Source organism: Nocardioides luteus (genome assembly GCF_014648595.1).
Lineage (GTDB): Bacteria > Actinomycetota > Actinomycetes > Propionibacteriales > Nocardioidaceae > Nocardioides > Nocardioides luteus.
Genome location: NZ_BMRK01000003.1, coordinates 246,573 through 302,860, shown reverse-complemented (window position 1 = coordinate 302,860; position 56,288 = coordinate 246,573). Strand labels below are relative to the sequence as shown.

53 protein-coding genes and 1 tRNA gene (1 of these 54 only partly in view) are annotated in these 56,288 nt (G+C 70.6%); 20 read left to right on the top strand and 34 right to left on the bottom strand.

The genetic code is table 11. From position 1 onward, the window contains the following. Window positions 1-2,257, bottom strand: the 5' portion of a protein-coding gene (sftH, locus tag IEY81_RS05885) for a DEAD/DEAH box helicase (RefSeq protein ID WP_189117523.1). Its footprint begins 74 nt before the window's first position; 2,257 of the gene's 2,331 nt are visible here — the first part of the coding sequence; its start codon is at window positions 2,255-2,257; its stop codon lies beyond the left edge, outside the window. A gap of 188 nt (window positions 2,258-2,445) precedes the next feature. Here sftH and IEY81_RS05880 point away from each other — a divergent pair, with 188 nt between their 5' ends. Together IEY81_RS05880 and IEY81_RS05875 are read left to right on the top strand one after the other, a co-directional pair. After that, on the top strand, window positions 2,446-2,781 hold the full coding sequence (locus IEY81_RS05880) for an anti-sigma factor antagonist (RefSeq protein WP_189117522.1): 336 nt from the start codon (window positions 2,446-2,448) through the stop codon (window positions 2,779-2,781). Between the two features lie 35 nt (window positions 2,782-2,816). Further along, window positions 2,817-4,295: a DUF7059 domain-containing protein gene (locus IEY81_RS05875; RefSeq protein ID WP_189117521.1), complete on the top strand. Its 1,479-nt coding sequence runs from the start codon at window positions 2,817-2,819 to the stop codon at window positions 4,293-4,295. Here the strand turns inward: IEY81_RS05875 and IEY81_RS05870 are convergent. After that, window positions 4,243-4,995, bottom strand: coding sequence for a hypothetical protein (locus IEY81_RS05870; RefSeq protein ID WP_189117520.1), 753 nt, complete (start codon window positions 4,993-4,995; stop codon window positions 4,243-4,245). The two genes, IEY81_RS05875 and IEY81_RS05870, sit on opposite strands and share 53 nt — an antisense overlap. Before the next feature lie 315 nt (window positions 4,996-5,310). Here IEY81_RS05870 and topA point away from each other — a divergent pair, with 315 nt between their 5' ends. Next, window positions 5,311-8,031, top strand: a complete 2,721-nt coding sequence (gene topA / locus IEY81_RS05865; protein WP_189117519.1) for a type I DNA topoisomerase — start codon at window positions 5,311-5,313, stop codon at window positions 8,029-8,031. Between the two features lie 129 nt (window positions 8,032-8,160). Here the strand turns inward: topA and IEY81_RS05860 are convergent, their stop codons facing one another. The 6 genes from IEY81_RS05860 to IEY81_RS05835 are packed head-to-tail and all read right to left on the bottom strand — an operon-like array spanning window position 8,161 to window position 12,807. After that, a complete protein-coding gene (locus IEY81_RS05860) occupies window positions 8,161-9,186 on the bottom strand; it encodes an ion channel (RefSeq protein WP_189117518.1) in 1,026 nt (341 codons plus the stop codon). After that, window positions 9,186-10,757 (bottom strand): polyamine aminopropyltransferase, encoded by a 1,572-nt coding sequence (locus tag IEY81_RS05855; RefSeq protein WP_189117517.1) that lies wholly within the window; start codon window positions 10,755-10,757, stop codon window positions 9,186-9,188. Before IEY81_RS05855 ends, IEY81_RS05860 begins: the two co-directional genes overlap by 1 nt. Next, window positions 10,754-11,176, bottom strand: a complete 423-nt coding sequence (locus tag IEY81_RS05850) for a DUF350 domain-containing protein (RefSeq protein WP_189117516.1) — start codon at window positions 11,174-11,176, stop codon at window positions 10,754-10,756. The genes IEY81_RS05855 and IEY81_RS05850 overlap by 4 nt, the downstream gene beginning before the upstream one ends. 26 nt (window positions 11,177-11,202) lie before the next feature. After that, the gene (locus IEY81_RS05845) at window positions 11,203-11,688 is read right to left on the bottom strand and encodes a DUF4247 domain-containing protein (protein ID WP_189117515.1); all 486 of its coding nucleotides are present in this window, start codon (window positions 11,686-11,688) and stop codon (window positions 11,203-11,205) included. Continuing rightward, on the bottom strand, window positions 11,681-12,193 hold the full coding sequence (locus tag IEY81_RS05840; RefSeq protein WP_189117514.1) for a DUF2617 family protein: 513 nt from the start codon (window positions 12,191-12,193) through the stop codon (window positions 11,681-11,683). Before IEY81_RS05840 ends, IEY81_RS05845 begins: the two co-directional genes overlap by 8 nt. Further along, window positions 12,190-12,807: a DUF4178 domain-containing protein gene (locus IEY81_RS05835; protein WP_189117513.1), complete on the bottom strand. Its 618-nt coding sequence runs from the start codon at window positions 12,805-12,807 to the stop codon at window positions 12,190-12,192. Before IEY81_RS05835 ends, IEY81_RS05840 begins: the two co-directional genes overlap by 4 nt. A 129-nt stretch (window positions 12,808-12,936) precedes the next feature. Between IEY81_RS05835 and tmk the strand changes: the two genes are divergently transcribed. The 4 genes from tmk to IEY81_RS05815 are packed head-to-tail and all read left to right on the top strand — an operon-like array spanning window position 12,937 to window position 17,035. Next, window positions 12,937-13,587 (top strand): dTMP kinase, encoded by a 651-nt coding sequence (tmk, locus tag IEY81_RS05830; protein WP_189117512.1) that lies wholly within the window; start codon window positions 12,937-12,939, stop codon window positions 13,585-13,587. Further along, window positions 13,584-14,792 (top strand): DNA polymerase III subunit delta', encoded by a 1,209-nt coding sequence (locus tag IEY81_RS05825; RefSeq protein ID WP_189117511.1) that lies wholly within the window; start codon window positions 13,584-13,586, stop codon window positions 14,790-14,792. Before tmk ends, IEY81_RS05825 begins: the two co-directional genes overlap by 4 nt. Further along, entirely contained in the window at window positions 14,789-16,309 is a 1,521-nt protein-coding gene (locus IEY81_RS05820; protein ID WP_229787402.1) for an alpha/beta hydrolase, read from the top strand. The genes IEY81_RS05825 and IEY81_RS05820 overlap by 4 nt, the downstream gene beginning before the upstream one ends. A gap of 33 nt (window positions 16,310-16,342) precedes the next feature. Next, on the top strand, window positions 16,343-17,035 hold the full coding sequence (locus IEY81_RS05815) for an excalibur calcium-binding domain-containing protein (RefSeq protein ID WP_189117510.1): 693 nt from the start codon (window positions 16,343-16,345) through the stop codon (window positions 17,033-17,035). Window positions 17,036-17,169: 134 nt separating this feature from the next. On the opposite strand, the gene IEY81_RS05810 is transcribed toward IEY81_RS05815, so the two are convergent. Then, the gene (locus tag IEY81_RS05810) at window positions 17,170-18,096 is read right to left on the bottom strand and encodes a LysR family transcriptional regulator (protein ID WP_189117509.1); all 927 of its coding nucleotides are present in this window, start codon (window positions 18,094-18,096) and stop codon (window positions 17,170-17,172) included. 128 nt (window positions 18,097-18,224) lie between these two features. Here IEY81_RS05810 and IEY81_RS05805 point away from each other — a divergent pair, with 128 nt between their 5' ends. After that, on the top strand, window positions 18,225-18,383 hold the full coding sequence (locus tag IEY81_RS05805) for a hypothetical protein (RefSeq protein WP_189117508.1): 159 nt from the start codon (window positions 18,225-18,227) through the stop codon (window positions 18,381-18,383). Between the two features lie 13 nt (window positions 18,384-18,396). Further along, a tRNA-Thr gene (locus IEY81_RS05800) sits at window positions 18,397-18,469 on the top strand. Between the two features lie 60 nt (window positions 18,470-18,529). Here the strand turns inward: IEY81_RS05800 and IEY81_RS05795 are convergent. Beyond that, window positions 18,530-19,831, bottom strand: coding sequence for an MFS transporter (locus tag IEY81_RS05795; protein ID WP_189117507.1), 1,302 nt, complete (start codon window positions 19,829-19,831; stop codon window positions 18,530-18,532). 78 nt (window positions 19,832-19,909) lie between these two features. Here IEY81_RS05795 and IEY81_RS05790 point away from each other — a divergent pair, with 78 nt between their 5' ends. Further along, complete coding sequence (locus IEY81_RS05790; protein ID WP_189117506.1) at window positions 19,910-20,509, top strand: TetR/AcrR family transcriptional regulator; 600 nt, start codon at window positions 19,910-19,912, stop codon at window positions 20,507-20,509. Between the two features lie 2 nt (window positions 20,510-20,511). Here the strand turns inward: IEY81_RS05790 and IEY81_RS05785 are convergent, their stop codons facing one another. The 8 genes from IEY81_RS05785 to IEY81_RS05750 form a co-directional block, all read right to left on the bottom strand. Further along, the gene (locus IEY81_RS05785) at window positions 20,512-21,720 is read right to left on the bottom strand and encodes an amino acid deaminase/aldolase (protein WP_189117505.1); all 1,209 of its coding nucleotides are present in this window, start codon (window positions 21,718-21,720) and stop codon (window positions 20,512-20,514) included. Then, on the bottom strand, window positions 21,717-23,033 hold the full coding sequence (locus IEY81_RS05780; protein ID WP_189117504.1) for a D-arabinono-1,4-lactone oxidase: 1,317 nt from the start codon (window positions 23,031-23,033) through the stop codon (window positions 21,717-21,719). The genes IEY81_RS05785 and IEY81_RS05780 overlap by 4 nt, the downstream gene beginning before the upstream one ends. Then, the gene (sph, locus tag IEY81_RS05775) at window positions 23,030-23,980 is read right to left on the bottom strand and encodes a sphingomyelin phosphodiesterase (protein ID WP_189117503.1); all 951 of its coding nucleotides are present in this window, start codon (window positions 23,978-23,980) and stop codon (window positions 23,030-23,032) included. Before sph ends, IEY81_RS05780 begins: the two co-directional genes overlap by 4 nt. After that, complete coding sequence (locus IEY81_RS05770) at window positions 23,977-26,382, bottom strand: DUF6351 family protein (RefSeq protein WP_189117502.1); 2,406 nt, start codon at window positions 26,380-26,382, stop codon at window positions 23,977-23,979. Before IEY81_RS05770 ends, sph begins: the two co-directional genes overlap by 4 nt. Further along, complete coding sequence (locus IEY81_RS05765; protein ID WP_229787400.1) at window positions 26,382-28,439, bottom strand: neutral/alkaline ceramidase; 2,058 nt, start codon at window positions 28,437-28,439, stop codon at window positions 26,382-26,384. Before IEY81_RS05765 ends, IEY81_RS05770 begins: the two co-directional genes overlap by 1 nt. 339 nt (window positions 28,440-28,778) lie before the next feature. Continuing rightward, the gene (locus tag IEY81_RS05760) at window positions 28,779-29,636 is read right to left on the bottom strand and encodes an alpha/beta hydrolase (protein ID WP_189117500.1); all 858 of its coding nucleotides are present in this window, start codon (window positions 29,634-29,636) and stop codon (window positions 28,779-28,781) included. Between the two features lie 103 nt (window positions 29,637-29,739). Beyond that, window positions 29,740-31,332 (bottom strand): MDR family MFS transporter, encoded by a 1,593-nt coding sequence (locus IEY81_RS05755; RefSeq protein ID WP_189117499.1) that lies wholly within the window; start codon window positions 31,330-31,332, stop codon window positions 29,740-29,742. An 88-nt stretch (window positions 31,333-31,420) separates the two neighbouring features. After that, on the bottom strand, window positions 31,421-31,909 hold the full coding sequence (locus IEY81_RS05750) for a TetR/AcrR family transcriptional regulator (RefSeq protein WP_229787398.1): 489 nt from the start codon (window positions 31,907-31,909) through the stop codon (window positions 31,421-31,423). Between the two features lie 197 nt (window positions 31,910-32,106). Between IEY81_RS05750 and IEY81_RS05745 the strand changes: the two genes are divergently transcribed. Then, complete coding sequence (locus IEY81_RS05745; protein WP_189117498.1) at window positions 32,107-33,057, top strand: serine hydrolase domain-containing protein; 951 nt, start codon at window positions 32,107-32,109, stop codon at window positions 33,055-33,057. Window positions 33,058-33,077: 20 nt separating this feature from the next. Here the strand turns inward: IEY81_RS05745 and IEY81_RS05740 are convergent, their stop codons facing one another. From IEY81_RS05740 to IEY81_RS05710, 7 genes are all read right to left on the bottom strand, one after another. Beyond that, the gene (locus IEY81_RS05740) at window positions 33,078-33,566 is read right to left on the bottom strand and encodes a nucleoside deaminase (RefSeq protein ID WP_229787396.1); all 489 of its coding nucleotides are present in this window, start codon (window positions 33,564-33,566) and stop codon (window positions 33,078-33,080) included. Window positions 33,567-33,726: 160 nt separating this feature from the next. Then, window positions 33,727-34,311 carry a superoxide dismutase family protein gene (locus IEY81_RS05735; RefSeq protein ID WP_189117497.1) on the bottom strand — a complete coding sequence of 195 codons (585 nt, stop codon included), beginning with the start codon at window positions 34,309-34,311 and terminating at the stop codon, window positions 33,727-33,729. 71 nt (window positions 34,312-34,382) lie between these two features. Continuing rightward, on the bottom strand, window positions 34,383-35,078 hold the full coding sequence (locus IEY81_RS05730; RefSeq protein ID WP_189117496.1) for a hypothetical protein: 696 nt from the start codon (window positions 35,076-35,078) through the stop codon (window positions 34,383-34,385). Between the two features lie 99 nt (window positions 35,079-35,177). Further along, window positions 35,178-36,515, bottom strand: coding sequence for an MFS transporter (locus IEY81_RS05725; RefSeq protein WP_189117495.1), 1,338 nt, complete (start codon window positions 36,513-36,515; stop codon window positions 35,178-35,180). Window positions 36,516-36,540: 25 nt separating this feature from the next. Continuing rightward, the gene (locus tag IEY81_RS05720; protein WP_189117494.1) at window positions 36,541-37,548 is read right to left on the bottom strand and encodes a PDR/VanB family oxidoreductase; all 1,008 of its coding nucleotides are present in this window, start codon (window positions 37,546-37,548) and stop codon (window positions 36,541-36,543) included. A gap of 10 nt (window positions 37,549-37,558) precedes the next feature. After that, window positions 37,559-38,662 (bottom strand): aromatic ring-hydroxylating dioxygenase subunit alpha, encoded by a 1,104-nt coding sequence (locus IEY81_RS05715; protein ID WP_189117493.1) that lies wholly within the window; start codon window positions 38,660-38,662, stop codon window positions 37,559-37,561. A gap of 82 nt (window positions 38,663-38,744) precedes the next feature. After that, window positions 38,745-40,340 (bottom strand): AMP-binding protein, encoded by a 1,596-nt coding sequence (locus IEY81_RS05710; protein WP_189117492.1) that lies wholly within the window; start codon window positions 40,338-40,340, stop codon window positions 38,745-38,747. A 188-nt stretch (window positions 40,341-40,528) separates the two neighbouring features. Here IEY81_RS05710 and IEY81_RS05705 point away from each other — a divergent pair, with 188 nt between their 5' ends. The 8 genes from IEY81_RS05705 (at window position 40,529) to IEY81_RS05670 (ending at window position 47,408) form a co-directional block, all read left to right on the top strand. After that, on the top strand, window positions 40,529-41,614 hold the full coding sequence (locus tag IEY81_RS05705; protein WP_189117491.1) for an LLM class flavin-dependent oxidoreductase: 1,086 nt from the start codon (window positions 40,529-40,531) through the stop codon (window positions 41,612-41,614). A gap of 2 nt (window positions 41,615-41,616) precedes the next feature. Then, window positions 41,617-42,558 carry a 3-carboxyethylcatechol 2,3-dioxygenase gene (locus tag IEY81_RS05700; protein WP_189117490.1) on the top strand — a complete coding sequence of 314 codons (942 nt, stop codon included), beginning with the start codon at window positions 41,617-41,619 and terminating at the stop codon, window positions 42,556-42,558. A gap of 20 nt (window positions 42,559-42,578) precedes the next feature. Then, on the top strand, window positions 42,579-43,400 hold the full coding sequence (locus IEY81_RS05695) for an alpha/beta fold hydrolase (RefSeq protein WP_189117489.1): 822 nt from the start codon (window positions 42,579-42,581) through the stop codon (window positions 43,398-43,400). A 37-nt stretch (window positions 43,401-43,437) separates the two neighbouring features. Beyond that, window positions 43,438-43,929 (top strand): flavin reductase family protein, encoded by a 492-nt coding sequence (locus IEY81_RS05690; RefSeq protein WP_189117488.1) that lies wholly within the window; start codon window positions 43,438-43,440, stop codon window positions 43,927-43,929. Window positions 43,930-43,941: 12 nt separating this feature from the next. After that, entirely contained in the window at window positions 43,942-44,727 is a 786-nt protein-coding gene (locus tag IEY81_RS05685) for a 2-keto-4-pentenoate hydratase (protein WP_189117487.1), read from the top strand. A gap of 50 nt (window positions 44,728-44,777) precedes the next feature. Next, the gene (locus IEY81_RS05680; protein WP_229787393.1) at window positions 44,778-45,728 is read left to right on the top strand and encodes an AraC family transcriptional regulator; all 951 of its coding nucleotides are present in this window, start codon (window positions 44,778-44,780) and stop codon (window positions 45,726-45,728) included. 97 nt (window positions 45,729-45,825) lie between these two features. Next, window positions 45,826-46,770: an alpha/beta hydrolase gene (locus tag IEY81_RS05675; protein ID WP_189117486.1), complete on the top strand. Its 945-nt coding sequence runs from the start codon at window positions 45,826-45,828 to the stop codon at window positions 46,768-46,770. A gap of 44 nt (window positions 46,771-46,814) precedes the next feature. Continuing rightward, window positions 46,815-47,408, top strand: coding sequence for a PadR family transcriptional regulator (locus IEY81_RS05670; protein ID WP_189117485.1), 594 nt, complete (start codon window positions 46,815-46,817; stop codon window positions 47,406-47,408). A gap of 6 nt (window positions 47,409-47,414) precedes the next feature. On the opposite strand, the gene IEY81_RS05665 is transcribed toward IEY81_RS05670, so the two are convergent. From IEY81_RS05665 to IEY81_RS05635, 7 genes are read right to left on the bottom strand one after another with little or no spacing between them, the layout of a single operon-like run. Then, window positions 47,415-48,578: a sensor histidine kinase gene (locus IEY81_RS05665; RefSeq protein ID WP_189117484.1), complete on the bottom strand. Its 1,164-nt coding sequence runs from the start codon at window positions 48,576-48,578 to the stop codon at window positions 47,415-47,417. Continuing rightward, the gene (locus IEY81_RS05660) at window positions 48,575-49,261 is read right to left on the bottom strand and encodes a response regulator transcription factor (RefSeq protein ID WP_189117483.1); all 687 of its coding nucleotides are present in this window, start codon (window positions 49,259-49,261) and stop codon (window positions 48,575-48,577) included. Before IEY81_RS05660 ends, IEY81_RS05665 begins: the two co-directional genes overlap by 4 nt. Before the next feature lie 4 nt (window positions 49,262-49,265). Beyond that, on the bottom strand, window positions 49,266-49,691 hold the full coding sequence (locus tag IEY81_RS05655) for a hypothetical protein (protein WP_189117482.1): 426 nt from the start codon (window positions 49,689-49,691) through the stop codon (window positions 49,266-49,268). Beyond that, window positions 49,691-50,833, bottom strand: coding sequence for a molybdopterin-dependent oxidoreductase (locus tag IEY81_RS05650; RefSeq protein WP_189117481.1), 1,143 nt, complete (start codon window positions 50,831-50,833; stop codon window positions 49,691-49,693). Before IEY81_RS05650 ends, IEY81_RS05655 begins: the two co-directional genes overlap by 1 nt. Further along, window positions 50,830-51,543: a methyltransferase domain-containing protein gene (locus tag IEY81_RS05645; protein ID WP_189117480.1), complete on the bottom strand. Its 714-nt coding sequence runs from the start codon at window positions 51,541-51,543 to the stop codon at window positions 50,830-50,832. Before IEY81_RS05645 ends, IEY81_RS05650 begins: the two co-directional genes overlap by 4 nt. Continuing rightward, window positions 51,540-52,199, bottom strand: coding sequence for a TIGR04282 family arsenosugar biosynthesis glycosyltransferase (locus IEY81_RS05640; protein WP_229787391.1), 660 nt, complete (start codon window positions 52,197-52,199; stop codon window positions 51,540-51,542). The genes IEY81_RS05645 and IEY81_RS05640 overlap by 4 nt, the downstream gene beginning before the upstream one ends. After that, the gene (locus IEY81_RS05635) at window positions 52,196-52,888 is read right to left on the bottom strand and encodes a glycosyltransferase family 2 protein (RefSeq protein WP_189117479.1); all 693 of its coding nucleotides are present in this window, start codon (window positions 52,886-52,888) and stop codon (window positions 52,196-52,198) included. The genes IEY81_RS05640 and IEY81_RS05635 overlap by 4 nt, the downstream gene beginning before the upstream one ends. Before the next feature lie 112 nt (window positions 52,889-53,000). Between IEY81_RS05635 and IEY81_RS05630 the strand changes: the two genes are divergently transcribed. After that, on the top strand, window positions 53,001-54,335 hold the full coding sequence (locus tag IEY81_RS05630; protein WP_189117478.1) for a hypothetical protein: 1,335 nt from the start codon (window positions 53,001-53,003) through the stop codon (window positions 54,333-54,335). 9 nt (window positions 54,336-54,344) lie between these two features. Here IEY81_RS05630 and IEY81_RS05625 read toward each other — a convergent pair whose 3' ends face one another. Further along, the gene (locus tag IEY81_RS05625; protein WP_189117477.1) at window positions 54,345-55,400 is read right to left on the bottom strand and encodes an NAD-dependent epimerase/dehydratase family protein; all 1,056 of its coding nucleotides are present in this window, start codon (window positions 55,398-55,400) and stop codon (window positions 54,345-54,347) included. After that, entirely contained in the window at window positions 55,397-56,200 is an 804-nt protein-coding gene (locus IEY81_RS05620) for an S-methyl-5'-thioadenosine phosphorylase (protein WP_229787389.1), read from the bottom strand. The genes IEY81_RS05625 and IEY81_RS05620 overlap by 4 nt, the downstream gene beginning before the upstream one ends. Window positions 56,201-56,288: the final 88 nt, after the last annotated feature.

The window sequence follows — 56,288 nt, the reverse complement described above, 5'->3', positions numbered from 1 at the left end:
TGGGCGATTGCACGCAGGAGGGGCAGCCGTCGTCGCACTCGCACGCCTCGATGGTCTCCAGCGTGGCGCCGAGCCACTCCCGAGCTGCTCGGAAGCCGCGCTCGGAGAAACCGGCGCCACCGGGATGCCCGTCGTAGACGAAGACGGTGAGCATGCCGGTGTCCGGATGGGAGGCGGTGCTGACGCCGCCGATGTCCCAACGGTCGCAAGTCGCGATCAGAGGCAGCAGGCCGATGGAGCAGTGCTCGGCTGCGTGCGCGGCGCCGGGGATGTCAGTCTGATCGAGTCCCGCGGCCTCCAGCGCGGAGGCGGGCACGGTCCACCAGACCGCGGCGGTGCGCAGCGTACGTTCGGGGAGGTCGAGAAGCTCCTCGCCCAGCACCTCCCCGCTCGGCTGACGCCGACGCAGGAAGGAGACGACCTGGTGACTGACGTCGACATCGCCGTACGCCAGACGGCACTCGCCCCAGGCGGCGTGCTCGCGCTCGGCGACGATCGAGATGTCGGTGACTTCCCGGGCGGAGGTGGAGTAGCCGGGGTCGTCGCGTGAGATGACGGCGACGTGCTCTTCGAGATCGAGCTCGTGCACGAGGTAGGTCTCGCCGCGGTGGACGTAGACGGCCCCGGCGTGTGCGCTCGCGTGCGAGCTCGCTGCGTCGACCGTGCCGACGACCCGGCCGGTCTCGGCCTCGATCAGCTGCACCTGTGAGCCGCCCGAGGAGCGGATGTCGGCGAGGTCGGCGGCCCGCCGGCGGTCGGTCCAGTACCACCCCTTCGGCCGCTTGCGCAGCAGTCCGGAGGCGACCAGGTTGTCCAGGATCTCGCGGGCGCCCGGCCCGAAGAGCGGTAGGTCCGGCTCGGTCAACGGCACCTCCTGCGCGGCGGCGCACAGGTGTGGTCCGACCACATAGGGGTTCGCCGGGTCGAAGACGGTGGCCTCGACCGGCTGGCCGAGAAGAGCGTCCGGATGGGTGACGAGGTAGGTGTCCAGCGGGTCGTCGCGTGCCACCAGGATGCCGAGCGCGTCGCCGGCACCCCGTCCGGCGCGGCCGATCTGCTGCCAGAAAGCAGAGCGCCTGCCCGGGTAGCCGGCCAGCACCACCGCATCCAGCCCGCTGATGTCGATGCCGAGCTCGAGCGCGTTCGTCGCCGCCAGACCGAGCAGCTCGCCCGACCGCAGCGACGCCTCGATGGCTCGGCGCTCCTCGGGGAGATAGCCACCGCGATAGGACGCCACCCGCCCGGGCAGCGACGGGTCGACCTCCTCCAGCTCCGCGGCGGTGGTCAGGGCGACCTGCTCGGCACCGACACGGGAGCGTACGAAGGCCAGGGTGCGTACGTCGGAGGAGACCAGGTCGGCGAGGAGATCTGCCGTCTCGGCGGAGGCGGCGCGACGCACGGGGGCGCCGTTCTCACCGGCGTGCGAGGTCAGGGGCGGCTGCCACAGCGCGATGGAGAGCTCGCCGCGCGGCGACGCGTCGGCGGTCACCGGGAGCACCGGCAGGCCGATGAGGCGCTCGCCGGCGATCGCCGGCTCGGCGACCGTGGCCGAGGCCAGGATGAACGTCGGAGACGAGCCGTAGAGCGCACAGATGCGGCGCAGCCGGCGCAGGACGTGGGAGACGTGGGCCCCGAAGACACCGCGGTAGTGGTGGCACTCGTCGATGACGACGTAGCGCAGCGATCGGAAGAAGCTGGTCCAGCGCTGGTGGCCGGGGAGCAGCGACCGGTGCAGCATGTCGGGGTTGGTGAGGATGTACTCGCCGAAGTCGCGAGTCCAGTCGCGTTGCTCGCGGGTGCTGTCGCCGTCGTGGGTCACCGCGCGTACGTCCACGCCGAGCTCCCGCAGCCCGGTCAGCTGGTCCTGGGCGAGCGCCTTGGTGGGCGCGAGATAGAGGACGCCGGCTCCGCGTTCACCACGTGGACCCCGTCCGTCTCGGATGGCAGTCAGCGCGGGCAGCTGGTAGGCCAGCGACTTCCCGGACGCGGTGCCCGTCGAGACGATCACGTGGCTGCCGTCGTGGGCAGCGTCGGCGGCGACCGCCTGATGCCGCCACGGCCGCTCGATCCCGCGCGCCGTGAAGGCTCGGACGACGTCGCTCGAGGCCCACTCCGGCCAGTCGGCGAAGACGGCCTCGCGCGGCGGCACCTGCTCGAGATGGGCGAGCCGGTCCTCCCGGCCCGGGACGGCGGCGAGCCGGCGTACGAGATCACCGGCGGACGTCGCGGTGTCCTGAGCCTGTCGAAGGGTGAACACCTGCACGATTCTCCCAGAATCGTGGTGATCACCACGCTCGAGGGGCCGCTTCCGGCGCACGACGTTGCGAGTTTCTTGCGCGCATCCTGGTGAGCCGTGGTTACATTACGATCGACTCCGGGTACCGGACGGTGGATGATCGATACCGGAGTCCGTTGTCTCACGTTCCTTGGCAGGAGAACTTCGAAGTGGATCTGACGCTTGCGACTCGCGAGCTCGACTCGGCCACCGTTGTGGCCGTGGGCGGCGAGATCGACGTCTATACCGCGCCGAAGCTGAGGGACAAGATCACCGAGCTCGTCGCGAGGGGCCACTACGACATCGTCGTCGACCTCGAAGCCGTGGAGTTCCTCGACTCGACCGGCCTCGGCGTACTCGTGGGCGGCCTCAAGAAGGTGCGCCAGCACAACGGCATGCTCCGCCTGGTCTGTACCCAGGAGCGACTCCTCAAGATCTTCCGGATCACCGGCCTCGCCAAGGTCTTCGACATCCACGCCAGCGCTGAGGGCGCGGCCGCGGGCTGACCCGCAGCCGGGCCGAGGGCCTAGGCTCTCCAGGTGTGAGTGACCTCCCGCACCGGCTCCGTGACGCCCTCCAGCAGGCCGACTTCTCCTACGACTCCGTCGCCGAGCTGCTCGGCCCGATCGCCCATGGCGCGCTGAGCCGCAACGAGACCCTGCCCGGCCGCCGCCGCACCCACGGGGGCTCCCCGCTGGAGACGCTGATCCGGCTCTTCCTGCTGCAGACGACCGTCTCGCTCGACCACGCCGAAGCAGCTCTCCCGGGCCTCGTCGACCGGCTCGCGGTCGAGGGCATCCTGGAGCAGTCGGTCGGCGAGGTCGCCGCGCGCCTCGACGTGCGCCCGTACGCCACCGACGACACCACCCTCTGGGTCGTCTCCGACCTCACCCCCGGCCTCGACGGCGGCCCGCAGCGCGTCGGCCCCGAGCACGTGCTCGGCATCAGCCCAGCGTCCACCTCCCTCGCGCAGCTCACCATCCGCGACCACGTCGGCACCGCTCTCGACCTCGGCACCGGCTGCGGCGTCCAGGCTCTTCATCTCGCGACCCACAGCGACCGGGTGATTGCGACCGACGTCAACCAGCGAGCCGTGTGGATCACCGCCTTCAACGCCGCCCTCAACGACGTCGAGGACCGGATCGACGTGCGCGACGGGTCGTTCTTCGAGCCCGTCGCCGGCGAGCGCTTCGATCTGATCGCCACCAACCCGCCGTTCGTGATCAGCCCGGCCACCGGGGAACGTCTCGTCTACCGCGACTCGGGCCTGCCCGGCGACCGGGTGGTCGAGGACATCGTCAGGGCCGCACCCGACATGCTCACCGAGGGCGGCTGGTGCCAGATCCTCGGCAACTGGATCATCTCCGAGGACCAGCCCTGGGACGACCGCCTCGAAGGCTGGCTCGGCGACGACGTCGACGCGTTCGTGGTGCAGCGCGAGGTGCTCGATCCCGCGGCGTACGTCGAGCTCTGGCTCAAGGACTCGGGTCACCACGGCGCCGGTGACTACCTGACCCGATACGACACCTGGCTGTCGTGGTTCGAGGAGCAGAAGATCGAGGGCGTCGGGTTCGGCTGGATCAACCTGCACCGCACCGGCGCGAGCGACCCGAAGCGCGAGCTTCTCGAGTGGCCCTACGACGTCGAGCAGCCGATCGCGCCCGCGCTCCAGGCATGGGGCGAAGCTGCTCGTATCGAAGTGAGAGAGGAGTCGGTCCTGGTGCTCGCCGACGACGTCCAGCAGGAGACGCTGGGCCAGCCCGGCGCCGAAGACCCCAGCACCGTCATCCTGCGCCAGCAGCGTGGTCTGCGCCGTGCCCGCCAGGCCGACACCATCGAGGCGGCCTTCGCGGGCGCGTGCGACGGCGACCTGACCGTCGGTCAGATCCTCGACGCGCTCGCCCAGATCCTCGACCGCGACCCCGCGGTCGTGCGCAGCGGCTATCTGCCGATCGCGCAGGAGCTGGTCAGCGAGGGGTTCCTCCGTCCCGCTGAAGGCACGCCTGGTCCCGCAGCCTGACCAGGCGCCGCCGCACGCTCGAGACGAGCAGATCCGGGTAACCGAGCGGCTCGAGGTCGGGGAGGTCGCGCATGCCCCACGGCAGCTGAGTCTGCCAGGGCCAGAAGCCACGCAGCGCGGCCGCCAGCTGCTTGCCGTAGGCCGTCGGCATCTTGGTCAGGCCGAGCCGCTCCTTGAGCGCGGTCGCCGTGATCAGGCCGCCCGGCCCGGCGAGGCCGTTGGCGCCCAGCACCGTCCACACGATCCCGGCGGCGACCTGAGCAGGCCGGGTGGGCGGGTCGATGACCAGCGGGTCGATCTCCCACAGCCGCAGCAGCGCGCGGCGCAGCGCGAAGCCGACCTCGGCCGGGAAGTCGGCCGCGACCTCGTCCAGCAGCGCGGCCACGGCTTCCAGCTGCGTACGTCCCACCGGATCCTCGACGACCGGCAGGTCCAGCGCGTCCTCGACCAGTGGTGCGGCGTCCAGCGCGGTGACCGCCTCGTGGCCGCCGCACAGCGCGGCCAGCCAGTCCAGGGCGATCTCGTGGTCGGGTCGCGGCGGCGTCGGTGGCGCGGACCAGGTCGGCCGGGTCAGCTCGGCTTCCAAGCGCTCCAGGATCGCGTTGGTGCGAGCGAGCAGCTGGGCGCACTCGGAGCAGACCAGGTGTTCCGGCGGCGCGGTCGGGCCACCCAGGTAGTCGTTGTATTCGGTGTCGATCATCAGCGGAGACCTCTCGATTCGGATGGGTCTCGCCGTCCTCGAAAGTCACCCTACGGTCGACCACCGACAGTTTCGGACGTGCCGTCTTCGGCCGTCCGGGGGAGGATCACCATGAGACAGCGATTTCACCCTCCCGCTCCCGAGCGTGCTAGGTATTGTCTTCGCGGCGCCCAAGGCAACACGCCATGTTGTCCGAGAGCACAGCGCCCATGAACCGCGGTGGCTGGACCCTTGCCGGCTGGAGACACGCGCTAACGTGTTTCGCCAGAGCTTGTCGGTGGTGCCAGGCTCTGCTGCAGTGAGATAAGGACCTCAGTGGCACACAAGTTGGTGATCGTCGAGTCCCCGGCGAAGGCGCAGAAGATCGGCGGATACCTCGGACAGGGGTATGTCGTCGAGGCGTCCGTCGGGCACATCCGCGACCTTCCGCAGAGCGCGGCGGACACCCCCGCCAAGATCAAGGACAAGCCGTGGGGGCGCTTCGGCGTCGACGTCGACAACGGCTTCACTCCTTACTACGTCGTGCCCAGCGACAAGAAGAAGCAGATCTCCAAGCTCAAGTCGCTTCTCAAGGACGCCGACGAGCTCTACCTCGCCACCGATGAGGACCGCGAGGGCGAGGCGATCGCCTGGCACCTCCTCGACGAGCTGAAGCCGAAGAAGGACATCCCGGTCAAGCGGATGGTCTTCCACGAGATCACCAAGCCGGCCATCCTGGCCGCCGCGGAGAACCCCCGCGAGCTCGACATGGACCTCGTCGAGGCCCAGGAGAGCCGCCGCATCCTCGACCGGCTCTACGGCTACGAGATCTCGCCGGTGCTCTGGAAGAAGGTCATGCCGCGGCTGAGCGCCGGGCGCGTCCAGTCCGTCGCCACCCGCCTCGTCGTCGACCGTGAGCGCGAGCGGATCGCCTTCCGCACCGCCTCCTACTGGGACCTCGCCGGCACCTTCGATGCCGGCTCCGACCACGAGCCGCGGATGTTCCCGGCCCGGATCACCTCCGTCGACGGTGGCCGCATCGCCCGCGGCGCCGACTTCGGCCCCGACGGCCTGCTGAAGAGCGACAAGGTCGTCCACCTCGACCGCGGCCGCGCCGAGGCGCTCGTCGCCGGGCTCGAGGGGCAGACCTACGAGGTCCGCAGCGTCGAGTCCAAGCCCTACAAGCGCAGCCCCTACGCCCCCTTCCGCACCACCACGATGCAGCAGGAGGCCAGCCGCAAGCTCGGGATGAGCGCCTCGACGACCATGTCGGTCGCCCAGCGCCTCTACGAGAACGGCTTCATCACCTACATGCGTACCGACTCCACCACCCTGAGCGGCGACGCGATCAGCGCCGCCCGCGCTCAGGTCAGGGAGCTCTACGGTGCCGAATACCTGCCCGACTCGCCCCGGACGTACGCCTCCAAGGTCAAGAACGCGCAGGAGGCACACGAGGCGATCCGCCCCGCCGGCGACTCGTTCCGCACCCCGGCGCAGACCGGCCTGACCGGCGACCAGTTCCGTCTCTACGAGCTCATCTGGATGCGCACCGTCGCCTCCCAGATGAAGGACGCCGTCGGCCGCTCCGTCGCGATCCGCCTCGGCGCCCAGGCGACCACCGGCGAGGACGTGGTCTTCTCCGCGACCGGCCGGGTGATCACCTTCCACGGCTTCCTGAAGGCGTACGTCGAGGGCACCGACTCCGCCGACCAGACCTCCGACGACCAGCAGACCCGGCTCCCGGACCTGTCCGAGGGCGACACCGTCAACGCGGCCAGCCTCACCGCCGACGGCCACGAGACCAAGCCGCCGGCCCGCTACACCGAGGCCACGCTGGTGCGCGAGCTGGAGGAGCGCGAGATCGGCCGTCCGTCGACCTACGCGAGCATCATCCAGACGATCATCAACCGCGGCTACGTCTTCAAGAAGGGCACCGCGCTGGTCCCCGCCTGGGTCGCCTTCTCGGTGGTCCGGCTGCTCGAGGAGCACTTCCCGCGCCAGATCGACTACCGGTTCACGGCGAGCATGGAGGAGATCCTCGACGAGATCGCCAAGGGCGCCAAGGACATGACCACCGAGCTCGGGGAGTTCTACTTCGGCTCCGAGCGGGTCAAGGGTCTCAAGCCGCTGGTCGACGGTCTCGGTGACATCGACGCCCGCGAGCTGGCGACGTTCCCGGTCGCCGGCCCCGACTCCGGCGTCCACCTCCGCGTCGGTCGTTACGGTCCCTACATCGAGGGCCCCGGCGACGACGGCACCCCGTTCGCGGTCCGGGCCAACGTCCCCGACGACCTGCCGCCCGACGAGCTCACCCTGGAGAAGGCGAAGGAGCTCTTCGCCAACCCCGCCGGCGAGGAGCTCAACCTCGGCGTTCACCCCGACACCGGGCTCACCATCGTCGCCAAGAGCGGCCGCTTCGGTCCCTACGTCACCGAGCAGCTGCCCGAGGACGCGAAGAAGGGCGCCAAGCCCCGCACCGCCAGCCTCTTCAAGTCGATGAGCCTGCAGACCATCACGCTCGACGACGCCGTCAAGCTGCTGACCCTGCCCCGCGTCGTCGGCACCACCGCCGACGGCGAGGAGATCACCGCCCAGAACGGTCGCTACGGTCCCTACCTGAAGAAGGGCACCGACTCCCGCACCCTGAGCTCCGAGGAGCAGCTGCTCACGATCACCCTCGAAGAGGCCGAGCAGATCTACTCCCAGCCCAAGCAGCGCGGCCGTGCCGCCGCCAAGCCGCCGCTGAAGGAGCTCGGCCCCGACCCGGTCTCCGGCCAGCCCATGGTCGTCAAGGACGGCCGTTTCGGTCCCTACGTCACCGACGGTGAATACAACGCCACCCTCCGTGCCGCTGACGACCTCGAGTCGCTGACCGCCGAGCGTGCCGCCGAGCTGCTCGCCGAGAAGCGCGCCAAGGGTCCGGCGAAGAAGTCGGCCAAGCGGACCACGAAGAAGACGGCCAAGAAGACCGCCAAGAAGTCGACCGCGAAGAAGTCTGCGGCGAAGAAGTCGACCGCCAAGAAGACGACGAAGAAGGCTGCGACCAAGAAGTCGTAGTCCGTACGCCGCGGCTCATCGGCGCCTGACAGAACCCCGCCATGGCGGGGTTCTGTCGCTGTCTGGGGGCGTGGGGCGCGTCGGGGTGGCCCAAATTCCCGCCATGGCGGGAATTTGCCCCGCCACCAGCTACCCCAGCGCCCCGACGACCTCCGCGTACTCGAGCCGGTCCGAGGCGATGTAGAACAACCGCGCCCCCGGCCCGACCGGCAGCTCCCAGGAGGGGCTGACCTGGGTGCCGCCAGGGGTGCGTACGGCGAGCAGCGTGGCGTCGTGGGCACGACCGAGCGCGGACTGCCAGGTGCCGACGGTGACGGTCGCGGCGGAGTCCGGCACGGTGAGCGAGTAGGTGCCCTTGCCGCCGGCGGTGGCGAGCTCCTGGTAGACCTCGGCGATCCCGGGGTCGCTGAGCTCCTCCGCGATCAGCTGGGTGTTGTGCCACTGCACGCAGTGGACCGTCGAGTCGACGCGGAAGATCGTGCGCTGCACGCGCAGGTCCCGCAGCGCCACGATGGTGTGCACCGACGGTGACGCCGCGTTGGCGGCGACGGTCAGGGTGACCGCCTCGTTGTCGTCGCGCGCGTCGATCAGCACGCTGTGCGCACCGCCGATGCCGGTGCGGGACAGCACGGTGAGATCGGTGAGGTCGCCGCGTACGAAATGGACCCGGTCCTCACCGGCCATCGGGTGCTCGGTGAGCTGGTCCTCCCAGGTCGCGAGCACGACCTCCCGCTCGGGCTCGGAGAGCAGCTCCGCGAGGAGCCGCTCGGTGCGGCCGGAGGTGTAGCCGAGCAGCACGATGTGGCTGGTTCCGCTGAAGCTGATCTCTCCACGCATGCGGCGTCCTTTGGCGTTCTCGATGATTGCCGAGATCCGGCTGAACAAGATGGCGAGGGTGGTGATGGAGCCGAAGACGACGTACGCCCCGACGACCCGCCCGCCGGCCGTCTCCGGAAACAGGTCGCCGTAGCCGACCGTCGTCGCGGTGACCAGGAACCACCACCAGTAGTTGTCCGGCCGCACGATCTCCGACCCCGGCTGGGCCATCACCATCGCGATCCAGCCGGTGACGAAGACGAAGCAGATGATCGCGAGCGGAAGCACCCAGGCGGAGTGGCGCGACGTGCGCCGGACGAGCCGGAGGAGGAAGAGCATCAGTAGCCGACCCAGCCCTTGCGGGCGTACTCCAGGATCGCCGGGTCGAGCAGCGTGGTGATCGAGGTAGGCCGCTCGGCGCGGTCGGGTGGGAAGGACGCGGCGGCGGCGAGAACCGCGTCGCTCGCGTAGCGCAGTCCGCCCGGCGCGCGATCGTCGAGCGCGAGCTCCGGCGCCGAACCCGAGCGGGAGGCGAGGACGTAGCCCCAGTTGCCGAAGGACGGTACGTCGGCCTGGTAGGGCGTGGTGCGGTAGCCGGCCTCGTCGAGGGTGCGCCGCACCGACCAGAACGCATCCGGCGCGAAGAACGGGCTGCCCGACTGCACCACCAGCCGCCCCGAAGGAGCGAGCAGCCGGGCGATCATGCTGTAGTTCTCGACCGAGTAGAGCTTGGCCAGCGCGGTGGAGTCGGGGTCGGGGAAGTCCGCGATGACCACGTCGAACGGCTCCCCGGAGTAGTCGCGCACCCAGCTGAACGCGTCGTCGGCGACGTAGGTCAGCCGGGGGTCCTGCAACGACCCGGAGGTCAGCGAGGAGACCGGCTCGAAGGACCGCGCCAGCGAGACCACCGCGGGGTCGAGATCGACCAGGGTGACCGCGGAGACCGACCGGTAGCGCAGCACCTCCCGCGCCGCCAGCCCGTCGCCACCGCCGAGGATCAGCACCCGCTGGTGGGTCCCGTTCATCGCCGGGTGGACGAGCATCTCGTGGTAGCGGTACTCGTCGAGCGAGGAGAACTGCAGGTCACCGTCGAGGAAGAGGCGTACGTCGTCGTACTCCGGTCCGAACGGAGCCCCGCGGGTCACCACGATCTCCTGATAGTCCGAGCGCTCGGCGTGGATGATCGGGTCGCGGTAGAGCGCCTGGCGGGCGTTCATCTCGAACGCGTCGGCCGTGACCGCGGTCGCGCCGAGAGCGACCGCGAGCGCGCCGCAGATCCCGGTGACCAGCGCCCGCTGGCGGCCCGATCCGGCCAGTGCGACCCCGACCGTCCACGCGGCGAGCACGTTGAGCGCGGCCGTCGCGACGGTGCCGACCAGGAGGCCCAGCGTCGGCAGCAGGACGAACGGGAACGCCAGCCCGCCGATGAGCGCGCCGACGTAGTCGACAGCGTTGATGTCGGCGACCGCCAGCGAGGCCTGCTGGCGCCGCAGCCGCTGCAGGAGCTCCATCAGCAGCGGGATCTCGGCGCCCACCAGAGCACCGATGAGGAACGTCACCAGCAGCATCATCGGGGTGTAGAGGTGCAGCCAGGCGAAGGAGGCGTAGAGCGCCGGGACCGAGGCGCCGCCGACCGCGGCCAGCGCGATCTCGACGCCCACGAAGGCGCGCAGCGGCCGCGCGGTCAGCGGCTTGGCGAGCACCGCGCCGATGCCCATGGCGAACATCGACACCGCGATCACCAAGGAGGTCTGCGCGATCGAGTTGCCGAGCAGATAGCTCCCCAGCGTCACCAGCGCGAGCTCGTAGACCAGCCCGCACGCCGCGCAGACGAACACCGCCGCGAGGACGAGCAGACGAGCCGCTCGCCCCGCCGGCAGGGACGGCAGCGCAGGGAAGGACAGGCTCACGTGATCGAGGCCGCCACGATCACGCCGACCGCCAGCTGCACCGCGACGGTGACCCAGATCGCCGGGTCGTCCTTGTCGTCGGTCATCAGCTCGCCGAGCTTGCCCGGGGTGAGCAGGTCGAGCACCACGAACGCGATCGCGAGCAGCACGATCCCGACCAGTCCGTACGCAGCGGTCGAGGCGAGGCCGTGGAGCGTGTCCGTCTCCGCGGTGTAGATCGAGGTGCCGACGATCGTCGCGATCGCGACCACCGACGAGCCGAGCAGCAGGGCCGGGTCACGGCGGTGCTCCACGAAGATCAGCCGGCCGAGCTTGCCCGGGGTGAGCAGGTCGATCACGTAGAAGCCGATCATCAACAGCACCAGCCCGAGGGCGGCGAAGGCGACGGTGGACAGCAGTCCGCTCACGAGGTCAGTCATCGGTACATCTCCAGTCTGGGGGGTGGTCACTTGCCGAATCCGCTGCCGCCGCCGCGGAAGGATCCGCCGCTGCTGCTGCCGCTACCGCTGTTGCGGCCGTAGTAGCTGTTCCAGCCCCACAGGCCGATCACGGTGCTGTGGTGCCGGTAGCCGCGGTCGTACTCGTAGAGCGTGATCGTCGAGCCCGAGGGCGTGCGCGGCTCGACGACGACCAGCCAGTCGTCGTCGTAGCGCAGGTAGTTGCTGGAACCCTCGCTGCGGTTCTCGTCGGCCTTCGTGCCGCGCTCGATCTTGCTGGCCACCGAGCTCACCGTGCCGCTGTCCTTGAAGACGATGCCGGCGTCGCTGTCGGGGTCGGAACCGCTGACGTGGTCGAAGTTCTTGCGCAGGTACTTCTCGGGGCTGTTCCCGTCGCCGCCGACGGAGATGGCGATGATGAGGGCGATCACGACGCAGACCGCGACGATCGCCCAGCCGATCAGCTTGCCGTTGGAGCCGTTCGGGTCAGACACGTGTGCCCTCCTCGGGCCGGTAGCTGGTGATGGTGGCGACGATCTCGCCGGTCTGGGGGTAGGTGTGCCAGGTGTTCCAGATGATCTGGCTGGGGCCGATCTTCTCGAGGGCGAGCGCGGTCACCGCGTTGGGGTCACCCGGGAAATGAGCCACGACCGCGTCGGTGCGTCCGTCCAGCTTGTCCACGAGCCGGCTCGCCTGCGCGGCGAGGTGCTCGGGTCCCATCCGCCCGATGTGCGAGGCGAGGCGGTAGCCGCCCTCGACGTGCGACTTCGGCAGCGGCGAGGCCTGCGCGATGCCGCACGCGATGGTCTCGTGCAGGAGCGGACGGCCGTCGCGGCGGACGACGACCTGGTGGCTGGCGCCGAGGACGTTCAGCGTCACCGTGAGCCGTTCGCGGAGCTGCACCATCTGGGAGGCGAGCGGGGTGCATCGCACGGGCGCGAGCGTCCAGCGCAGGGTGTCGCCACGAACGTCCGCGAACGGGACGTCGAGGACCGTCACTCGTCGTCCAGGGTCGCCGGGCGGTCGGTCGAGGGATAGACCGTCAGCTCGAACGGCTGCAGCACCTCGCCGAGGGACGGCTCCCAGTTGCTGCCCCACTTCTCGAAGCCGAGCAGCTTGCCGTCGACGGACTTGTAGTCGGCGTACTCGGCGGTGCCGGAGGGCGCCGTGCCGGTCGCGCCGGTCGCGGTGAAGGCGGCCGAGCCCTTCTCCTGGAGCCGGTAGGCGACACCGCCGACGATGACGTCGCGGTCGCCGACGGTGCCCTGCTCGATGTCACCGAGCGGGATCGCGTGCCACAGCGAGACCTCGAAGCCCTCGTCGTCCTCGATCGAGAGCCACTTCTTGCCCTCGGCGTCGTCGAGCATGTGCTCGGTCCAGCGATAACCGTCCTCGTCGAAGTCGAGGCGGCCGCGGACGAACCAGTTGTGGCCGAGGTATTCGACCACGTCGCCGTTGCGCAGCTGGCGCAGCTGGTCGGAGGCGTGCTTGTGCTGGTCACCGATGAAGTCGTCGGGCTCCGGCTGTGCCGTCGGCTGCTGCCTGCTCTTCCAGAGCAGATAGGCCGCGACCGCGAGGGCGGCCAGCAGCAGGACGATCAGGACGTAGATCACCAAGACTCCTTCGGTCAGCGTGAGGACGAGCGAACCTTAACGGTTGGTACGCCCGGGCGGCAGCCTGAATCCTGACGACTGCGGGCGGCGTACGTCCGGACTGTCGGCGCCACCCCGTAGGTTGGGGTCGTGAGGTTTCCCGGTGTCTACGCAGAGCGCGGCGTCTTCGTCTGTTTCGAGGGCGGCGAGGGTTCCGGCAAGTCGACCCAGTCGCGCCTGCTCCACGAAGCCCTGTCCGCCCGCGGCCACCGTGTCCTGCTCACCTTCGAGCCGGGCGACACCGCCGTCGGGAAGGACGTACGCCGCATCGTGCTGTCCCCGGAGACCGGCGACCTCGACGACCGCACCGAGGCGCTCCTGTTCGCCGCCGACAAGGCCGAGCACATCGAGTCGATGGTCCGCCCGGCGCTGGAGCGGGGCGAGGTGGTGATCACCGACCGCTATGTCGACTCGATGCTGGCCTACCAGGGCGCCGGGCGGGTGCTCGACGCCGGTCAGCTCGAGGAGGTGGCCCGGTGGGCGACCGCCGACCTGCGGCCCCACCTGACCGTGCTGCTCGACCTCGACCCGGCCGCCGGATTCACCCGGTTCGAGGAGCGCGACAGGATGGAGCAGGAGTCGCAGCAGTTCCACCAGCGGGTGCGGGCGGCCTTCGTCGCGCTCGCCGACCGCGACCCCGACCACTACCTGATCCTGGACGCCCGCGCCCCGGTCGAGGAGATCCACGCGGCCGTCCTGGCCCGCCTCGAGCCCCTGCTGACCCAGGCGGTGACCGCATGAGCGTCGACTCGGTGTCCGGCGTGTCCGGCGTGTCCGTCTGGGACAACCTCGTCGGCCAGCGCCACCTCATCCCGATCCTGCAGACCGCCGCGACCGTCTCGGCCGACGACCCCGAGCGCCGCTTCGGGAAGGGGATGACGCAGTCCTGGCTCTTCACCGGCCCACCCGGATCGGGTCGCTCCAACGCCGCGATGGCCTTCGCCGCCGCCCTGCAGTGCCCTCACGGGGGCTGCGGGCAGTGCCACGAGTGCCACACGGTGCTCGCGGGCAGCCACGCCGACGTCAACCTGGTCCGCACCGAGAAGCTCACCCTCGGCGTCGACGAGATCCGTGACCTGGTGCGCCAGTCGGCGCTGTCCCCGGCCGGGAGCCGCTGGCAGATCCTGATCGTCGAGGACGCCGACCGGCTCACCGAGCAGGCCAACAACGCGCTGCTCAAGGCGGTCGAGGAGCCCGGCGCGCGCACCGTCTGGATGCTCTGCGCGCCCACGGTCGAGGACGTCCTGCCGACCATCCGCTCCCGCTGCCGGCTGGTCACGCTGACCACGCCGACGGCCCCCGACGTGACCGCCTTCCTGCAACGTACGCTCGGCGTCGACGAGGCCCGCGCGGCCTACGCTGCTCGCGCCAGCCAGGGCCACATCGGCCGGGCCAAGGCGCTCGCCCGCGACGACGACACCCGGCGCCGGCGCGAGCAGGTCGTCTCCTACCCGGGCCGGCTGACCACCCTCGCCGACGCGCTCCGCGCCGCCGGTGAGCTGGCCGCGGTCTCGAAGGAGGAGGCCGACGCCGTCACCGCCGACCTCGACGCGCGGGAGAAGGCCGACCTCGACGCGGGCTACGGCGTGGTCGACCGTGGCCGCCGGCCGCGGGAGTACGGCCCGGCGCTGTCTGCCCTCGAGAAGGACCAGAAGCGTCGCGCCACCCGGCGCCACCGCGACGTGATCGACCGGGGGCTGATGGATCTGGTCTCGGTCTACCGCGACGCGATCACCCTCGCCGCGGGCGCCCCGGTGACGCTCGTCAACGAGGAGCACCGCCGCGAGATCGAGCAGCTCGTCGCGGCGTCGACCCCCGAGCTCAACCTGCAGCGCATCGGAGCGATCTTCGAGGCGCGCGAGCAGCTGTTGGAGTTCAACGTGCAGCCCCAGCTTGTGCTGGAGGCGATGATGGTGGCGCTGCTGCCGCCCGGAGGAGATCAGTGAAACCCAAAGCAGTGACCGGTGCCCTGGCCATGACGGCCCTGCTGGCGTTCACCGCCGGCTGTGGTTCCGACAGCGGCGCCCCCGACGCCGACCGGGTGAGCCCGAGCGCGGAGGCGACCGCGGCGCCGACCGAGGGGCTGCAGAGCTTCTACAGCCAGAAGCTCGACTGGAAGAAGTGCAACGGCGCCTTCGAGTGCGCGACCCTCGAGGTCCCGCTCGACTACTCCGACCCCACCGGCCGCACCATCGAGGTCGCGGTCATCAAGGACCCGGCCAACAAGAAGAAGATCGGGTCCCTGGCGATCAACCCGGGTGGCCCGGGCGGCTCCGGCATCGAGTACGCCCTCTACAACAACCAGTCGTTCAGCCCGGCGGTCCGCAACTCCTACGACATCGTCGGCTTCGACCCGCGTGGGGTCGGGCAGAGCACCCCGGTCGACTGTCTCGACGACGACGCCCTCGACGCCTACGTCGCGGTCGACCCCGACCCCGACACCCCTGCCGAGACTCAGGCCTACACCGACACCGGCGTCGCGATGGCGAACGGCTGCGCCGCCCAGAAGGACGGCATCTCCGCCCACGTCAGCACCGTCGAGGCGGCGCGGGACATGGACGTACTCCGGGCTGCGCTCGGTGAGGACCAGCTCGACTACTTCGGCGCCTCCTACGGCACCCAGCTCGGCTCGACCTACGCCGAGCTCTACCCCGACCGGGTCGGCCGGTTCGTGCTCGACGGCGCGATCGCGCCGGGGCTGAGCGTGCTCGACTCCAACCTGGCCCAGGCCAAGGGCTTCGAGGTCGCGCTCCGCTCCTACGTGAAGAACTGTGTCGACCAGGGCAGCTGCTTCCTCGGCGACACCGTCGACGACGGTGTCGAGCGGGTGCAGAAGCTCATGGACGACATCGACGCCGAGCCGCTGCCCGCCGGTGACCGCGAGCTGACCTCGGGCAACGCCCTCTACGGCCTGATCACCCCGCTCTACGTCGAGTCCTACTGGCCCTACCTCACCGACGCCCTCCAGGCGGCGATGAAGGGCGACGGCTCGCAGCTGATGAGCCTCTCCGACAACTACGCAGGCCGAGACCCCGACGGCGGCTACATCAACAACACGATGGAGGCCAACTGGGCGGTCAACTGCCTCGACGACCCCTCCGGCCTCAGCCCGGAAGAGGTACGCAAGCAGCTGCCCGCCTTCGAGAAGGCCGCTCCCACCTTCGGCGCCGCCCTCGCCTGGATGCTCAACGGCTGCGCCGCCGAGAAGTTCAAGGCCACCGAGCCCGAGCCCGAGATCGATGCCGAGGGCTCCAACCCGATCGTCGTCATCGGCACCACCCGCGACCCGGCCACCCCCTACGAGTGGGCCGAGGCCCTCGCCGAGGCGCTCGACTCCGGCGTACTCGTCTCCCGCGACGGCGACGGCCACACCGGCTACATGCAGGGCAACGGCTGCGTCGACGACGCGGTCGACGACTACCTCGTCGACGGCAAGGTCCCCGACGACGGTCTGGAGTGCTGAGGCCGCTTTCCGGCCGCAAATACCCCATCTGGGGTGAGTCCTCGTCGTGACGCCCCGGCTGGATCCTCCGACCACGAGGATCCAGCCGGAATCCGTCACTTCGAGAAGAAGGGTCACGCCCACGTGATCATGAACCAGCGAATCCGTTCGACGACGAAAGCCTTCGCTGCCACCGCCGTCGCCGCTCTGGCGATCGCGGTCGCTCCTGTCCTCAGCCAGCCCGCTCTCGCCGCCACGCCTCCGGGCGCTGCGGCCAAGGTCGTGACCAAGGTCGTGAAGGTCTCGGCCAAGAAGTACGGCAAGAAGTCCTACCGCCCCGTCGGCAAGCTGACCGTGGGTCGCAAGGCGGTCAAGGGCAAGCGCATCCACCTGCAGAAGAAGGCCAACAGCCGCTGGAGCAGCGTGGGCTCGTGCGTGACCAACAAGTACGGCAAGTGCGCCGTCGTCGTGACGCCCAAGGCCAGCCGCAACTTCCGCTGGAAGTTCGCCGGCGACGCCAAGCGCAAGCTCGACATCTCCGCGGCGTTCTACCTGAAGAAGCGCGGCACGACGTCTGGCGGCTCCGGTCTCGACTACACCTACGCCAACGGCGACAAGGTCTACAACGCCACTGCGGCCAACGACCGCGACTGCGGTGAGATCCCGAACAGCAAGAAGCCGGTCCGCGTCCACGGTTCCGACCCGTGGCGGCTCGACCGGGACAACGACGGCTACGGCTGCGAGTGACCCCCGGCTCGCTGGTCGAGCCGGATTCGTGAGGAACGAGCGAATCCGTGTCGAGACCAACACCTCCGCCTCGACGCTCAAGGGGACTGTGTTGGTCTCGACCCGCTCGCTGATGCTCGCGGCTCGACCAGCAGCTACCGCGGATGAACCGGGTCCGCGATCGCCTGGATCCGCTTGGTGGCGAGCTCGATCATGAGCGTGGCGGCGGGGGAGAGGGTGGCGTCGGTGCGGTGGACGATGGCGAAGGTGTCGTACGTCCTGGGTCGCAGCGACACCCAGCCGGCCTTCGGCGCGAGCCGGGGGAGGAGCTGCTCGGCGGCGCCCTTGGGGACGACCCCGTCGGCGTAGCCCATGCCGACCAGCTCGACGGCCGTCTCGATGTCCTCGACCTCGATCCGGCTCGGCGGGTTGCGGCCGGTCTCGTGGAGCAGGTTGCGCAGCGTGACCCGGGTGGGGTCCTCGCGGCTCCAGGTCGTGTCAGCCATGACCAGGGTGGCCAGGGAGAGCCGGTGCGGGGTGACCGGCGTGGCCAGGTGGGCAGGGTCGGCAGAGACGTAGACGAGCTCGTCGCGCGCGACCGGGGTGACCTTCAGTCCTTCACCGGTGACGCTGCCGACCGACAGCATCGCCGCTTCGAGCCGCCCGCGGCGCAGGTCGTCCTGCACCTCGGCTGAGTTCTGGCCGACGAGCTCGACGCGTACGCCCGGATAGCGGTCGAGCACGTCGGCCACCAGCCCGGCGCCGCCGTAGAGCCGCGCGATCCCGAACATCCCGAATCGGATCGTCCCGGTCTCGAACTGTTTCACGGCCTGCACCGCCTTGCGCGCGTCCTCGGCGGCCGCGACCGTACGCTCCGCGTGCGGCCTCAGCTCGTCGGCCTCGCCGGTCGGCACCACGCCGCGCCCGACCCGCCGGAAGAGCTGGACACCGAGCGTACGCTCGAGACCTCTGACCTGCTCCGAGATCGACGGCTGCGCATAGCCGAGCTCCTCGGCCGCCGCGGTCAGCGAGCCGTGCTCGTAGACCGCGAGGAACACCCGGAGCTGGTGCAGCGACAACATAGAAACATCCTATGTCTTTTCTAGGAAAGATCGCCTACCTCTATGACTTGCCTGCCGCCATCATTGACTTACCACCACTGCGTCCGCAGTCGGTGGTAGATCCATGTTCAAAGGGGAGCAGAGCAATAATGAAGCACGGCGTCCGCCGCCTGGGCCGCCTCATCGGCAAGGGCAAGCCCACCCGCATGACCATCGACGAGCACGTCGAGGCGCACCGTTTTAGTGTCGAGCGAGCAGTCTCGGTACACTCATCCGGTCCGCTCAACCAGAACCGCTTCATGCGGTAACGGATGACGGTACGCCGCCTTAGCTCAGTCGGCAGAGCGATTCACTCGTAATGAATAGGTCGTCGGTTCGATTCCGACAGGCGGCTCAGCAAGCCCCAGCCATCGGCTGGGGCTTTTCTGTTGCCTGCAGCCGAGCCGACCTGCCCTCAGGCCCCGCCAGCGGCCCCGTTCTCCGCGGTCGGCTCCGCATGCGGACCAGCCCACCAGAAGACGGTGGTCACCAGGCCGATCAGGAGGAGCGCGGCGGTCAGCCAGAACGGGTAGGTGCGGTCGATGCCGGAGAGCCAGCCGGAGATCCAGCCGAACGGTGCGGCGGCCAGCATGATCGCGGTGCGCTGCAGCGCCATCACCCGCGACCGCTCGGCCTCGTCGACGTGGAAGGCGACGAGCGACTCCGAGAGCATGAAGAGCATCCCGACGCCGAAGGCGTCCAGGAGGAGACACACCCCGAGCAGTGCGTACGTCCTGAGGTCGGCGCCGCCCGCGGACGTCGGGATGGCGACGAGCAGCAGCTGTCCGGCGAGGTAGACGCCGAAGCCCCACAGGGTCGCGTACTTGAGGTCGTGCCCCGAGGTCAGCCTGCGGATCAGGGTGAAGAGGAAGAGCACCGAGAGCAGCGAGCGCACCATCGGGAAGAAGGGCAGCACCGGGTCGGGCACGAGCAGGTGCCGGCTGACCAGGACCTGCCAGAAGGTGCCGTTGACGAGGGTGACCGCGGCGACGAGCGTGGCGATGGCCAGGGCCAGCAGCGAGCCGTGCGAACGGGCGAGCAGGCGGACCGCGTCGCCGTAGCCGGCGAAGAGCCGCCAGAGGCTCACGCTCCGGGTCTCTGCCATGCGCATCCGGCCCCGTCGTGTCTCGGTGGAGTAGGCGTACAGCAGGACGGCCTTGGCCAACATCACGACCGCGGCGTTGACGAAGAGCACGCGCACCGCCGGCTCCAGGCCGAACCGGGCGACCATGAAGGCGGCGATCGGGGCGAAGAGCGCCGAGAAGTCGGAGGCGACGCGCACCAGCGAGTAGATGCCGGTGATCTGGTCGCGCTCGGCGTCCTCGACCAGCAGGCAGTCCCAGGCGTTCTGGGTGACTTGGAGCGCGCCGTTGAGCAGCGACGCGGCCAGGAAGGCCCAGAAGTCCTGCGCGACCGCCCAGATCAGGCACGGGATCACGTAGGCGATCACGTCGAAGAGCGCTGTCGTCAGCCGGCGACCCATCCGGTCGGTGATGATGCCGCCGGCGAGCCCGAAGGCCACCTGGGAGACCATCCCGACGGTCGCGAGCAGGCCGATCTGCGCGTCCTCCAGGCCGAGCACGAGCATGAAGACCGAGAGGTAGGGCAGCACCAGGGCCATCGAGAGGCCCCACATGGGTTCGGTCCACACGCACGCCCGCGGGTTGCCGCGGAGGTGGAGCAGGGTGTGCCAGAGGGAGGTGGGGGAGGATGCCACCGGCCTAGTGAATCCGGTGGAGCCCGCTCATCGCCACCCCGGGAGCCCGCCCATGACTTGGACGCTAGTCTTGGTCGCATGGCGAGGGTGGCGGCGGACGAGCGGCGGCGGCTGCTGGTGCAGGCCGCGATCCGGGTGATGGCGCGCGAGGGTGTCGCCCAGGCGACCACGCGAGCGATCGTGGCCGAGGCGGACATGTCGCTCGGCACGTTCCACTACTGCTTCCGCTCCAAGGAGGAGCTGCTGGAGCAGGTGATCACCACGATCACCAGCCATACGCTGGCCCCGGCCCTCGAGATCATCTCGGGCGAAGGCACGTTCGAGGAGAAGCTGCGCGGCGGGCTGGCCTACTACTGGCAGCACGTCCTCGACAACCCCGACGAGCACCGGGTGACCTACGAGCTGACGCAGTACGCGACGCGCAACCCCGCACTGGCCGAGTTCGCACGCACGCAGTACCGCACCTACCTCGAGGCGCAGACCGAGATCATCGAGCGGCTGGCGACCACCGCCGGGATCACCTGGAAGGTCGACGACGCCGTGCTCGCGCGCTACCTGACCGCGATCCTCGACGGCCTCACCCTCCTCTACCTCAACGAGGGCGACGCGGAGACCGCCGGCGCCGCCGTCGACCTCGCTGCCACCCAGCTGCTGGGGCTGGTCGAGCAGCAGGGCTGAGATCAGAGGAACGTCTTCCCCTCGCCGCGATAGGTGGGCACGACGCCGACGATCCGGTCGCCGTCGACGAGGACCATCTCGTCGACGTGCTCGGACAGCTCGCCCGCCTTGGTGTGGCGGAACCAGACGTGGTCGCCCAGACCGAGGTCGGCCACCCGCTCGCCGACCAGGGGCGTCTGCACCTCGCCGGCGCCCTCCTGGTCGACCAGCGACAGACCCGGCGGCCAGACCGGCGTGGGCAGCCGGTCCTTGCCGGCGGCGCCGGAGGCGACCCAGCCGCCGCCGAGCACCGTGGCGTGGCGCGGTGAGGGGCGGCGTACGACCGACAGGACGAAGTACGCCGCGGGCTGCGGGTGGAAGCGGGTGTAGAAGTCGAACAGCCGCGGTGCGAACAGGCCGGACCCGGCCGCCACCTCCGTGACGGCGGGCTCGGCGGCGGTGAGCTCGAGACTGCCGGTGCCCCCACCGTTGACGAACTCGAGCGGTGCCACGCTGCGTACGGCGGCGACGGCCTCGGCGCGGCGCTCGGCGAGCTCGGCAGCCGACCGGCGCTGCATCGCCCGGACGGCGTAGCGGGCCAGTCCGGGCTGGTTGTCGCCGACGCCCGCGATCTGGCCCTCGTAGCCCATCAGGCCGACCAGCTCGAAGCGCGGGTGCGCGACGACCTCGCGGGCGAGCGCGGCGGCCTCCTCCGGGGTACGCACGGGCGAGCGGCGGGCGCCGACGTGGAGCCGCCCGCCGGCCAGGCGGAGCGAGACGTCGAGCTCCAGGCAGATTCGGATCGGCGGTCCGTCCGGCCCGACGATCCGGGCCGTCAGGTCGAGATGCTCGGGGCTGTCGACCATCAGCGTGATCCGGGAGGCGAGCAGCTCGTCCTCGGCCAGCCGCTCCAGGGCCTCGCGGTGGGTGGTGGGGTAGCCGACCACGACGTCGTCGTGCTCCTCGGCGAGCCAGAGCGCCTCGGGCAGGGTGAAGGCGAGGATGCCGGACATCCCGGGAAGCTCCAGCGCGTCCCGGATCATCGAGCGGACCCGGATCGACTTGCTGGCGACCCGGATCGGCTTCCCGGCGGCCCGCTGCACCAGCTGATGGGCGTTGGTACGTACCGCCGCGAGGTCGAGCACCGCGAACGGCGGGTCCAGGTGTGCTGTCGCGGCGAGGAGCTCGGGCCACGGCGTATGTGCCGGGCCGTCGAGCGGGGCGAGCGTCATGAAGAGGCCTCCGGAGCCGGGCCGAGCAGCCGGTCGAGATAGGGGTTGGCGAAGATGCCGGTGGGGTCGAGCCGGTCGCGGAGCGCGACGAAGTCGTCGAAACGGGGATAGACCTCACGCAGAGCGCTCGCGTCGAGCCGGTGCATCTTGCCCCAGTGGGGCCGGCCGCCGGCGGCGCCGAGGACGTCCTCGCAGACGCTGAACCAGCGCTCGTGCGGCATCCGGTGGTACTGGTGGAAGGCCACGACGGCCGAGTCGCGCTCGTAGGCCGGCGAGAGCCAGATGTCGTCGTGGCGTACGAACCGGACCTCGAAGGGGAACGAGACCGGCTCGTCGTGGGTGTCGACCCACCGCTTGAGCTCGCGCAGCGCCGGCACGAGGGCGTCACGCGGGACGAAGTACTCCCCCTCACGGAAACGTACGTTGCGCTCGGAGGCGAACACGTTCGGCGCCAGGTCGGTGAAGTCGCGAGCGGAGATCGCCTTGGTCACGAACCGGGTGATCCCGGGGACCAGCCGCGGGAACCGGGTGCCGACGCGCAGCATCGCCTCGAACCCGACATTCGTGACGATCCGGTCGTCGAGCGTCTGCACCAGCCGGCTCATCGGGCGCAGCTCGGTGTCGCCCGGCAGCCGGTTGAAGCGCCGGGCGAGCGCGGTGGTCGTGTGCGGGAACCAGAAGAACTCGAAGTGGTCGTTGGCGGCCACCAGGTCGTCGACGCCGTCGAGCACCTCGTCCAGCGGGGCAGCGGCGTCGACGGCGTGCAGCGCGTAGAGCGGCACGCACTGCAGCGTGACCTTGGTGATCACGCCGAGCGCGCCGAAGGAGACCCGGGCGGCCTCGAAGAGCTCCGGCCGCTCGGTCGCCGAGCACTGCACGACCGAGCCGTCGGCGAGCACGAGCTCGAGGCCGCGTACCTGTGTGGAGATGTTGCCGAAGGCCGCGCCGCTGCCGTGGGTGCCGGTCGAGATCGCGCCGGCGAGGGTCTGCCGGTCGATGTCGCCGAGGATCTCCATCGCCAGCTCGTGGCCGGCCAGGATCGGGTTGAGCCGGTGCAGCGGGATGCCGGCGTCGACCGTCACCAGGCCGGACTCGCGATCGACCGAGTGGACGCCGTCGAGCCGGTCCGGCACGAGCTGTACGCCGGGCGCGACCGCCGCGCCGGTGAACGAGTGTCCGGAGCCGATCATCCGCACCTTCAGCCGGTCGCGGGAGGCCTCCTTGACGGCGGCCACCACCGCCTCGGTCGACGCGGGCGCGACCACGCGTGCCGGATCGGCACGCGCGGTGCCTGCCCAGTTCTGCCAGCTCACGACGTCTTTCCCTGGACCGGGTAGTGGTCGGAGTAGTCGGTGTAGGTCGTCCCGAGGTACGACCACGGCGGCGAGGCCGGGGTCAGCGTGGTGTTGGTCCAGCCCCGGGGCTGCGCGTGGCCACGGCGGAACAGCACGTAGTCGAGCTGCTCGCGCCCGCCGGAGCTCGCCAGCGGGTTGGTCTCCGGGTCCCAGCTGTAGGGGTGGCCGGCGAAGGTCGGTGCGGTGACGTCGAGCGCGGAGAGCATCGCGGCGTACTCCGGCGACTCCCGGACGACGTTGAGGTCGCCGGCGATCACGATCGGCTCGTCGGCCGGGATCGCGAGCCCGTCGAGGAAGCCGTCGAGCTCGGCGAACTGCTTCGCCCGGGTCGCCGACGCGTCCGCGCACAGCGCCGCCTCGGCCTGCACGTGCGTGCCGACGACGTGGACCGGACGTCCCTCGACCTCGAGGCGGGCGTAGACGAAGCCCTTGTTGGAGAACCAGTCGGCGTCGCAGCCGTCGGCGTAGACGTACTGCGTCCGGTGGGTGATCGGCCACCGGCTCAGGATCGTCACGCCGCCGTCCTCGGGAGTGAGCGCGGAGTAGGAGCCGAGCGTCTCGTCCCAGCCCGACCGGGACCGGCCGAGGACCGGCGTCTGGTGCGGATACTGGGCCGAGAGCCGCGACTTGATCGTCTCCGACGGACCGTTGGCGAACGCCTCCTGGAGCACCACGATGTCGTGACCGCGTACGTGGTCGGCCTCGGCGAACAGGTCGGCGCGGGTGGCGTTCGCCTTGCCGCCCAGGATGCCGGGGAGCATCGCGATGTTGTGGGTCAGGATGTCCAGGGCCGGCGCCGGGCGGGACGAGGACGGGGCGGCGGCCGCCGGGCCCGGGGCGCCGAGCCCGACGAGCCCGGTCAGCCCGATCGCGGCGACCGCCAGACCGGCGGCGAGGCGCCTCATGAGCGCTTCCCCGGTCGCGGCGCGAGCGGCTCCGAGATCGGCGGGTCGGCCATCGGCGTACCGCCGTAGACCACGGAGCCGTCCTCGCTCTGGTAGGTCAGCCATGGCACCGTCTTCGAGAAGCCGATGCCCGGCTTGCTGTAGTCGCAGACGCCGTCGGGGAAGACGGCCTGCAGCCGCGCCCACTGCTTGTCGTCGAGACCGAACGCGCCGTAGTCGTCGGTGCGCTGGAGCGGCTTCAGATGGCACTTGGCGTTGTCGGAGTAGTTGTTGTCGCCGGCCATGATCCGCGGCGTGGCCAGGTCGGTCTTGACCAGGTCGCTGACCGGACCGAGACCGCAGACCACGTCGGAGACCGGGTCGACGACGAGGTTGAGCGCCGGGTCGAGGACCGGGTTCAGCGCCTTGTTCAGACCGTCGAGGGCGCCACCGGTCAGGTCGTCCAGCAGCGGGTCCGCGACCGGCAGGAACAGCCCGTCCTTGCTGGAGATGCCCTGGGTCTGGGTGCACCGGTCGTGGATGTCACCGGGACGGTCCTGGACCACCTTGTCGGCCAGCGGTACGTCGCGCTCGTCCTTCTCGACCTCGGCGAGCCAGCGGTCCATGGCGAGCAGCGCCTCCTTGGAGTAGCTCGGGTCGCCGATGAGCGGGGTCACGCCGTACCAGATCACCTGGTTGTCCGCGTGGCCCTGCTCCCGGGTCAGCCGGTCGCGCATCGCCCAGGCCCAGCGGGCGTCGTGGGCGATCCCCGGGTCGGGTCCGCGGTGGTCGATGATCGCGACGTCGCCCATGTTGCTGGCGGTGTTGACCATGCCGCTGCGGTAGGCGTTGGCGAGGGCGGTCTCGTCGGCGGTCGAGCGCTCGGGACGCGGCTGCACGTCGATGCTGAGGCCGCCGATCTTCTCGTTGACGTCCACGAACTGTGCCGGGGTGATCACCCCGGCGCGGAGCGCCTCGAGGCCGTACTGCACCCCGGTGTTGTCCAGTGGCGAGCCTGCGAAGCCGCGCCCGATCTGCTTCTCCTGAGGCGTCCAGTCGCTCTCCGGCCGCGGGCCGAAGATGTTGATCGAGCCGTCGATGATCGAGCAGCGTACGCCGCCAGGGTTCGTCTCCGGGTCGTACCGCTCCTCGTCCGTCACGCCCGAGCACGGGTGGGTCGGCATGACCGCCTGCTTGAAGAGCCCCTCGTCGGCGGTGACCGCGTTGAGCGGCAGCAGGTGGCCCTCGACCGCGGCCCACTGCAGCGGGTTCCAGAACTTGCCGTCGGTGAGCCGCTCGGAGCTCTCGAAGTACTTCCGGAGCAGGTGGTAGTCGGAGAACTGCAGGCCCGGCGAGAGCGTGTCGGGGTAGGAGCAGGTCACGACCAGGCCCTGGTAGATCCCCGGGTAGGCGTTGGCGATGGTCTGCTGCGCGATCGAGCCGCCGGAGCAGCCGCTGCCGATCGTGTAGCGCAGGTCGCCGTACGTCTCGACGAGGTGCTCCTTGGCCATGATCAGCGACTCGGCCGCACTGGCGACGTTGCAGTTGTGGCCGGTGTTGGACAGCGCGGTCGAGAGCATCGCGAAGCCGCGGCCGAGCGCCACCGTCGGGCTGTCACCGAGCGCGTCGGCGACGACCGGGATGCCGAGGTCGAAGGTGCCGGCGTAGTCCTTGGTCGGCGCGCTGCCGACCTCGTGGTCGACGCCGCAGCTGCCGCCGTGGGGGATGAACAGCTTGTTGTTCCACTGCTCCTGAGGGGTCCAGCGCTGCCACTCCTGGTCGGGCTGCCAGAGAACGGCGATCCGGTACTGGTCGCGGTTCTGGTAGCCGGTCTCGACCCGGACGATGAACGGCACCCGCACACCCTCGTCGGTCGTCGTCTTCGCGACGTCGCGCGGCGGCTTCGCCGGGTCGTACGTCTGCAGGCCGTCGAGCAGCGGGTTGGTCGACTTGTAGAGCCAGCTGATCGTCGGCTCCTGGTTGCACTGCTCGTCGGTCGCGGTGGGCTGGCAGCGCCACGGCTGCAGCTGCGGGCCGGAGAAGATCGGGCCGCCGCGCGGGTGGTTGGTGATCGTGAGGCGGGCGCCGCGACCGTCGGTGAGGCGCGCGGTCAGGTCGTTGGTGCCGACCCGGAGGTCGCTGACGATCCCCTCGATCTGGCCGTTGGGGCGCTCGGCGAAGGCGTCGGTGACGTCACGCTTCTTGCCGTCGCCCTTCAGCGAGATCGTCAGGTCGTCGACGGCGGCACCGGTCGGCAGGGTGACGCGCACCAGCGCGTCGTCGTCGGAGATCAGGTCGGCCCGGTTGGAGACTGTTTCGATCTTCAGGGTCTCGGTGGCCGGGGCCGGCGCGGCCGAGGCGCCGGCGGGGACCAGGACCGCGGCGGCGCAGACCGCCGCGATCCCCGCTGCTGTCAGGCGCATCAGTCGACCACCGCGAACGCCGGGCTGGTGCCGCTGATCGACTTCGTCGCGCCGAGCAGGCTGCGCGCGTCACCGAAGTAGCGGACCCGGTAGCTGCCGGGCTCGGTGTCCTCCGGCACGTCCCAGGTGATCCTCACCTTCGACGCGGCCACGCCGTAGCGCGACCAGTGGAGCTTGGTCGACCAGTCGCTGTCGTCGGCGACCCGCTCCCACTTCGTCGCGCCGGAGGCGGTCGTGACCTTCCGCTCCACGGAGAGGTAGCTGCCGCCGTGGTGCAGGTTGTTGTTGGGGTGCGCGCCCGCGAAGGTCACGCTCACCTGCTGACCGGGGCGGTACGTCGCGCTCGGCGCGGTCAGCACGTCGCCGTACGACTTGCCGATCGGCGGGGCGTCGGCGACCACGGAGCCCTGGAGGGCGGGGAACTGGGTGGCGCTGCGGTCGCCCTCCTTCTGCCCGAGCGGCACCTCGACGCCGGTTCGCATCGCCGCGCCCAGGTCGGACGCGGTCTGCATGAACGCGGGGAGCTCGTAGCGGCCGAAGAGCGTCGACGCGCCCTCGTACTCCTTGGCGTCGTACTCCTCCGGTGTGGTCAGGTAGTGGGCGTAGGCGTTGGCGTAGCCCTGGACGAGCACGTGGTCGGTGTCGGTGCCGACCGCCTCGGCCACGGCCTGGCGGATCCGGAGACCGGAGACGACGGTGACCTCGGCCGGGATCCCGACCACGTAGAAGTCGCCGATCCGGACCAGCTGCAGCGGCAGCTTCTGCTGCACCATGTCGAGCGCGCCGACCGGGAGCAGGATCTCCTTCGAGCCCTGGCAGGCGCGTAGCGCGGGGCTGGCGGTGTAGAGCGCCTCGGAGATCAGGCCGACCGCCGGGTTGCCGCCGTCCTTGCCCTCCTTGAAGATCGGCAGCCCGCCGCCGCCGTCCTCGGTGCTGCCCGCCGCGAACGAGGCTCCGAGCGCTGCCTGGCAGGTCTTGTGGGGTTTGCCGTCGGGCGTGAACTCGGAGCGTACGTCGGTGTTCGCCATGTTCACGTAGACGATCCGGGAGTCGACGCCGCCGGTCAGCGGGCGGTCGTCGTCGAGGCCGCTCCGCGCCGCGTCGTACGTCCTGGTGCCGATGATCCGGGTGTTCTCGAACTCGTCGGTGGTCGGGCCGTCGGAGGGCCGCAGGTTGAGGTTGGGTGACATGTCGCCGGAGTTCGTCTGCGCGAAGGAGGCGACGAAGTCGGGGTCCTCGCTGTCGGCGACGTGGTCGACGCCGTGCTCGAGCCGCTCCCAGGCGTACTCGGCGTAGCCCTTGTTGTCGGGGCTCACCAGGGTGTTGTTGGTCGACATGCTCGTCGCGTGGACCGGGAACCAGTTGATGACCCCGTCGAGCTCGCCGTCGCGGCGCACCTGGAGGGTGGTGCTGCGGGTGTCGACACCGTTCGGGAAGTGGGCCTTGTCGGCCTCCGGGTTGCGGTCGAACGCGGTCTTCGAGCGGTTGACGTTGGCGTTGGTCAGCTCGCTGGTCGACAGGCTCAGCTGAGCCGGGGCGAGGTCGGAGTCGGCCCGCTCGATCGAGGAGACGATGCCGTCGACCAGGGCGCGGAACGTCTTGCCGTGGTAGCCCAGCGTGGTGACGTTGTAGAGCGTGTGGTGCGAGAAGCCGCCCGGCGCCGCGTGCGTGTGCGTCGCGGTCAGCATCACGTTGCGCTCGGTGTAGGTGTCGCCGTAGCGCTGCTCCAGCTTGGCGAGCACCGCGTCGCGCACGCTCTGGAAGATCATCCCGGCGTCGGCGAGGACGTGGACCACGCGCTCACCGGAGTCCGGGTCGGCGATCACGAACGCGCGGGCATGCTGCCGCATGTGCAGGCCGCTGCTGACCTGGCCGAGGTCGGCGTAACCCATCATCCCGGCCTCGGCGACCTCGCCGGTGACGTCGGCTACGCCGCGGCCGACGAGGTAGTCGGCGGAGCTCGAGTCGGCGGCTCGTGCGGCCGAGGCGTCGAGGGCGGCGGTGTGGGCATCGGTGGGGACGGCCGTGGCCGCCGTGGCAGAGGGGGGAGACGTCACGGCTCCGAGAGTGGCGACCGCCATCAGCGCAGCTGCCGACGCGGTCTTCCATGTGGCGCAGGTCATAGCAGGAGAATGCCTGCCGGGGTTCCTCTGGTCAAGAGTCCTGGTCAGATGACCTAGTACGTGGACAGGTGGCGGCCTGCAACGTCCGATTGCCGCCAGAACTCTCTCGCCGAGTCGGCGCATCTGCCCCACAAATAACCGCCGAGTCGGCGCAACTGCCTCGGCCCAGAGTGTCGAGTCGGCGCGTTTGTCCCAGTCCCCGTCGGGTACGTGAGGCAGTTGCGCCGACTCGGCGTCTGGAAGTGGGGCAGATGCGCCGACTCGGGCGATGGGTCAGGCGGCTGCGAGTTCAGCGAGGAGGTCGGCCGCTGGGGCGGGGTGGACGAGCCAGCGGAGGTGGCTGGAGGTGAGGGTGTGGACGACGTACGGGTTGTCCGGGGTGAGGGCGTCGCCCTCGCGGATGAGCCGGTCCTGCATGGCGGGCGGCATGCTGACGTCCTCGCTGAGGCGGATGTACGCGCGCGGGATCGTGCCCCAGGTCTCCGCCTGCGCGCGGTCCTCGGGCCCGCCTGCGTCCAGGTTCTCGTCGGGCTGGAAGGTGTTGAGGAAGGCGCGGAACTCGTCGTCGGTGCCGTCGGCCATGAAGGCGTGCTTGAGGCCGGCGAGGGTCTCCGGGGAGGCGGTGCGGAAGTTGCAGCGCAGCAGGCCGACGTCGGCCGGGTTGGCGGCCGCCGCTCCGATGAGCACGGAGGCGTCGAAGGAGGCCATCTCCGGCTCGGCGTTGTACGCAGCGGCATCCAGCTCCACCGGCGCCCAGGCCGAGACGTAGACCATCTGGTCGATCAGGTCCGGGCGCGCGTTGGCGGCTGCGGTGAGGGTGACCCCGCCGCGGCTGTGGGCGACCACGACCACGGGTCCGTGCTCCTTGGCCCGCTCGAGCACCGAGACCAGATGAGCCACGTTGTCGGCCAGGGTCACGCCCTTGAGCGCGCCCGGCGCGGTCGCCAGCGCGGCGGGGTCCTGCGGCGCCTGGTAGGCCTCCGGGAAGGTGGCCCCGAAGCCGTGACCGGGGAGGTCGACGGCCAGCGAGCGGTGACCCCGCAGGGCGAGCTCGGCCTGCAGCGGTGCGAACGAGAACGAGTTGGCGAAGGCGCCGTGGACGAGGACGAAGGTCGGCGTCGGGGAAGACATGCGCGGGAGCCTAGGGGCACGCGCACCGGTGTGCCACGTACTTTCACGACAACGGCCCTGACCAGCAGGAATCTGCTGGTCAGGGCCGTCGAGCGGCACAGCGTCAGGCGGCCACGGCCTCGCCGCGCGCCACCATGCCGGCCTCGTTGGAGAGCTTGACCTCCTTGAGGAACAGCGCCAGCGCGAAGCCGATCAGGATCAGCGGCACCAGGTACCAGAAGGCCGGCGCGAGCGCCTCGGTGAAGGCGTCGACGACCCAGGTGTGGACGGGCTCGGGCAGCTGGTCGACGGCCTCCGGGGTGAGGCTGCCCCCGGAGAAGCCGGGACCGTCGGTCGGCATCAGGCCGGAGGAGACCATCTTCCCGGCCAGCGCCTCGAAGTTGTCGCTCAGGCGGGTGGTGAACACGGTGGTGAACAGCGCCGTGCCGACGGTCGCACCGATCTCCCGGAAGAAGTTGTTCGCCGAGGTCGCGGTGCCGAGCTCGTGCGGGTCGACGGCGTTCTGGACCGCCAGGACGATGGTCTGCATGACCAGGCCCATCCCGGCGCCGAGCACGAAGATCATCGCCCCGAAGACGATCATCGACATGTCACCGGTGATGGTGGTCATCCAGGAGATCCCGGCGGCGGTGATCAACAGGCCGACGATCGGGAAGACCTTGTAGCGGCCGGTCTTCGAGATCGCGATACCGGATCCGATCGCGGTCAGCATCATGCCGGCCATCATCGGCAGCATCATCAGGCCGGAGCCGGTGATCGAGGCGCCGGTCGACATCTGCAGGAACGTCGGCAGCATCGCCATCGCCGAGAACATCCCCATGCCGAGCACCAGGCCGATGAGCGTGGTCACGGTGAAGGTCTTGTTCTTGAAGAGGCGCAGCGGGATCAGCGGCTCGGGCGCCAGAGTCTCGGTGAGGATGAAGGCGGCCACCGACGCCAGGGTGCCGATCAGCACGCCGAGCAGCTGCGGCGAGGACCAGTCGTAGCCGTCGTTGCCGAGCGACTCCCACGAGGTCAGCAGCACGATGCCGCAGGTCGAGAGCACCATGAACAGGATCCCCAGCCAGTCGACCGGACGGCCGGAGCGGTGGGAGGGCAGCTTGAGCGCGAACCAGGCCACCGCGAGCGCGATGATGCCGATGGGGACGTTGATCCAGAAGGTCCAGCGCCACCCGGGACCGTCGGTCAGCCAGCCACCGAGGAGCGGCCCGATGACGGCGGAGAGGCCGAAGAGCGCGCCGAGCGGTCCCATGTACTTGCCGCGCTCGGAGGCCGGCACGATGTCGGCGATGATCGCCTGCGACAGGATCATCAGCCCGCCGCCGCCGAGCCCCTGGAGGCCGCGGGCGGCGACCAGCTCGGGGAACGTCTGCGCCATGCCGCCGAAGAGCGAGCCGAGCGTGAACAGCGTGACCGCGATCAGGAACGGCCAGCGACGCCCCCACAGGTCACCGAACTTGCCGTAGAGCGGCATCACGATCGCGATCGCCATGATGTAGGAGGTGATCACCCACCCCTGGTGCTCGACGCCGTCGAGCTCGCCCACGATCGTCGGCATCGCCGTGCTCACGATCGTCTGGTCGAGCGAGGACAGGAACATCGAGGCCATCAGGGCACCGAAGATCAGCCAGATCGTACGCGGCGTCAGCACGACCAGCGGCTTGTCGGGCGCGTCGGGCGCGGCCGGATGAGACATGGGTTGGACCTTCCAGGCAGATGGTGAAGAGGTGGTGACACACGGGTCCCGTGTGACGTGCGAATCCCGAGAGGTGCGGCTGGTGTGGCTAGTCGTCGAGGAGCAGGCGGAGCTGTGCCACGGCCTCGGGCAGATGCGCCGCCGCATCGCCCTCGTAGCCGGAGCGTGCCCAGGCGAGCGCGCTGGCCCGCATCAGCAGGCCGGCGACCATCCCGATGGTGTCGTCGTCGACGGGGGAGGGGCGGGCCTTGCGGCGTTCGGCGAGCAGCTGCTCGAGCTCACCGACGACGCGCTGGTGCCACGCGATGTGGCGCTGGACGAGGCGGGGCTCGGTGGCCATCAGCCGCATCGCCCGCTCGCCCTGCTCGATGTTGGGGGCGGCGTTCTCGAGGAAGCCGGCCACCAGCGTCTCCAGGTCGCTCATCAGCCGTCCGGTGGGCCCGCCGGCGACGAACTGCGTGCGGACCTCCTCGTACAGCTCGATCTCCTGGATGCCCAGCACCGCGTCGTCCTTGGAGTCGAAGTAGTTGAAGAACGTACGCGGCGACAACCCTGCCGCCGAGCTGATCTCCTCCACCGTGACGTCATCGAGGCCGCGCTCGGTGACCAGTCGCTGAGCAGCCTCGATCAGCGCCGTCCGACGCTCCCTCTTCTGGCGCTCGCGCGCGTTGGAGGGGGGGTGGAGGTGGGCATGGAACTATTCTTGCAGTGAGTGCAAGTTGCAGTCAATGCAATTAGTCGTGGTCCGCGCCACACCCCTGCCACACTGGCGCCATGCGTCACCAGATCGACCTCAGCCCGCTGGGGAACGCCGTCGACGCCGTCGTCGGGGTGAGCCGCTCGGGTCGTCGCGAGACCGACGGGCAGGGTGCGGCCACCGCCGAGACCCCGTTCCGGATCGCATCGCTGACGAAGCCCCTCACCGCGATCGCGACCGTGGTCGCGGCCGAGAAGGCCGACGTGGACCTGGAGACCCCGGTCGCGGACCTGGGACCGATCGGCTCCGGAGCGGACCTCGGCCTGAGCGTCGCTCACCTGCTCGCCCAGACCTCGGGGCTGGCGCCGGTCGTGACCGCCGACGCCGTCGCCGCGATCGGCGACGGGGAGGGCGCGCTCGGCGAGGCCGCCCGGCTCGTGCTCGGAGCCGGGCAGGTGCGACCTCCGGGGAAGCGTTGGGAGTACTACAACGGCAACTACTTCGTCGCCGGAGCGCTGCTCGCCTCGCTCGCGGGCGGCAGCTACGAGGAAGCACTCGACCACACCCTGCTCCGGCCGTGGGGCCTGACACGCACGACGTTCACGGTGCCGGCGGACCTGGTCCCGGGCACCGAGCAGGGCCAGGTGCTGCCCGGCGCGAGCTACCCGCGAGGTCGGCGGCCCAGCGGCGGGCTGTGCGCAACGGCCGCGGACCTGCTGACGGTCGGCGAGCAGCTGCTCGCGCGCCCCGAGCTGCTCGCGGTGGTGCGTACGGTCCGGACGCGGGCGGACGACCCGATGCGCTACGGCTTCGGCTGGGCGATCGGGCGGTCCGGTCAGCTGTATCTCAACGGCCGCCTGCCCGGCTATCGGGCGGCCTGGATGATCGTGCCCGAGCACGACCTCGTCGCGGTCGGACTGGCCGCCGGCTCCGAGACGCTCCCCGCGCTGGCGCAGATCCTCGACGAGCAGCAGGCCTCGCTCACCGGGGACAGGATCGCGGACGACATCGACGCCTTCGCGGCCTGAGCCTCGAAGCGCGGAGAGCCTCAGGCGCCCGCGGCCTGCTGGTGGAGCGCGCGGATCTCCTCGACCAGCTCAGGGACCGGGCCGACGACCTCGACCTCCGTGGCGACCTCTTGGATCGGCAGCCCCCGCACCGGCGACTCGGGCGCACCCCAGCCGGCGCGCCACCCGGTCAGCTGCTCGGATGAGGCGATGTAGACGATCCGGCCGACACCGGACCAGCCGTGGGCGGCCGAGCACATCGGACAGTGCTCGCCGGAGGTGTAGACGGTGGCGCGGGCGCGAGTGTCCGCGTCGAGGTTCATGCCCGCCCAGCGGGCGAGCTCGATCTCCGGATGGGCGGTCGGGTCGCCGGTCGAGTGCTCCCGGTTGCGACCCTCCTGGAGGGCGTTGCCGTCGCCGTCGGCCAGGACGGAACCGAACGGTCCGTCACCATCCGCCAGCGCCTCCGCCGCCAGCTCCAGGCAGCGACGCAGGTGGGCCATGTCGGTCTCGGTGAGTTCGGTGGTCACGCAGTTAGTCTGCAGTCGAACGCGGCGTACGTCGTCTCATTTCGGGCCTGTCATTCGGGCCTGTCAGCGACGAGACGGCGCGTCACCACGCGGGGCGCGAGCTCGATGCCCAGCTGCTCGAAGAGCCTGTCGGCCGACATCTCGATGGCGACCAGCGGGGTCAGCGGGGCTCGATCACCGCGCAGGCGATCCGGTCGCCGGCGTCACCGGTCTTGGTCGTGTCCTCGTCGGGCCCCTTGGGGGCGTAGCGCTCGGGCACGTTGGCGTAGTTGTCCGGCGAGGCGTGGATCATGACGGCGCTGCCGTCGTCGTCGCGGAGGTCGTCGAGCGTGAAGGGGCCGGTGAACTCGAGCTCGCCGGTGCCGTCGGAGCGAATCAGCAGCGCCGGCAGGTCGCCGAGGTGCTCGCCGTGAGCGCTGTCGTCGGGGTTGAGGTGGCCGCCCGCGGACAGGAAGTCGCCGGTCTTGGCCGGGTCGTCCGGCGCGGCGCTGTCGGCCTCGCACTTGCCGGTCGTGTGCACGTGGAAGCCGTGGTAGCCCTCCGGCAGCCCCTTCACCCGGACGCTGACCTGGGCGTCGCCGTCGTCCTCGTCGATCTCGACGGTGCCGACGTTCTTGCCGCCCGGGTCGGCCAGCTTCGCGGTGACCTCGTTGCGCTCGCCGGAGTCGGAGTCCTCCCCACAGGCGGTGAGGGTCAGCACGCCGCAGGCGACGGCCGCGGCGGCCATGGTGAGACGACGGGACATGGGATACCTCCACGAGAACGGGATCCGGTCACGACCACCGTACGTCGCGAAGGGCCGTGGAGCCCGCAGGCTCAGCAGCCGTCGCGCAGCAGACCGGGCTCGTGTCCGTTCGTGACCTCGATGAAGTCGACCTTCGCGTCGCCGGACCTGCCGGTGAGGAGGAATCCGATCCAGCTGTTGACGTCCCGGGCCACGAAGACAGGCTGGCCGTAGTCGTTGGTGCGGAGCGAGCCCGCCTCGTAGGAGTCCTGGAGGTCCCTGAGAGTGCTGCCGATGGTGAGCCCCTCGGCGGTCTTCAGGACCGGCTTGCTCATCCCGAAGGAGGCGATCTCGCCCTGCGGGTCGTAGGTGAGGTCGACACCGTCGCCGACCTGGTCGACCCACTTCCAGTACGTCCCCTCGCAGACCTTCTCGCGGGCGGTGTCTCGGGTGACCCAGCCCCGCTTCACCAGGGCGCGTACGTTGCCCTTCGCCTCGATGTCGCCGAAGGCACCGGGTGCCAGCGGGCCGCCCCAGTCGAGCTTCGGCGTCGGTGTGGCGTCAGTGTCGGAGGCCGGCACCTCGGCCGGGACCGGCGTCGGGACCGGCGTCGGGGTCGCGGACGACTCCTCGGCCGGCGCCTCGGAGGAGGGTGCGGCAGGTGACGGGGTCGCTGAGGCCGACCCCGAGACGGGGGCCAGGTCGCTCCCGCAGCCGGTCAGGCCGAGCAACCCGGCCGCTGCGGTCGCCGCGAGCACGGTGCGCAGCCGGATACGAGGTGTGGACATGGTGGCTCCTTGTCGGTCGGGCATCCTCGGTGCGGGGTGCTCTACCGATCCAGACGGTTCACGGCCCGCCCCGGTTGCACGGGGCGGGCCGGTCCCCGGCTACGCCGAGGCCACTTCCGCGGTGGTGCGGGAGGGGGCGCCCGTCCGCAGGAAGAGCAGCGCCACGGCGGAGATCGCGACGACGACAGCAGCGCCGACGTACAGGTTTACCGGGGTCCAGGAGGCGTCGAGCAACCGCCCGGCGAGCATCGGCGAGAGGATGGCGCCGATGCGGCCGATGCCGATCGCCCAGCCCATGCCGGTGCTGCGGATCTCCACACCGTAGGTGTCCGGCGTGATCGTGTAGAGGCCGGCGATGCAGCCGTTGATCAGCGCCCCGACGCCGACGCCGATGATCAGCGCGACCGTCAGGAACGCGGTGCTGGTGATGAAGACGACCATCGTCAGCGCGGACAGCACGGTGAAGCCGATCAGCACCAGACGGCTGTCGAGCCGGGAGGCGACGAGACCGTAGAGCACCGAGCCGGCGGTGCCGCCCAGCGCCAGCATCATTCCGGCGGTGACCGCGTCGGCCTCCGACAGCCCGGAGGTCACCAGCAGCTGCGGGGTCCAGCTGTTGACGAAGTAGAAGCCGAACATCGTCGCCAGGAACGCCACCCACAGCAGCAGGGTCGAGCGGCGCAGGTCGGACCCGAGGAGTACGCCGGGGTTGCCGCTGCGCCGACGGCCGGTCGCCACCGGAGTCGCCGCCAGTGCTTCCGCGGCGGCCGCGGGCTGGCCGAGCCGGACGAGGATCCGGTCGATCCGTTCCGCCGCCCGGCGCGGCCGGCGCTGGAGGAGGAAGTCGACCGACTCGGGCAGCAGCACGATCAGCAGGACCAGCGCGACAGCGGTCGCGACCCCACCGGCGATGAAGACGCTGCGCCAGCCGAGGTCGGCGAGCATGGCTCGCGCGGCTACCCCGCCAAGGGTGGCGCCGATGCCGTAGCCGGCGGTGTAGATGCCGATCGCCAGACCGCGCCAGCGCGCCGACGCGTACTCGCTCGCGATCACGTTGGTGCTGGCCAGGATGCCGCCGACGCCGAGGCCGGTGATCACCCGGGCGAGCCCGAGCAGCAGGACCGTCGGGGAGGCCGCCGACAACAGCATGCCGAGGGTCGCCAGGCCGACGCTGATCAGGATCAGCGGACGGCGACCGATGACGTCGGCGACCGGCGCCAGCGCCAGCGAGCCGACCGCCATGCCGACCAGACCGGCGCTGAGCAGCACACCGAGCGCGGAGCCGCTCAGCGCGAACTCCTCGGTCAGCGACGAGGCGGTGAACGCCATCGCCATCACGTCGAATCCGTCCAGACAGTTGAGCAGGACGCAGAGGGCGACGACCATCCACTGATAGGGAGTCATCGCCGCGGCGTCGATGCGCGCACGAAGGTTCATCTCGGTCTCTTCTCGGGGTGGGGGTTCACGGGAGGTGGAGCGTCACGGCCGCCGGCTCGCTGCGCTCGGGTTCGCCACGGGCGGCACGAGTGACGCAGAGACACAGGGAGGTGTTGGTCTCCTTCTGCTTCTTGCTCAGGAAGACGTCGCGGTGGTCGATCCGGCCGTCCACGTCGAGGACCTTGACCTGGCAGATCCCGCACTCGCCCTTGCGGCAGTCCCACATCACGTCGACGCCGGCGTCCTCGAGGGCGTCGAGCATCGAGGTGTCGGTCGTGACGGCGACAGATCGGTCGTGCTGGGGAAGGTGCACGACGAACTCCTCCGCGGCCCAAGCACCGCTGCTGCCGAACGTCTCGAACCGAAGGTTCGGCTCCGGCAGCTCGTGGGCCACCCAGGCACGCCGGATCGCGTCCATCAACCGGATCGGCCCACACATGTACATCTCGGTCCGCGCCGGCGCCGGTCCCCCGGCGATCTCGCCCACCAGCGCATCGACGTCGAGACGTACGCCCTCATCGTCGACGAACACCCGGATCCGGTCGCCGTGGGTGTCGGCGAGCTCCTCCAGATAGGCCATCACCGCGCGGCGGCGCCCGGCGAGGACGAGGGTGTAGTCGGCGCCGCGGCGGCGCAGGCTGTCGGCCATCGCGACCAGCGCGGTGACGCCGATGCCGCCGGCGACCAGGACGTAGCGGTCGGCGCCGACGCCGAGCGGGAAGCTCTGCACCGGGCCGGTCATCTCGACGACGTCGCCGACCTCGAGGCCGTGCATGTGTCGCGATCCGCCGCGCGAGCTCGGCGCCAGCTGCACGCCGAGGGTGAGCCGGCGCCCGCCGTCCTCGGAGCGGAGGACCGAGTAGGAGCGCGTGCGGACGTGCCCGTCGAGGTCGAGCCGGAGGTCGACGTGGGTGCCGGGCGTGGCGTGGACGGGGCGGTCGGGGCTGAGCACGATGCGGCGTACGCCCTCGGCGAGGTCGTCGGCCTCGACGACGCGGCCCTGCTGCCACCAGGTCTGGGTGTTCACTGCCATGGCGGCTGCCTCACTTCGCGGCCGCGGCGGCGGGGAGACCCTCCGCCTGCAGCATCCGGTCGAGGATCCGGCGCACCCACATGCCACCGGCGTCGATGTTGAGGCTGTAGAACTCGTGGTCCGGGTTGGCGTCGATGGCGCGCTGCTGGGCGGCCAGCATCTCCTCGTCCTCGCCGAAGACGCCGTGCACGCCCTGCCGCAGCTGGGTCGTGATGGTCTGGCTCTCCAGGCGGTAGTTGCGCATGAAGGCCCAGAAGTAGTGCGACGTCCGGGCGGTCTCCGGGGTGATCGTGTTCATCACGAAGCCGTTCACGCCCTGGCTGCGGTCGCCCTCCGGAGCGCCGGTGCCGGCCTTGGCGACGCCGACGTCGATGCAGATCGTCGAGGGGGCCTCGAAGTGGATGATCTGCCAGCGGTCGACCTTTCCGCTGAAACCGGGGAACTTGTCGCGCATGTTCTTCAGCCAGAACGGGGGAGCGTCGATGTCGCGCATCCAGCGGGTCACGGTGACGTGCGTGTCGTCGTGGCTCACCTCGAACTCGGCCTCGGAGAGCTCGTCCTGCCCGATGCTCGAGCTGTGCACGAACTCCTCGTGGGTGAGGTCCATCAGGTTGTCGAGCACCAGCTGGTAGTTGCACGGCGCGTAGATCGTCTCGCCGTCACCGGCCCAGTCCGGGGAGTCCATCTGGTGCATGTCGGGCACCGAGCCAGAGTCGGCGAGGTCCGGGTCGCCGACCCAGACCCACACGTAGCGATGACGCTCGACGACCGGGTAGGACGGCACGATCGCGCTCGGGTTGATCGTCTCCTGCGCGGGCATGCTGGTGCAGCGGCCGGCGGAGTTGTAGCGCAGCCCGTGGTAGGGGCACTGGATCTCGTCGCCGAAGAGCTTCCCCTTCGAGAGCGGAGCCAGCCGGTGCCAGCAGGCGTCGGCCATGGCGACCGCGCGACCGTCGCTGTTGCGCCACAGTGCCAGCGGGACGTCGGCGATGGTGCGGGCGAGCGGCTGCTTCGCCGTCACCTCGTGGTCCCACGCCGCGACGTACCAGGCGTTGCGGGGGAAGTTGAAGATCTTGCTGGCTGCGGTGACCGGGGGCTGGTCCAGGATCGTCATGGGGGACTCCCTATGGAGATAGGTGTTGTACTCGTCACAAACTACCTATCTCTATAGTTAGTGGCAAGAGCCGCCCTCGGTGTCAGCCCTGGATGCGCCTGGTCCGGCCGGACCAAGCGGTGTCGCGGAGGACGGCCTTCCGGATCTTCCCCGTCGAGGTCTTGGGCAGGGCGTCGACGATCTCCACCTCGCGCGGCGCCTTGTAGTGCGCGATCTGGGAACGTACGTGTGCGATCAGGTCCGGACCCTCGGCCTGATGTCCCGGACGTAGTACCGCGTAGCCCTTGGGGCTCTCGCCCCACCGGTCGTCGGGGACACCGACCACGGCGACCTCGAGGACCGACGGATGGGTCATCAGGGCGTGCTCGACCTCGATCGTCGAGATGTTCTCGCCGCCGGAGATGACGACGTCCTTGGCCCGGTCGCGCAGCTCGACGTAACCATCGGGATGCAGGACGCCGAGATCTCCGGAGTGGAACCAGCCGCCTCGGAACGCCTCCGCGGTCGCGTCGGGGTCGCGGTAGTAGCCCTGCATCACGTTGTTGCCGCGCATCACGATCTCGCCGACCGTGGCGCCGTCGGCCGGCACGTCCGCCATCTCCTCGTCGACCACCCGCAGGCGGGCGGCCTGGACCATGCCTACACCCTGACGAGCCAGCAGCCTCGCACGTTCGGCGGTCGGCAGGGCCGCCCATGCCTCCTGGGCCTCGCAGACTGAGTAGGGGCCGTACGTCTCGGTGAGCCCGTAGACGTGAACGAGCTCGAAGCCGAGCGCCGTCATCTCCTCGATGATCGTCGGGCTGGGCGGCGCGCCTGCGGTGGTCACGACGACCGGCTGCGCCGGCCTCACGTCGCCGGCGGTCGCCATGATCGTGGTCAGCACGGTCGGAGCGGCGTTCAGGTGGGTGACACCGTGATCGCGGATGGCTGACCAGATGGCCTCGCCGCGGACCTCGGGGAGGCACACGTGAGTGCCTCCGATCGCGGTGACGGCCCACGGCATGCACCACCCGTTGCAGTGGAACATCGGGAGGGTCCAGAGAAACACCGATGCGGTGGTGTGCCTGCTGTGCAGCAGCTCGCCGAAGGCGTTCAGATAGGTGCTCCGGTGGGTGTAGACGACACCCTTGGGTCTGCCGGTGGTGCCGGAGGTGTAGTTGATCGCGATCGGTGACCGCTCGTCGTCGACCGTCCACGGCAGGTCGGGGCGCGCCAGTCCACGATCCAGGAACGTGCCCCAGGCCGTCTGCCCGTCCTGGGGTTCGCCGCCGGGGGTGACGACGCACTCGACGGGGCCGGGGTCGGTGCAGGCGGCGGCTGCGAGCTTCGCGAGACGGTGGTCGAGGAGGAGGAGACGCGCGCCGGAGTGCTCGAGGATGTAGCGGACCTCGTGGGGCGAGAGGCGGGTGTTGATCGCGACCAGCGTCGCGCCGGCGAGAGGGACGGCGAAGTGAGCGATCACCATCTCGGTGACGTTCGGCATGAGCACGGCGACCCGGTCTCCGGGGCGGACGCCGGAACCGGCGATGGCCCGCGCGAGCTCTTGTGCGCGACGACCCATCTCTGCGTACGTCAGGCGGGTGGTTCCCTCGATCACGGCGATCTTCTCGCCCCACACCTGTGCCGAGCGTTCCAGGAAGGCGATCGGTGTGAGCGGCGTCTCGTTGGCGGTCTCCATGGCGGAGACGCTAAGTGGGTCCGAAGAGCCGTCGAAAGGCCTCTGATCGAGGTGTGCGGAAAGTGGATCGAGCACGTCGATCGGTGGCTTGAGGGGCCACAGCTGGCACTCCTAGCGTGATGGGAGTCACAACGGAGGAGCCGCTTGGCGGCACCGTCCTGGCACGCCGAACGACATGGGAGTCACACATGGCCAAGTCCTGGATCTTCGAGATCTTCAGCTACCCCTACGACCCGGACCCGGAGAAGTTCGACCCGGCTCTGTGCAAGGAGCTCTACGACTGGAAGCTCGAGTCGTGGATCGCTTCGGAAGGCTACGGCTTCGACGGGGTCCTCTTCTCCGAACACCACTTCACGCCCTACAGCATCAGCCCCTCGCCGAACCTGCTGGTCGCAGCTCTCGCCCAGCGGACCGAGACCCTCCGGGTCGGGGTGATGGCGAACATCACCGCGTTCCACAACCCGCGCCGCCTGGCCGAGGAGGCGGCGATGCTCGACTACCTGACCGACGGCCGCCTCGAGTGGGGCCTGGGCCGCGGGGTCGACGAGCCGGAATTTATGCGTGAGGGCATCCCCATGGAGGAGACCCGTGACCGGTTCGAGGAGTCGGTCGCGCTGATGCAGAACGCCTGGAGCAACCCGGTCTTCACGCACAAGGGCACCTACTACAACTACGACAACGTCTCGCTCTGGCCGCGGCCGATGCGTCCTGAGCTCCCGATCTGGGTGACGGCGCTGAGCCCCAACACGGTGACCTGGGCCGCGCGCAACAACTTCAAGTTCACCTCGGTGTTCGCGCCCACCACGGAGATGAGCGACATCTTCAAGAACTATCAGGCGGCTGCAGCCGAGTCCGGCCGAGAGTCGACGGCGGACGACATGGGCGTGTGCCGCAACGTTTTCATCGCCGACTCCGAGCAGGAGGCGCGCGACATCGCCGAGCCGGCCTTCAACGCGCTGTTCGCCGCCTTCAAGGAGGCCGCGGTCTTCAACGACCTCGATCACGTCCCCACGGGTTATGAGCACTACCAGTCCTTCTTCCGGCCGTTCGCCGGCGAGGGCGTGACCTTCGACGCCCTGGTCGAGATGGGCATCATCTGCGTCGGAACGCCGGAGTCGGTGCGCGACCAGATCGTCGCCCAGCTCGAGCAGATCGGCTGCGGCAACTTCCTGAACTGGGGCTCCTTCGGGGATCTCACGCGGGAGCAGACGTTGCGGTCCTACCAGCTGTTCGGGGAGTACGTCGCCCCGGCCGTCCGTGGTCTGAAGCTCTGATCATGGCCAGCCAGGTAGCGCTGTGCTGCATGTCGCACAGCCCGTTGCTGCACAGGGCCGACCCCGGCGCCGAGACGAGGAAGGCAGTCGACACCGCGCTCGCCGAGGCCCGCGCATTCGTGGACGAGTTCGACCCTGAGCTGGTGGTGATCTTCGGCCCCGACCACTACGCAGGTTTTCGCTATCGGCTCATGCCACCCTTCTGCATCGGTGCCTCGGCGAGTGCCATCGGCGACTACGGAACCGAGAGCGGACCGCTCGATGTGCCCCAGCACGTTGCCGACGACCTGGTCGGATCCGTGCTGGAAGCAGAGCTCGACGTCGCGATGTCCGAACGGATGACGATCGACCACGGCATCAGCCAGCCGCTCGAGGTGCTGCTCGGATCGATCGGCGCCCGCCCCGTGGTCCCGATCTTCATCAACTCCGTCGCAGCGCCGCTCGGTCCCATGCGACGGGCTCGGCTCCTCGGGGAGGCGGTCGGTGAGTTCGTCGCGACCCTGGACAAACGGGTGCTGATCGTCGGGTCCGGCGGTCTCTCGCACGATCCGCCCGTGCCCAAGCTGCGTACGGCGGAGGCCGAGGTCGCGGAGTACCTCATCGACAAGCAGCGGACTCCGGCGGAGCAGCAGCGACGGGAGCAGCAGGTCTATGACGCCGGGCAGGAGTTCGCGCAGGGCGCGAGCGGGCTGAAGCCCCTCAACCCGAACCTCGACAACGAGATCCTCGACCTCCTCGCGGCCGGCGACCTACATCGGTTCGACGAGTTCACCGTCGAGTGGCTCGACGCCCACGGGGGCGGGTCCGTCCACGAGGTCCGCACCTGGGTGGCCGCCCACGCGGCGCTCGCGGCCACGGGTCCCTACCGCACCACCAGCACGTTCTACGAGCCCGTGCCTGCGTGGATCGTCGGTTTCGCCGTCACGACCGCGGTGTCGACGTGAACGATCGGAGAGGAGGGGTCATGACGGAACGCGACGTGGTGGTCGGAGCACACACCCTGCACACGGTGGACGTCGGCGACGTGGACGGTGAGCCGATGCTGTTCCTGCACGGCACCGGGCCGGGCGCGAGCGGGTTCCCCAGCTTCGCGCCGATGCTGGAGGGGCTCGACTCGTTCCGATGTCTGGTGCCGGATCTGCTCGGCTTCGGCCGCAGCAGCCACCCGCACGACGTGACCGACGGACCCGGAAGCTGGTTGGAGATCCGTGTCGAGACCGTCCGCGCGATGCTCGATGAACTCGGGATCGGGCGGGTTCATCTGGTCGGTCACTCCTACGGGTGCCGAGTGGCGCTCGAGCTGCTGAAGATGGAGCCCGACCGCTACGGGAAGGTCGTGCTGGTCGCAGCAGGTGGAACTCCGGTGAAGGCCAGCCTCCAGCGGCTCACCGGCTTCTACGCCGACCCGACCGAACAGCGGATGCGTGAGCTGGTGCTGGCACAGGTCGCCCGCGACATCCAGGAGCTCGATGCGTACACGATGGAGCGCTTCGAGCTCGCTCGTCGGCCCGAGGTGGAGCGGTCGTTCACCTCCGCGATGGGACCGGGTGAGCCGGCGCCGGTCAACGACCAGGCGGTGCTGGCGACGATCCGTCACGAGGCGCTGGCGGTCCACGGTCGGCTGGACCCGACGATTCACTACAGCGCGAGCCTCTTCCTGGCCGAGCACCTGCCGCACTGCGACCTGCATGTCTTCTCCGGGGCGAGCCACCTGCTCCAGCTGGAGGAACCCGACGCCCTTGCTCGGCTGGTCCGTGGCTTCGTCCACGCCAGGCCCACGCGGTGACGTACGCCGAGTCGAACGTAGAACGAAGGAGAGAATCATGACTGAGTCGAGACTGCTCGACGCGCTGAGGCTGCGGAAGGTCTTCGGTCTGTATCCGACCGGTGTCGCAGTGCTCGCGGCACTCGTCGACGGGGTTCCGGAGGGAATCGCGGTGAGCTCATTCACCTCGGTGTCCCTCGATCCGCCGCTGGTCTCGGTCTGCATCGCCCACAGCTCCTCGACCTGGCCTCGGCTGGGTTCCGCCTCGCGGATCGGCCTGAGCGTGCTCTCCGCCGACCAGGAGCAGGCCGGGCGTCAGCTGGCCTCCAAGGAGGGTGACCGGTTCGCCGGACTGGCCTGGAGCGAGACGCCGGAGGGCGCAGTGTTCCTGGACGGTGCCGGGGCCTGGCTCAACCTGGAGGTCGAGCAGGAGGTGCCGGCCGGCGACCACGACATCGTGCTGCTGCGGGTCCACGACCTCGGTAGCGAGTTCGACACCCATGAGCCGCTCGTGTTCCACGCCAGCCAGTTCCGCCGGTTGGCCTGCTGAAGGAGGGCCCTGATGCCTGACATCGCTCTGCTCGCCGACGCTCTCGCGGATGCCGAGTCATCGGCTCGCCCGATCGCGCAGCTGTCGGACTCCACCAGTCTCTCGCTCTCGGACGCCTACGACGTACAGCTGTTCGGCGTCCTGCGCCGGGTGCGGGCCGGCGACCCTGTGGTCGGCCTCAAGCTCGGGTTCACCAGCATCGAGAAGGCGCGCCAGATGGGCGTCCATGACGTCATCCTCGGGGTACTCACCGCTTCGCGGGACCTCGGTGCGGGGTCGTCGGTGTCGCTGGGGTCGATGATCCATCCACGGATAGAGCCGGAGCTGGCCTTCAAGCTCGGCCCCGATGTGGCGGCGCTCGACCTGACCGACCCGCGGGTGGACCTCCTCGACCACGTCACCCACGTCGCGGCGGCCGTCGAGCTGATCGACTCGCGCTATCGAGACTTCCGGTTCACGGTCGAGGACGTCGTTGCCGACAACACCTCCGCCGCACGGTTCCAGGTGGGGGAGTGGGTGCCGTTCGACACGGTCCGGGAGCGCGTCGGTGACCTGTCGGTCACACTCCGCGCATCCGGCGAGGAGGTTCGATCGGGCAGCACCCACGCGATCCTCGGTGACCCTCTCGAGGCGGTGCGCGCCGTGCAGCGTCTGGCCGTTCGGTACGGCCATCGGCTCCCTGCCTCAGCCGTCATCCTGGCGGGCGCGGCCACGGCGGCCCTGCCCATGGCCGCAGCCACGGTCTACGAGGCGACCGTGGAAGGGGTCGGGGCTGTGATGGTGCAGGCGGAGGTGTAGAGCCCGTGAACTGCTTGACGGATCCGGATTCGCGAGCCGACGATCTGAGTGTGTGGACCACCGGTGAGCCCGACGAAGCCACCAGCGTGCTCGCGAACGTGTACGCCCCGCATCAGCTGACCGTTCGGGACAAGGAGAACTTCGCCTTCAGCTTCCACGCGCTCCGGTCGCGTGAGCTGACGGTGGGTCTCAACCGGTTCGCGACCGACATCCACATCAAGGTCCCGCCGCCGTCGCTGTTCTACACGCTCTGCTACGCACCCGTCGGTGAGGTCGAGACGATCTCCGGCAGGAGCACGATGGTGGCTTCCCCAGCGGCTGCGACCATCCTCCACCCGGATGCGACCTGGCACTTCAACCACTGGCGTCCCGGTTCGTCACTGCTCTGCGTCCGGATCGACCGGGCCATGCTCGAGGACGAGCTGACCATGCTGACCGGGCGACCGGTGACCGAGCCGGTCGAGTTCGCGGGTCCCGTGGATCTCCGCGAGGACGTGGGGCAGGACCTCGCCCGGATCATGCAGACGCTGTGGTCACCGGACGGCCGGCCCAGCGCCATCGCTGCGATGCATCCGCTGGTCGCCGACCGGACGGCCCAGCTGCTCCGGAGCACCCTGCTCGTCGGCTGTCGCCACAACTACTCCGAACTGCTCGAGAGCGAGCACACCCGCGCCGGCGCACCCCAGGCCGTACGCCTGGTCCTCGACGCGATCGAGGAGGACCCCATGCAGGTCCTGTCCGCCACCGACGCCGCCCGCATCGCGCACATGAGCATCCGCGCGGTCGAGAAGGCCTTCGCCCGCCACGTCGGGGTCTCCCCGGTGCGTTTCTCGCGGCAGGTCCGGCTCGCCCGGGCGCGTACCGATCTCGTCTCCGGCGACCCGGAGGTGGAGACCGTGATGTCCGTCGCCCGCCGCTGGGGCTTTGGACATGCCGGCCGCTTCGCCTCGCTCTACACCGAGCGTTACGGCGAGATGCCCTCGGTGACGCTCAAGCACTGACCGTTCGACCGACCGATCGAACACCGACGGTCGGCGTGGCCTCGCTGCCCCGCCCCTTTCGTCGACCCATCCCACGACCCATCCCGAGGAGCCATCAATGTCCACCGACGCATCCGTTCTGCAGCAGCGCTACCAGGCCAACAACGAGATTCTCGCCGCCAACCCCGAGCTCGATCTCCCGCTCATGCGGGCGCTCATGGAGGAGATCCACCGCTGTGCGGCGGAGCCGGCCGGCGTGACGTACGCCGAGGTGGATGCCGGAGGCAGACCGGCAATGTGGTGCACGCCGGTCGCGAGCTCCGACGACGCACCTGTCGTGCTCTTCCTGCACGGCGGGGGCTTCGTCCTGCAGAGCCCACACAGCCACCGCAAGCTGGCCGGCCACCTGGCCGTAGGAGTCGGAGCCCCGGTGCTCGTCCTCGACTACCGGCAGGCGCCCGAGCACCCCGCGCCGGCGCAGCTCGAGGACGCCGTCGCCGCCTACGCCTGGTTGATCGACCAGGGTGTCCCGGCAGACCGGATAGCCGTCGCCGGTGACTCGGCAGGCGCCAACCTCGCCGTCACCACAGTGCTCCGGTTGCGTGACCAAGGGGCACCGCTGCCGGCGGGCGTCATCGGTTTCTCGCCATGGTTCGACCTCGAGTGCCGCGGGGCGTCGATGGAGACCAATGCCGACAAGGACCTGCTGATCACCAAGGAGATCTGCGCGATGATGGCCGGTCTCTACCTGGGGGAGGGCGGATCGCCGAGTGATCCGGCCCTGAACCCGCTCTACGCAGACTTCAGCGGCTTCCCGCCGGTCTATCTCTGCGCGGGCGGTGACGAGGCCCTGCTCGACGACGGCCGCCGGCTCAGCGACCTCGCTCGGGAGGCGGGCGCGGACGTCACCTTCGACGTGGTGCCGGGGCAGCAGCACGTGCATGTGTTCATGGCCGGCCGCGCCCCCGAAGCAGACCGGAGCATCGCCACCGCAGCGGCATGGCTCTCTGCCCGGGTCGGGCAGCCGGCGACCTCAGAGATCTCCGCCGGAGGCGCCGGGTAGGGTCGCCGACATAGGTCATCCGCCATGTCGAGGAGGGGGTCACGATGGCGCTGAGGTACGCGTTGCTGGCGCTGCTGACCTCACGACCGATGACCGGCTACGACGTCTCCAAGCAGTTCAGCCAGTCGGTCGCCCACGTGTGGCACGCCCCCGACTCGCAGATCTATCCCGAGCTCAACCGGATGGAGCGCGACGGGCTGCTCGAGTCGTCGGTCGTGCCGTGGGGCAAGAAGGGCACGAAGAAGGAGTACGCCGTCACCGAGGCCGGGGTGAAGGCCTTCCGGGAGTGGATGGACTCGCCGATCGAGATCCGCCGTCAGCGAGAGCCCGCCTATCTCAAGGCCGCCTACCTGGAGTGGGCCGAGCCAGGGGCGGCGCGGGCCGAGCTGGAGCAGTTCCGCGACTACTGGACCGAGCACCTGGCGATGCTCGAGGCCACCCGCGCCACGCTCGTCGACCGCAGCCACCCGACGCTGGCGAGTCGGCTCGAGCACTACGACGCGGCGCAGTGGGACCGCATCGTGCGCTACAAGATCTTCGCCTACGACGGCCTCATCGACCAGGCGCGTGCCGCGATCGCCTGGGCCGAGCGCGGGCTCGTGCTCGTCGACGAGCTCGAGGGCTCGACGGTCGACTGAGCTGACCTAGGCAGGCAGCCGCACGTGGAACCTGCAGCCGGTGGCGGTCGGGAGGTTCTCGACCCAGACCCGGCCGCGGTGGGCGTCGACGAGCCCCTTCACGATGGCGAGACCGAAGCCTGCGCCCTGGCCGCTGCCGCCGTCGGCACCCTCCGGAGCGGTCGGGGTGCGCGCCGAGCTGCCCTGCCAGCCGAAGTCGAAGACCCGGTCCATGTCGTCCGGGTCCAGACCGCCGCAGCCGTCGCTGACGCTGAGGTCGACGCTGGGTCCGTCTCCGGGCACGTCCGTGGGGGCGAGGCGGCAGTGGACCTCGACCGTGCCGTCGGCGGGGGTGTGACGGATGGCGTTCATCAGCAGGTTGGAGACGACGCGGGAGAGGCTGGCCGGGTCGGCGGTGATCTCGAGACCGTCCTCGACCTGGCCGCCGAGGCGGACGCGGCGCTCCCGCGCGACCGGGTCGGCACCGGCCAGGGCCTCGCTGACCAGGTCGCCGAGCAGGACCGGCTCCGGGGTCAGGGTGAGCGCACCGGCCTGGATCCGGGAGAGCTCGAAGAGGTCGTCGACGAGCTGGGCCAGCCGCTCGACCTCGACCCGGATGCGCTGGTGGTAGCGGTGGGGGTCGGCGGCGATGCCGTCCTCGAGCGCCTCGGCCATCGCGCGCAGCCCGGCCAGCGGCGTACGCAGGTCGTGGGCCACCCACGAGATCAGCTCGCGTCGCGACTCCTCGAGTCGGGCCTCGCGTGCGCTGGCCTCCTCGAGGCGCCGCTGGGTCTCGGCGAGCTCGGCCGAGAGCGACCGGAGCTCCCGCGGCCCACTCTCGTGGAGCGGCTGGTGGGCCCCGAGCGCCATCCCGCGCGCCTGCTCCTGGACCGCGCCGGACCAGCGCACCATCGCCGAGCCGATGACGAAGGCGACCAGGATCGCCACCACCACGGCGATCGAGGTGACCACCGTGATCACCTGCAGGTCGTGGCCGGAGAGGAACATCATCCAGGCGATCCCGAGCGCGCCCCCGAAGACGGTGAGCACGGCGATCGTGGCGACCAGGGTCAGCTGCCAGCGGATCGACCAGCGGCGGGTCAGCCAGGCGACCAGCAGCCCCGCGAGGCCGACCGCGAGGCCGGCGCCGGCTGCGACGAGTGCGATCTGGAGGGCGTCGATGGCTCTCATGCGGTCACCTCCGTGGGCTCCCAGCGGTAGCCGACGCCCCAGACGGTGACCAGCCGTTCCGGGCGGGTGGGGTCGGACTCGATCTTCTCCCGCAGCCGGCGTACGTGGACGGTGACCGTCGAGCGGTCGCCGATCGTCCAGCCCCAGACGTGCTCGAGCAGGTCCTCCCGGGTGAAGGCCTTGCCCGGGTGGGCGATGAGGTAGCGGAGCAGGTCGAACTCGCGCGTGGTCAAGGAGAGCTCCTTCCCGCCGTCGGTCGCCACCCGGCGGTCGGCGTCGACCACGAGGGCGCCGTCGGCGACGACCCCGCCCTCGTCGGAGTGGCCGGTGCGCTTGAGCACCGAGTCGACGCGCAGCACCAGCTCGCGCGGGCTGAACGGCTTGCCGACGTAGTCGTCGGCGCCGAGCTCCAGCCCCATGATCCGGTTGGCCTCGCTGCCGAGCGCGGTGAGCATGATGATCGGCACCTCGCTCGACTGCCGCAGCCGGCGGCAGACCTCCAGACCGTCGATGCCGGGCAGCATCAGGTCGAGGACGACGATGTCGGCGGGCCGCTCGCTCATCGCGCGCAGCGCCTGCTCACCGTCGCCGGCCTCGACCACGTCGTGGGCGCCGGCGCGCAGGTAGGAGGCGAGCACCTCGCGCACGGTGAGGTCGTCGTCGACCACGAGCACACGTGCCATCGGCCTACTCCTCCTCGTCCGCCCGCTGGGGTGAGCGTAGTTCGCCCAGCGCGACCGCGACACCGGCACACACGCAGAGCACCGCGACCGCCACCAGGCCCTGGACGTAGTCGCGGTCCAGCAGCGTCGGGTTGTCCGCCTTCGCGCCGAACCGGCCGACGACCGGGACCGCGACCAGGAGGATCGGCCCGAGCAGCACCAGCACCGTGACCGCACCTCGCGCGACCGGCCGCGGCAGCAGCCGCCCGCCGACCCACCCGAGCCCGAGGACGGCTGGGGCCAGGAGGCCGTCGTGGATCACCACGGCCGCCGCCAGCCAGACCACGACCTCGGCGATCTGGCCGAGGTCCTGCCGGCTGAGCAGCAGCCAGGCTCCGTACGCCATCCCGGCGGTGCCGACCAGGACCAGCCCACCGCGTGCGAGTCTCATCAGAGCACCTCGATCCGGGAGACCCACTTGGTCTGCATGACACCGGGACGGTCGGGTGCGATCAGCCGGACCGGGTAGCCGTGGTCGATCGACAGCGTCTCGCCGTCGAGGCCGAGCGCCATCAGGGTGCGGTCGTCGTCGGCGAAGCTCGCCGGGAGCACGGTGTCCGAGGAGGCGCTGAAGGTCTGGATCGACCGGATCCGCACGTCCCGGCCATTCGGGGCACCGACCAGGTCGAGCAGGTCACGGAGGCGTACGCCGGTCCACTCGCCGGTCACGCTCCAGCCCTCGACGCAGGCGATCGGCAGGGCGCAGGTGCGCTGCTCCATGGCGACCAGGTCGTCGCGGGTCAGAGCCCTGGTGGCGCTGCCGTGGGCGACCTCGAGCCGGTAGTCGGCGTTGGTCGCGGCGGCCACCACGCCGGCCGAGCGGGCCGTCCGGTTGATTGGGACGCCGCTCTTCCGGGACCGGGAGGAGAGGGCGGCGAGGCGGCCGACGCCGGGGACGGTGCCGGCGGTGTAGAGGAAGGCGGCGCCCAGCGCCGAGGCCCCGGCCAGGGTCAGGACCGCACGGCGGCTGACCGGCCCGGCGCTCCGGGCGGTGGGCCGGTCGTGGGTGGTGTCATCGACGTCGCCGGTCAGCGCGTCGCGGACGATCGGCAGCTTCACCGCTATGTGGACCAGCAGCGCTCCGACGGCGACGAAGGCGAGGGCGTAGTGGGTGGCGCGGAAGCTGAAGCCCCACGGATACCACTGGGCGACGTTGAGCATGCCGGTGGTGAGCTGCACCAGCGACGTGCTGACCAGGATGGCGATCGAGCCGCGCTCCAGCGCGGTCGGCAGCGCCTCGCGGACCTTCCGCGGCACCGGCTGGAAGAGCTTCGGGAAGACCACCCACAGCTTGACCAGGAGCAGCGGGATCGCGGCGGTGCCGGCGGCGACGTGGAGACCCTGGGTGAGCTTGTAGAGCCACGACGGGCTGGTCGGCAGCGGCACCGACTGGCGGTCGAGCTGGGCGTAGTGGCTGATCAGGCCGGTCCCGAGCGCGACCACGAAGCAGACGCCGAGCCACAGGCCGACCCGGGCGGCGACCGCGGCGCTGCGCAGGCGCGAGGTGAACGAGGCCTCGGTCGGGATCCTCATCGGACGTCCTCCACGAGCACGGCGACCCACCGCTCGCCGGCGGGCGTCAGCGGGGTGCGGGCGGCAGGGTGCGGGTCTTTCCGGCGAACCTGCGGCAACGCTTCGAGCCGACGGACGACGAGCCCGGCCTCGGCCGCGATCGCGCCGATCGCGTCGGCACCGACGACCGCCCAGGGGAACGGTGAGGAGCCGCCGCAGCCGCAGACCAGCTCCGCGAGCAGCGGCCCGCTCGGGGTGCCGGGAGGGTGCACCTCGGCGACCACCCGGCCGCCCGGGACCAGCAGTCGGCGCACCCGGGAGAGGAGTGCGAGCGGGTCCCCGCCGATCCCGATGTTGCCGTCGGCGAGCAGGGCGGTCGCCCACCAGCCCTCGCCGGGCAGCGGCTCGAACAGGTCGCGGCACACCGCCCGCCCGCCACGGGACTCCGCCTCGGCGACGGCCTCCGGGACCACGTCCACCCCGAGCGAGGGCAGGCCGCGGGCGGTGAGCGCAGCGGTCATCCGGCCGGGGCCGCAGCCGAGGTCGACCGTCGGTCCGGCGCAGTGCGCGAGCAGCGCCAGGTCGGCGGCGTCGGCGGTGCGGGTCCAGTCCTCGACCGGCAGCCGCGAGGACCTGCCGTCGATGCTCACCACCCGGCACTCCTCGCTGGCGAAGGCGTGCGCGAAAGCAGTCTCCGCCGCGAAAGCAGTCTCCGCCGCGAGCGCGGTCATCGGGTGACCCGCGCGATCTCGGCGGCGGCCGCGGCGAACCGGGTGCTCGGAGCGGCCGCGGCCACCGGAGCGACGTCGGCGAGGTGGTCGACGTCGCGGAGCCGCTCCCCGACGCCGACCCGCAGGCCGAGCCGTTCGAGGGCGGAGCGGGTGGCTGCGTACGTCTCGGGGGTGGACATGGGCACCTCGCGAAGAGCGGTCGCGGCGGAGGGGTCGCGGAGCGCGAGCGCCCACCAGCCGCCGTCCTCGGCGGGCGCCAGCACGGCGTCGGCGTTGGTCAGGCCGTCGGCCACCGCCAGCAGCCCGTCCGGGGTCACCTGGGGTGTGTCCATGCCGATCTGTACGACCGGCCCGTCGGCCTCGGCGTGGGCGTTGGCGAGCCGGTCCGCGAAACCATCACCGTGCTGCGGCGCGATCGTCCAGCCCGAGAGTGCGGTCCGGATCTCGTCCGCCCGGAGTCCGTCATCGAGCTCGTTGGCAAGTGCCAGGCGGCACCGCTCCGGGCCGACCGCCAGGGTGCACGCGTCGATCGTGTCGAGCAGCGCGGCCGCCGCGACGCCGGTGGCCGCGGCCGCCCCGACGGTGGCCGCGAGCCGGGTCTTCACCGTCCCCGGGACCGGCGCCTTCGCGACCAGGAGCATCGTCGGCGCGGTCACGAGAGCACCCGCCAGAAGTCGTACGCGGCCCGCAGGCTGCCGCGCACCGATCCCGAGACCTTCGAGCGGGTCCCCGCGGTCCGGGGGTGGTAGTCGACGTCGATCTCGTGCACCCGCCAGCCGGCCCGGGCCGCGCGGTCGAGGAGCTCGACGGGATACCCCGAGCGCCGGTCCTCGACACCGAGGTTGAGCAGCGCCTCCCGGCGGGCCGCGCGCAGCGGGGCGATGTCGCGCACCCGCAGGCCGGTGCGGCGTCGCAGCGCGCTGAGCACCAGCCGGTTGCCGACCTTGGCGTGCCAGGGCTGCGCGGCGCGGCTCACCGGGCGGCGGCAGCCCAGAGCGAGGTCGGCATCGCCGCGCATGACCGCGTCGACCAGCGCCAGCGCGGCCGCGGGGTCGAAGGAGCCGTCGCCGTCCATCACCACGACGTACGGCGCGGTCGCGGCCACCAGCCCGGCGTGCACCGCGGCGCCGTACCCCGGCCGCGACTCGGACACCACGCGCGCACCCAGCGAGCGGGCGACGTCGGCGGTGCCGTCGGTCGAGCCGTTGTCGACGACGATCACGGAGAGCGACTCCGGCACGCGCGGCAGCAGCTCGCGCAGGGCGGCGGCCTCGTCGCGGCACGGCAGCACGAGGTCGGTCTCGGGACCCGTCTCTGGCCCCGTCTCGGGGCGGGTTTCGGCCATGGCATCGACTGTAGGAACGCACCGGCCCGAATGGGGCCAGGAGATCTTACGGTCCGATGACGGGGCCGTGGCAGGCCGCTGGTCGGGCTCTTCCACACCTACGCTCGCAGTCGTGAACTCCTCAGCTCACCGCGCCGCCCTGGCGGGGCTCGTCGTCACGCTGGTCCTGGTGGCCGCGGCGATCGTCGTGCCGCCGCTCTTCGACTGGCAGGTGTGGACCCGCAGGCACATCGAGGACGGCACCTTCCCGCCGCTGCACGGGTTCCCGGAGGTCAAGGCGGGGATCGGCACCGTCCCGGCGGTGCTGCTCGCGCTCGCTGCGCTGCGCTGGGCCGACGCGCTCGCGACCCGGCTGCCGTGGCGGCGGCTGCTCGTCGTCGCGTACGCGGCTGGGCTGGTCTGGCTGCTCGCGCTGGCGCTCGTGGACGGACCCGAGGGCATCTCCGGCGTGCTCGGGAGCCCGTCGGAGTACCTCCGCACCGCTCGGTCGGTGGACGACGTGGCGGGGCTGCTGGGGGAGTACGTCGCCCGGATCCCCTACTCCGCGCCCGCGGGCAACTGGCCGGTCCACATCGCCGGTCACCCGCCGGGGATGCTGCTCTTCTTCGTGCTGCTCGTGAAGGTCGGTCTCGGCGGTGACCTGGCAGCAGGACTGGTCGTCGTCGCGATCGCGGCGACCCTGCCGCTCGCGGTGATGACGACGGTGCGCGCGCTCGGCGGCGAGCCGGCGGCGCGGACGGTTGCTCCGTACCTCGTGCTCTCGCCGGCCGCGGTCTTCGCCGCTGTCTCGGCCGACGCGGTGATGGCGACGACCGTCGGCTGGGGGATGGCCTGTCTCGCGCTCGCCTCACGCCGGCCGCGCACGATGGCGGGCATCGCGGCGGCGGTCGGCGGGGGCCTGCTGCTCGGGTACGCCGTCTACACCTCTTACGGGCTGCCGCTCACCGGAGTCCTCGCGCTCGCGGTGATCGGGCTGGGCCGCGCGTGGCGGTTGTTGCCGGTCGCGGTGGTGGCCGCGCTCGCCGTCTCCCTCGCCTTCACCCTCGGTGGCTTCCTGTGGTGGGAGGCCTATCCGGTGCTGGTCGAGCGCTACTGGGACGGCCTCGCCAGCGAGCGTCCGGGCGCCTACTGGACCTGGGCCAACCTGGCCGCGCTCGCGATCAGCGCAGGCCCGCTCGTCGGCGCCGGTCTCGGCGCGACCTGGGCGTCGTGGCGCGACCGGTCGGCTCGGGTGGTCGTGGTGCTCGTCGCCGCCGCGGTGGCGATGGTCGCGCTGGCCGACGCCTCCCAGATGAGCCGTGCCGAGGTCGAGCGGATCTGGCTGCCGTTCATCCCGTGGCTGACCCTCGGTTGTGCGCTCCTGCCCGAACGGTGGCGCCGCCCCGGCCTGGCGCTCCAGCTGGCCACCGCGCTGCTCGTCGAGCACCTGCTCCACACCAGCTGGTGACCTACGACCTTACCCCGCGGGCGGCCGCAGCGGCGCCGTGGCGAACGCCGGCAGCCCGACCTCGGGCAGCACCTCGGCGCGGAAGCCGAGCTCCTTCTCCGCGAGCAACGGGGACGCGACGACATGGCGTACGTCGCCGATGCGGTAGCGGCCGGTGACCGCAGGTGCGACCTCGCGGCCGGCGCCCTTCGCCACCAGCGAGGCGACCTCGCTGATCGTGACCGGGTGGCCGGAGGCGACGTTGTAGGCGGCCAGGGTGCCGGGCTCCCGGGTCGCGGTCGCCTCGAGCGCAGCCAGGTTGGCCCGAGCGACGTCGTCGACGTGGACGAAGTCGCGCTGCTGGCCGCCGTCCTCGAAGACCTGCGGCGCCTCGCCGCGCTCCAGCGAGGAGCGGAAGATCGCGGCGACGCCGGAATAGGGGGTGTCGGCGGGCATGTGCGGGCCGTAGACGTTGTGGTAGCGCAGCGCGATCGCCGTCGAGTCGGCCTGGCGGGTCCACGCGGAGGTGTAGTGCTCCTGCGCGACCTTGCTGGCCGCATACGAGCTGCGCGGGTCGAGGCGGGCGGACTCGCTGACCTCTGCCCAGGTCAGCGCACCACCGCAGAGGTCGCAGTGGTTCTCGAAGTCGCCTGCGTCGAGCGCGGCCCGCGACCGGGGCGGCGGCACCCGGTCGCCGTGGGTCGCGCAGACGTAGCGCCCCTCGCCGTAGACGACCATCGACGAGGCGAGCACCAGTCGCGAGACGCCGTGAGCGCTCATCGCCGCCAGCAGGGCTGCCGTGCCGAGGTCGTTGTGGGCGGCGTAGAGCGGGAGGTCGGCGACGGTCACGCCTGCCCCGACCACCGCCGCCTGGTGGCAGACCGCGTCGACGCCGTCCAGCAGCGAGCCCCAGGAGTCGGCATCGCGCACGTCCACCCGGTGGGTGCCGTCCGGCGCCTGCGCCGATCGGCCGTGGGCCATCGGCAGCAGCACGTCGACACGTACGACCTCATGGCCGGCCTCCTCCAGGACCCGGCCGATCGCGGTGCCGATGAAGCCGGCCGAGCCGGTGAGCAGGACCCTCATGGGATGTCGTAGGCGAGCTGCTTGCCGTCGGCCCAGGACGAGCAGGAGCAGCCGGCCGGGTCGGGGAGGCTGCCGATCGTGTCGGCGAGCACCGTGCGCATCCGCTCCAGGTTCTCGGCGAAGAGCGCGTAGACGTCGTCCTCGTCGACCCCCTCACCCTCGGCTGCACCGGCATCCATGTCGGTGACCAGGCACAACGGGGCGTAACACATCCGCAGCTCGCGGGCGAGCGCCGCCTCCGGGGCACCGGTCATCCCGACCAGCGTCCAGCCCTGCGCGGCGTGGTGGATCGACTCCGCGCGCGTCGAGAACCGCGGCCCCTCGATCACGATGAGTGTGCCGCCGGTCTTCACCGACGGGTCGGCGGCTGCGTACGTCTTGGCGATGCGGGCGCAGTAGGGGTCGGCGAGAGGTACGTGGGTGGCGCCCCGCTCGACATAGCTGGGGATGCGCCGCCAGGTGCGGTCGACCAGCTGGTCGGGGGTGACCAGGTCGCCGGGTGCGACCTCCGGGCGGAGCCCGCCGACCGCGCTGGGGGAGAGCACCTGGGTCACGCCGAGCGACCGCAGCGCCCAGAGGTTGGCGCGGTAGGGGATGGCGTGCGGCGGGTATTGGTGCGAGCGGCCGTGGCGGGGCACGAAGGCCACCGACCGGCCCGCGACGGTGCCGACCGTGACCGGCGCCGAGGGGTCGCCGTACGGCGTCTCGACCTGCACCTCCTCGGCGTCGGTGAGGAACTCGTAGAGCCCGGTCCCGCCGATGACTCCGATCTCGGCGCGCGGCGTCTGCCCAGTGTTCAACTCTGTGGTGTCCAACCCTGTGGTCTGCCCAGTCATGGCTTCACTGTGCCAGCGCCGCGGCCCCGGCGACAGGACCCTGCGGATCCGT

Coding starts and splice junctions, on each gene's coding strand:
- IEY81_RS05870 (WP_189117520.1), bottom strand. CDS start 4,995: ATGATCGACACCGAATACAACGACTACCTGGGTGGCCCGACCGCGCCG.
- IEY81_RS05860 (WP_189117518.1), bottom strand. CDS start 9,186: ATGCTCTTCCTCCTCCGGCTCGTCCGGCGCACGTCGCGCCACTCCGCC.
- IEY81_RS05850 (WP_189117516.1), bottom strand. CDS start 11,176: ATGACTGACCTCGTGAGCGGACTGCTGTCCACCGTCGCCTTCGCCGCC.
- IEY81_RS05825 (WP_189117511.1), top strand. CDS start 13,584: ATGAGCGTCGACTCGGTGTCCGGCGTGTCCGGCGTGTCCGTCTGGGAC.
- IEY81_RS05810 (WP_189117509.1), bottom strand. CDS start 18,096: ATGTTGTCGCTGCACCAGCTCCGGGTGTTCCTCGCGGTCTACGAGCAC.
- IEY81_RS05805 (WP_189117508.1), top strand. CDS start 18,225: ATGAAGCACGGCGTCCGCCGCCTGGGCCGCCTCATCGGCAAGGGCAAG.
- IEY81_RS05790 (WP_189117506.1), top strand. CDS start 19,910: ATGGCGAGGGTGGCGGCGGACGAGCGGCGGCGGCTGCTGGTGCAGGCC.
- IEY81_RS05785 (WP_189117505.1), bottom strand. CDS start 21,720: ATGACGCTCGCCCCGCTCGACGGCCCGGCACATACGCCGTGGCCCGAG.
- sph (WP_189117503.1), bottom strand. CDS start 23,980: ATGAGGCGCCTCGCCGCCGGTCTGGCGGTCGCCGCGATCGGGCTGACC.
- IEY81_RS05770 (WP_189117502.1), bottom strand. CDS start 26,382: ATGCGCCTGACAGCAGCGGGGATCGCGGCGGTCTGCGCCGCCGCGGTC.
- IEY81_RS05760 (WP_189117500.1), bottom strand. CDS start 29,636: ATGTCTTCCCCGACGCCGACCTTCGTCCTCGTCCACGGCGCCTTCGCC.
- IEY81_RS05755 (WP_189117499.1), bottom strand. CDS start 31,332: ATGTCTCATCCGGCCGCGCCCGACGCGCCCGACAAGCCGCTGGTCGTG.
- IEY81_RS05745 (WP_189117498.1), top strand. CDS start 32,107: ATGCGTCACCAGATCGACCTCAGCCCGCTGGGGAACGCCGTCGACGCC.
- IEY81_RS05735 (WP_189117497.1), bottom strand. CDS start 34,311: ATGTCCCGTCGTCTCACCATGGCCGCCGCGGCCGTCGCCTGCGGCGTG.
- IEY81_RS05730 (WP_189117496.1), bottom strand. CDS start 35,078: ATGTCCACACCTCGTATCCGGCTGCGCACCGTGCTCGCGGCGACCGCA.
- IEY81_RS05725 (WP_189117495.1), bottom strand. CDS start 36,515: ATGAACCTTCGTGCGCGCATCGACGCCGCGGCGATGACTCCCTATCAG.
- IEY81_RS05720 (WP_189117494.1), bottom strand. CDS start 37,548: ATGGCAGTGAACACCCAGACCTGGTGGCAGCAGGGCCGCGTCGTCGAG.
- IEY81_RS05715 (WP_189117493.1), bottom strand. CDS start 38,662: ATGACGATCCTGGACCAGCCCCCGGTCACCGCAGCCAGCAAGATCTTC.
- IEY81_RS05710 (WP_189117492.1), bottom strand. CDS start 40,340: ATGGAGACCGCCAACGAGACGCCGCTCACACCGATCGCCTTCCTGGAA.
- IEY81_RS05705 (WP_189117491.1), top strand. CDS start 40,529: ATGGCCAAGTCCTGGATCTTCGAGATCTTCAGCTACCCCTACGACCCG.
- IEY81_RS05700 (WP_189117490.1), top strand. CDS start 41,617: ATGGCCAGCCAGGTAGCGCTGTGCTGCATGTCGCACAGCCCGTTGCTG.
- IEY81_RS05695 (WP_189117489.1), top strand. CDS start 42,579: ATGACGGAACGCGACGTGGTGGTCGGAGCACACACCCTGCACACGGTG.
- IEY81_RS05690 (WP_189117488.1), top strand. CDS start 43,438: ATGACTGAGTCGAGACTGCTCGACGCGCTGAGGCTGCGGAAGGTCTTC.
- IEY81_RS05685 (WP_189117487.1), top strand. CDS start 43,942: ATGCCTGACATCGCTCTGCTCGCCGACGCTCTCGCGGATGCCGAGTCA.
- IEY81_RS05675 (WP_189117486.1), top strand. CDS start 45,826: ATGTCCACCGACGCATCCGTTCTGCAGCAGCGCTACCAGGCCAACAAC.
- IEY81_RS05670 (WP_189117485.1), top strand. CDS start 46,815: ATGGCGCTGAGGTACGCGTTGCTGGCGCTGCTGACCTCACGACCGATG.
- IEY81_RS05665 (WP_189117484.1), bottom strand. CDS start 48,578: ATGAGAGCCATCGACGCCCTCCAGATCGCACTCGTCGCAGCCGGCGCC.
- IEY81_RS05660 (WP_189117483.1), bottom strand. CDS start 49,261: ATGGCACGTGTGCTCGTGGTCGACGACGACCTCACCGTGCGCGAGGTG.
- IEY81_RS05655 (WP_189117482.1), bottom strand. CDS start 49,691: ATGAGACTCGCACGCGGTGGGCTGGTCCTGGTCGGCACCGCCGGGATG.
- IEY81_RS05650 (WP_189117481.1), bottom strand. CDS start 50,833: ATGAGGATCCCGACCGAGGCCTCGTTCACCTCGCGCCTGCGCAGCGCC.
- IEY81_RS05645 (WP_189117480.1), bottom strand. CDS start 51,543: ATGACCGCGCTCGCGGCGGAGACTGCTTTCGCGGCGGAGACTGCTTTC.
- IEY81_RS05635 (WP_189117479.1), bottom strand. CDS start 52,888: ATGGCCGAAACCCGCCCCGAGACGGGGCCAGAGACGGGTCCCGAGACC.
- IEY81_RS05625 (WP_189117477.1), bottom strand. CDS start 55,400: ATGAGGGTCCTGCTCACCGGCTCGGCCGGCTTCATCGGCACCGCGATC.